Genomic DNA, 50,089 nt, shown 5'->3' on the forward strand with positions numbered 1-50,089 from the left:
ATGGAGGGCGTTCTGCTAATGTCAGCGTGGAAGTAGATTCAAGTAATAATTTAAGATTAAGATCACTAGCTGAGATACAAGCTGAGATAGACGAGCTAAATAGTGATTTGAATGAAAATAAGCAGTAAAATAAATCAAAATAAACCATAAATACATAGTATAATGTTGGGTCAAAAGTCAGTTATTCATTAGTTTTACAAGAAATATATGGCTATCAGTATTTATACAATTGGTTATGGAAATCGCCAGATTTCAAATTTTATCCAATTACTTCAGAAATTCGAAATTGAAATTTTAATTGATGTTCGAACAAATCCATTTTCTCGTTTCAATCCTGAGTTCAGAACAAAGAAATTGGAACTACATTTAATAAATCATGAAATCAAATATCTTTTTTTAGGAACTGAACTTGGAGGTAAACCCTCCGATTTGAGTTGTTATACAAATGGAGAAGTTGATTATTCAAAAATTCAATTCAAAGATTTCTTTATTGAAGGAATTGAACAAGTTGTCAATCTCAATCTTGATGGTCTTAAAATAGCTTTAATGTGTGCGGAGCAATCTCCTTTACAATGCCATCGAAAAGCTTTGATTGGTGATTATTTGAAAGATAAAGGTTTTGAAATCCTTCATATTGATAAGGACGGAAGCCTTTTGAATGAGCTTTTCTAAATAGTAACCTTTTCTAAACATCCCTTTAAAAAACTTTAGTAATGGAAAAATATATAGCATATTATAGGGTTAGCACCCAAAAACAAGGGAACTCAGGATTGGGTATTGAAGCCCAGAAATCGTCAGTTAGCAAATTTATAAATTATGGCAATGAATTGTTTGCCGAGTTTCAGGATATTGAAAGCGGAAAAAATAACAATAGACCAAACCTAATTAAAGCAATTGAAGAATGTAAAAAACAAGGAGCAACTTTACTTATTGCCAAACTTGATCGTTTAAGCCGTAACGCTTCATTTATTTTAACTTTGAGAGATAGTCAGGTAAAATTTAAGTGTTGTGATATGCCAGACGCCAATTCTGTTACGATCGGTATTATGGCAATTCTTGCACAGGATGAACGAGAACGAACAAGTCAACGAACTAAAGATGCATTAGCAGAATTGAAACGGAAAGGAGTAAAACTTGGCTCTCCTCAAAATTTGAACTTAGAAGCAAGACAAAAAGGGTTAGTAGCAAGAAAGCAGAATGCCATCGAAAACGAAAATAATCTAAAAGCTACTGCTTTGATTGATGGACTTCAAAAACAGGGGAAATCTTTTTATTTTATTACTAAAGAATTGAATAGATTAGGCTTCAACACACGGAGAGGAAAGGCATTTACTCAAGTTCAAACTAAAATATTATTTGAACGAACAAAAAATTAAATTTTAATGTTCCCAAATAATTCTGAAAGGGATATATTCAGTGCTTTAGCTAATATAGTTAATGTAGTAACATTTGGTGTTACCCTACCTTTCTCTATTTTATAAAGATATTGCCTATCCTTGCCAACCATTTCTGCTAATTCAGTTTGGGTTAAGTTTTTTAATTTTCTGAATATGACAATCTGCTCTCCCACTAGCTTTGGGATTTCATTCGACAATCGTGATATTTCAATTTCAGATAGGCTACGCATACATGCAAGTTGCATGTAAATACATTAAATTTTGTAACCTTAAAATACTACATTTTTATATATTTACATTCTAATTTTAAAATAAATAAATATGAAAATAATAAAATACTTATTTGCAATCTTGTTTGTCCTGAGTGGTTCAGGAGGTTTAATTAAAGGTTCAATAATTGCAGGTGCTCTTTTAATCATTTTAGGAATTCTAATATTACCTCCAATTTCTGTAGAGCTAAGTCAGAAAATAAAATTTTGGAATTATAGGGGTTTTAGATATGGAATGTACACCATTTTCTTTTTACTAATTGGGGCTACAATGAAAGAGCTTCCAAAAAGAAAAAAAGAGAACCCTACTGAAGTTTCTAAAATCAGTTTTAGTACAGCTCCAAAATCAGAAGTAAAATCAAAAGTAAAACTAGTTAACTTTCAAAAAGAAGAAATTCAAATTGACAATTCTGATTTTTGGAATAAGTTTGACCCAATAGTAAAAGAAAGAGTTTACAAAATGATAAAAGAAAAAGATTGTGCTGGTTTACAGGAAGAATTCAATGTAACTGCAGACAACTTGGATAGATTACAAGCTAGTGGAAGAAGCGGAGAGAGAAATTTAGATCTAATGAATTTCTTGGAGGAACAGATGAAGAATTTGGGATGCCACTAGAAATATTTTTTCGTCTCAAGCATTTGATGGGCTTTTAAGTGAGAATAAGTAACGAAATTAATAGTAGGAAAGAAAAGCAAGTGTTTTTAATTAATCAATTGTATAAAAAGTTAATTATATTTGATTAGTATGGAATGAATAGTAAGATATTGGAAAGAAAAAATGATTTGATTATTCAAAATCTTAAATTACTATACTTTTTTTATTATTTACATTTATATAATTTATTTTCGACTTGACTACATCTGAAAAATTAAAAAACATCACTGATAGGGCACTTTTTGAAAGGATTGCGGCATCAATATTACGAGTCAAATTTCCACAATTGGCAAATTTGATTGAGGCAGGTGTCAATGAAAAAGGAGAAACGATAAAGAGCCCTGTTGATGGATTCTCAAAATCTTCGAATGATGAATTTTGCTACATTGAATATACAACTGATGATTCTAACCTTAAAGAGAAGTGGCTACATGATCCCCAATTATATAAAGGAAAGAAAAAAAAGGATCCTAAACCTGAAGGTGATTTATTGAAAGCGATTACAGAAGCTAAAAAAACGAAAATACTTTTAACGGAATCAAAATTCACTATTTATCTTGTGACAAATCAAAAAGTTGATTCTGATTTATTTACACTAGCTAATAAAACTGCAGATAATGAAGATGTTAAATTAGAAATTATTGAATTATCAATTCTTAGTGACTTTTTAGATCATACTGCTTATGGTCATTGGATAAGAAAAACTCTTTTAGGTATTGAAGCTGAACTACTCTCAACACAGCTTTTTAAAGATATTTCATTAAAAAACAAAAAAAACTATGCTTCAGACTTTTCAATTAATCCTAAAATTTTACACACTCGAAATGAATTTGAAACAATATTAGATGAGTTAAACAGCTCTGATTCTTTAGTGCATTTTATTACAGGTGAATCAGGGATGGGAAAGAGTAGCTTAGCATACTGGTTGATGGATAATTATATCTCTTCTGAAAAAGTTTCATTAAAAATTAGTCCTGAAGTTGTATCAAATTCAATAAATTTAGAAACTGCTATTTTTGACCAATTGAAACTTCATCATAGGAATTTATTTTACGATGAAAACCAATTTCAATCTATAATTAAGGAAGTTTCGAGTATTTTAATAATAATCGACGATATTAACACAAGCTCAAACCCTCGTAAATTAATTGAGAAGATAATCTCTTGGAAAAGTAATAGCATTGACGGGAATTTGTTAAGAATAAAGATTGTTTGCCCAATATGGCCAATACACTTCAATTACTTTCAATCGGCTACTAATGAAAATCCATCGTTTACTTATAGCTCTCTGAAAGAATACAGAGATTTCGATAGTACACTACATATCAAAAATGTCTTAGTTCAAGCAAACATTCCTGCAAGTAAGTTTCAAATTAAAGAATTGTCAAGTAAGTTAGCACATGACCCTTTATTAATTGATTTATTTACCTCAGTAGTAAGTAAAATTGAGGATTTAAATAATATTTTTTTTCAAAGTATAATTGGTACTTATATTAAAAAAAACATTAATGAGATTGCTTATAATTTAAACGTATTAGAAATTAATTTAACAGAAAGTCTTTGTGAATTGGGTAATTTGATGCTATTTAATAAAAATTTTACTCCGTCATATGAAGAGCTAAAATCTTGGATAAATCCCGATACTCTAAAAAAATTAGATTCTCTCTTTGTTAACAGAAAGTTAGTGTCAATTAGTGGAGAAAATATGGTTCTCTTTAGGCACGATAGAGTACGTGATGTAATTTTAAGTAATTCGCTACAAAATATAATAAAGGATGATGTTTTAGCTATACACGCCTTTTTGATGTCTGATCCTTATTTATCAAATATTATATCTCTATCAATAAGTAAAAGAGAATTAAAAGAAAATGATATACAATATTTACTCTCAGTTAATCCTACAGTTGTTTTTTCACATTTATTGGACGCAAAAAAAGGGCATAATAATATTTATTATTCGTTTTTGTTGACAATGGTAAGGAAATGGAATTTAGAAAATATCAAAGAAAATAAAGTAAGTAGTTCTGTTATTCATCATATTTTATTGCAACTGTTTTATTCTGATGCAGAAGATATAATGTTAATTACTGAACATTTTCCGGAAGATAATCATTTTTTACATTTGACTCGTTTTAAAAACGGGAATACAATCTCGGGATTAAAGTATCTATCTGTTTTTGCGGATTTTGAGCCTACGTACGGCAACAAGCAAAGAGAAGAAACTATGGAACATGTAAGATCAAAATTTTATGCTGTAACAGAAAAAAACATTATTAAATATCTATTTGATTCACAATTTGAAAGTAGTAAATCTATAAGATTTTTATATCTATTGAGTGGTTATTGGAAATCTGAAAATTTAGCTGAATACATTTATAAATCATGGTTAAAAAATGAAAATCACAAAGAAAGTAATTTGCTGTATGCTTTATGGGCGATATTACAATGCTTTGGAGAAAAATCGTCAACATATGCAAAATATATCCTTCAAGAATGGGAAGCACTACAAGTTGAAGGTGAAGAAAGAAGTGGATTTCCTAAAGGAATTAAAAATAACATTACTTATTCCATTTCTAAATGTAAATGGGATATGCTTAATGATGATCAGATTAATTTGCTTGAAAAATTTAAAAAAAGAAAAATTGGCGAAGAAATTATTCATAATATTTTTTATAAGCAAGATTCCATTGTTGCTTTAAAATATACACTGCTTAGAAAAGCAGAAATTAAACGTGTTGCTCATCCACACAGTACAGCTTCACTTATGATTTCCCTAGACAAGACATGGAGTCCTAAAGATCATGGAAAACAATTATCATTAAATAGTCATGCCTTTTTAAAAACAATATGGTCAAATAGAAAAAAAGAAAAAAATTTGCGGAAATATTCATTTTATGATTGGTGTGATAGTGCTTCGCAAACTGAATTACTTTCAGGACTAAAAGAAGTACTGCCAGCTGATAAAACTCTTTTTGTTGAATCAATATACAAAAGAGCTCGCGTTGGAGATTATAGTGTTGAGGAGGTTGTTTTAAAATTATTGGTGAAATATCCTAGATTACTTTCTGTGTTACCTAATATTTGGTCAGATAAAATAAAATGTGAAGTTGAAATATTGTTATGCAATAATAAATTCTTTGATTTTGAAGATATAAAAGATCTAATGAATTTTATCCCTGAATCTGATGCGGAATATTATCTTTTAAAATATCAGAATATATTTGGGCATGATGATGTTCTTCTACAAATAGCATTATATGTAGCAACCGATGAAACGAGAAAGTTGGCTGCAGATATTTTTTTAAAATCTGATAAAAAAGATGAGTTATTTAGATTTACGCAATTTACATATGGATGTTATGAGCTTGGAAAAGAAGAAAAAATAACCATTCATAAATTAAATAGTTTAATTCCATATTTAGGATATTTCGACGAATCTAGCATAAACGTATTTGCTAGCCAATGCCAACGTTCAGGCTATATTGAATGGTCTAAAAATAATTTATACTCCTTCATGATTGAGGCTGATAAAAAAGATTTCTTCCCTACTGATGATGATGTAATTCTAGAATTAAAAGAGTTTAGTCTTTCAAGTAAAATACACTGGGTCGATGATTGGTGTAAAAGACTTGAGAAGAGAGGGGTTGATTATTTAAGATTTATTAGTATTCTTTCAAAATTTGCAAAGTATGAGAATTCTTTATTTGGTTTAATGGTTTTTGGTAGATGTCTAGAAATAATTGGAAAGAGAAAAGACATAGAACTTCTGGACAGTTATTGTTTGGAGACAGGTTATTTATTTGAGGCAGAAGAACTAATTAGAGATACAAAGTATACTATTATGAGGAACACATTGATTTAGACAAAAAGATTACTAAATCTCTTTATTCTGTTTATGCGATATTGTGTTTTAGTCTAAAAGTTTGCATAATTGAATGATTTAGTATTGTGTAAACTGAAATTTAATAATTGGTTGAAAACAAATATTATCCAGCCTATTTTCTATTTTTGTACCTTTAAACAAACTTACAAGCATTAACAATGAACCAGACGCTACTAACAAGATTATTTAAATCTATCGAAGGAAACAAAGAAGAACCTTTGGTAAGGATAGCTTATACCATTATTGATGATGAAAGAAAAAAAGGTCATACTAAATTAGCGGATAAACTAGATACAATCTTAGAAGGAAATTTAGTAAAATGGATAGAGCCTCAAAAGAATGAATCAAAACTAAAATTAACGAAGAATAGAGATGATGTTTTTAAGATTCCAGCAGATAGGAGATATAGATTGCCACTCGCAAGTCATGTTGATAGAGAATTTCTTAGACATCACATGGTATTGTCGGAAAATGTAGAATATAAGATTGAAAGGATTGAAAATGAATATGCAGCTAAAGAAAGACTAGCTAATCATGGTTTAAAACCTCGACAAAAAATTTTACTATATGGTTCGTCAGGTTGTGGAAAGAGTATGTCTGCAGAACGGATCGCTTGGAATTTAGGGCTTCCTTTTTATAAAGTTCGATTTGATGCGATTATGTCGTCATATTTGGGTGAATCATCTGCAAATCTAAAATCTCTTTTCGACTCATTAAAAGACTTTCCCTGTGTTTTATTGCTTGATGAATTTGACATTATAGCAAAGAAGAGAGAAGGTCAAAATAATGATGTAGGAGAAATTCATAGAATAGTGAACATTCTTTTAGGTTTACTTGAAGAATATGAGTCTCCAGGAATACTTATTGCTACAACCAATCTGGAAGAATCTATTGATACTGCATTGTTTAGAAGATTTGATGATATAATTCAAATTCCTAGACCTAATCAGGAAGAAATTTTAGGATTACTTCAAATGACTTTGTCATCACTGAAACTTGGAAAAGATATTAATTTGACAGATCTTTCAAATAAAATGTTAGGATTTTCCTCTGCTTTGGTTGTAAAAGTTGCAAACGATGCAGCAAAACTTTCAGTGATAAAAAATCAAAAAGAAATTTCATTATTAAACTTGGAAAAAGCATTAGTAGAAAACATAGCTTTTAACAAGTAAAATTATTATATGGAGAAATTTCCACACTTAAAACTTGCACAAAAAATTACTGGCTCACCCAGACTTTTTGGTGGTGGAGATAAAAGTCAACGTTCAAAAGAGAATATTGAGAATAGACGTTATCATGCAAATCACTTAAATCAACAAACTAATCAACTAAAGCAACTTTGGGATGAAAATATAGTTAAAAGACAAGAATTAGGGTTACCTGATTTAAATCCAAATATAGTTCCTGTGTTTTTAAAAGTTGATCCATCATCATTTGATGTCGAAGCTGCATTTGCTGGATTTAATATAAATGTTATATCTGAAAATGAAGATGGATATATAATTGGAGCTTCATTTGATGGTCTCCAAGGGTTGCGAGAGAAAATAAATAGGTTTTTAGAAGAAAAAGGTAGAGATAAAGATCAAGCATCTCAACTTTGGGAAATCCTATCAGAAAAAAAATGGCGTACAGAATATATCTTGTCTGAAGCTTTACTTCGAGAATGGGATACAATTATTGATGAAGAATTATATATTGTTGACGTAGCTATTGCATGTTATAAACAAATTATGCAAGAGCCAGATCCGAAAGTAAGGGGTTATGATAAAAAAATTCAAGAATATAGATCGCAATTAATAGCAAAAGATGAATTATTTGCTGAAAGACAAAGTGATTTTGAAAGATTTGTATTTGAGTATAGTGCTGAGTTTTTAAGCAGCTATTTAGAGTCTAATGATTCCTTTTCATGTAGAATTGAAATTGCAGGAAAAGGACTGAAAGATATTGTTATAAATTATCCTTTTATCTTCGAAGTGACAGAAGCATGTGAAGTTGGTCTAGGGGAAATTAATTCTGAATCAGAATTTAACGATTATGGTATTAATACTTTAGTTCCTACCCATGACTCACCAAGTATTGTTGTAATTGATAGCGGAATTCAAGAAGATCATAATTTATTAATAGGCGCAATTGACGTTGCTAGATCAAGATCTTATTTGAAGGATGTTCAAGTTGCAGATTTTGTAGCTGGGGGTGGCCATGGAACAAGGGTTGCAGGTGCAATTCTATATCCTAACGGAGTGACAGGAATTACTGAAGATTATCAATTGCCGTTCTTTATAAGAAATAGTCGCGTTTTGGATCACAATAGAAAGCTTCCGCTCTATATTTATCCACCTATTCTAATGACAACAATTGTTAATGATAATAGAGATTGTAAAATATTTAATTTATCAATTAGTACTAAGGTGCCTTGCAGGATCCGACATATGTCGGCGTGGGCATCTTCTATCGATACCTTAATTCACCGAGAAGATATATTATTTGTAATATCAGTAGGAAATATTACAGCACGGGATATAAGTCATTATTTTGCAAAAGGAGATAATTATCCGGATTATTTATTTAAACCCGAAAACAGAATCGCCAATCCAGCACAGAGTAGTTTTGCTTTAGTTGTTGGATCAATAAATCATTCTGATTTTAATGATGGTTTATGGGCATCAATAGGTAACGTTCATGAGGTTTCTCCATTTTCAAGAGTTGGAACCGGTATTTGGGGAATGATAAAGCCAGATGTGGTTGAGTTTGGTGGTGGTTTAGTAAAAATGATAACTGGAAATTTAGTCTCTACAAAAAGTCAGATTTCTCCTGAACTTATCAGGTCTACATTGCACGGTGGGGGACATTATGGAAATGATGATGTTGGTACTTCATATGCTACACCAAAAGTTGCTCATATTGTTGGGCAACTACTTAAATTATATCCAGATGAGGGTATGAATTTGATTAGAGCATTTGTTGTTCAAGGTGCAAGACTACCAAATATGCTATTTAATAATCCAACCTTTGAAGGGTTTAGGCAATTTGGTTATGGTGTTCCATCATTAGAAAGAGTTGTAAATAACACACCACACAGAGTAACATTTTATAATACGAATACTATTCAAGCGGAAGAGGGGCATATATTTTCTCTCAAAATTCCAGAGAGTTTACGATCACAAGGGGATGATTATAGTGTTCTTGTTGAAGTCACTTTATCATATACTGCCGAGACCAGAAGAACTCGACAAAAAACCAAATCTTATTTGGCTACTTGGTTAGATTGGAATTCATCGAAAAAAGGTGAAACTTATCGTGATTATGAGGATTTTGCGATGAAAGAAATTAAGGGAACTGTAAATCATTATGATAATGTTGCTAGGAATCTACTACCCTCGTGGGATTGGAAACTTGGGGAGAGAAATAATTGGGGACAAGTTAGAGGTGTAAGAAGAAATGATAGCACACTTCAAAAAGACTGGACAATAATAAGATCATTTGATTTAACCGAGGAAATATGTTTTTCAGTTCGCGGGCATAAAGGTTGGGATAAAAATAAAAAAGACATTCCCTATGCTTTTGTTGTTACTATAGAAATTTTAGATGCTAACGTTGAAATATATGAAGCTATTAGAATAGAAAATGAAGTTGAAATAGAAACGTAAATATTCTACAGCTACACGAATTTTACGTTTAATTCCGATTTATCTAGTAAAATGTTACGCTAATGTAATATTTTTATATCTTTGTAAAAATATTATATTATGAGCATGGATATAGAAAAACTAAAAAAATTACAAGATAAATTAAATCAGCAACACGTAAAAGAAACTTACGATGAACTTCCGGATGCATTTATACAATTTCTTAAGAGCGAAATTGTAAATTATCATTTACACAAAGTCAAAATAACTGCAAAAAGCAAACAATCTCCCAGAGTATTAAATAGCTGGATTAATAGTGATATTTTATTTGTTGAGGAGGGGGACAAAGGCAAAAATCGTAGATTTGATAAGCTTGAAAGTATTTGGTTAAATATTGTAATTGAGGCAAGAAAATTTGGAATACCATTAGATTCGCTAAAACAAACTAGAAGGGATTTAATGGTATCCCCAATTGAAGGTTTCTCACTTTTGAAATTCAGCGTTTTAGACGCAATATTGAGAAACCCCAAAATTTTAATGATTTATGAGGAAGGGCATACAAATATAATGTCCTTAGAAGCTTATTCAAAAATATTTACTACAGCAACTCTTCCTACTCATATAAACCTCAGGTTGCTTGATTTCATAGAGCCTGAATTTCCCAATAATGCTTTCCAAAGAGATTTTGCAATTGAAAACGTTTATGAAAGCGAGGAAAAGATGACGCTTTTGTATTTTCTCAAAACCGGTGATTTTAAATTCATAAAACTTTATATTGATGAAAAAGAGAGCGATGTAAGATTAATTGAAAATTCAAATTTAGTTTTTCAAAATAAAGACCTATTTACTGCAATATCATTATGGTCATTTAAAAAAGTTGAAATATATCTTGTTGATGATATTAAGTTAACTATAACAACTTAGGTTATGATTAGTATTGAAAAATGCAAAGAGATACTTAATAAGTCTGAACGTAAATTTACGGATGATGAAGTTAAGAAAATTAGGGATTACTTATATATAGCAGCAACAATAGAAAATGACAAATTCAAAACTGAAACGAAGAAAGACAGCAGTAATATACACTAGAGTATCGACTGATGAACAAAAAGAAAATGGTTTTAGTTTACAGGACCAATTTTCTAAGCTCCAAGCACATTGTGAGAAAAATAATTTTGAAGTTTTAAAGCATTATCAAGACGATCATTCGGCTAAAGATTTTAATCGTCCAGAATTTAAAATATTTTTAAAGGATCTTGAAACTCGAAAAATAAAACCAGATATGTTTATCTGTGTTAGACCAGATAGGTTTTCGAGAAATTTAGAAAATACTTTGCTTATGTTAGGTAAATTCAAATCTCTAGGAATTGAATTTATTACAGTAGAGAATCATACTGAATTAAATAGTCCAGAAAGTCTGTTGCCATTTCTTATTTACAATTTAATGCCTCAAATAGAAAATGAAAGGCGTGGTTTGAATACTAAACAAGGAATGCGACAAGCGCAACGAGAAGGAAGAACCATGGGGAGACCTCCGCTAGGATATTTAAATGAAAAAACAACTAAATCGATTGTGCTTGACCCAATCAACGCCCCGTTAATTAAAAAAGGTTTTGAGGAACTTTCTAAAGGTATTTATACAATTGAAGAAGTGAGGAAAAAATTAATTAATGAAGGATTAAAAGATTGCTGTAAACAAAGTTTTTTAAATCATGTTCGTAATCCATATTACTATGGGGTAATTATTTTGTCTAAATGGAAAGATGAGCCAGAAGAAGAATTTTTGGGACAACATGAGCCGTTAATATCAAAGCAAAAATTTGATGAAGTTCAAGATATAATTTCTGGAAGGAAAAAGAAAACGCCAGTTAAACTAACAAGGAAACAAGAATTACCATTAAGAGGGCATTTATTTTGTAATAGTTGTCAAGGTAAATTAACTGGTAGTAGGTCAACAAGTAGAAATGGCTCGAGGCATTTTTATTACCATTGTCAAAAGGGTTGTAAAGAACGATTTAGAGCAGATATAGCGAATAGTGTTTTTGAAGACTACTTGGACTCTTTTAGAATAGATAAAAACGTTCTGGAGCTTTATATGGCCATTCTTGAAGATGTATTTAATCAAGATGAACAAGAGAGGTATAAAGAAATCACAAAGCTTGAAGAAAAAATTAGGCAAACTAATTTAAAATTGACTTCTTTACAGGACAAATATTTGGCTGATTCATTTGGTTTGGAAGAATATAAATCGATTAAGTTTAGAATACAAGATGAACTAAAAAGGCTAGAGATTGAGAAGGAAGAGTTGAGAATAGACAAATCAGCCTTTAAGCAATATTTTGATTATGGATTTTTATTTTTATTTAATATGAAGAGATACTATCTAAGTGCAGATTTAGAAGTAAAACAAAAAATTATTGGTTCGATATTCCCAGAAAAAATTATATTTTTTGAAAATAGTTATCGAACCACTCAGGTGAATGAGTTACTTACCCTTTTGACCTTAAATATCAATGAGTTGGGACTTGTTAAAAAAGAAAAAGCCATTCCGAAGAATGGCTTGTCCACTTATGCTCCCCCTCTTGGGCTCGAACCAAGGACCCTCTGATTAACAGTCAGATGCTCTAACCAACTGAGCTAAGGAGGAATCACCTTAAAGGTATGTATGTTTGCTAAAAAAAGTTTGCTCCCCCTCTTGGGCTCGAACCAAGGACCCTCTGATTAACAGTCAGATGCTCTAACCAACTGAGCTAAGGAGGAAGTTGTTGCTCTTTTTAGCGAGTGCAAATATAGGATTAAATTTAAATGTAGCAAACAAAAAAAGCAAAAATAACAATCTTTTTTATTTGCCTACAATCGCTTTATAAATATCATTTCCATTAGCAAAAAGTAATAGGCTGATAAGCAATACAAAACCAACCATTTGTGCATTCTCTAAGAATTTGTCACTTGGTTTTTTACCGCTAACAATTTCAAACAATAAAAACATCACATGACCACCATCAAGTGCTGGAATAGGCAATAAGTTCATTACACCAAGCATAATTGATAAAATAGCTGTAATGCTCCAGAAAAGCTCCCAGCTCCAAGTGTCAGGAAAAATATTATAAATAGCATGAAATCCTCCAACTTGTTTGTAGGCTTTGGTTTCAGGGTTAAAAATCATTTTTAATTGTTTTCCATAACCAAATAACTTGTCTTTTCCTGTTTCAATGCCAACCGGAATAGATTCTAAAAATCCGTATTCTTTAGTGCTCACTTTATAGTAGCCAAGTTTCTCTAGTGAAGCCAAGCTAATTCCTCCAGCGTTCACTCCTAGTTTTCCGTCTTTAGATACAATTAGAGTTATTGGTGTTTCTTTTAGATCGCGCAAAACAATCGCAGGAATTGTTTTTCCTTTATTAGCGTCTAAAATAGGTTTAGCTTCATCAAAATATTTAATTTTTTGACCGTTAAGCGAAACAATTAAATCTTTGACTTTTAAATTTTGATTTGGATATTCATCAGAAATAGCGCCAATTGTATAAGGCATACGTATTTTAACTAATAATCCTTTTTCTTCTTTGGATAATTGATCAATAAAATCTTTAGGTATTGTAAGGGTTTGTTTTTGTCCGTTTCTTTCAATTAAAACGTTTTTTCCCATTACAATGTTCATGTTCAAATCGTTGTCAAAATTTTCTACTTTTGATCCATCAATTGCAATGATTTTATCCCCTGTTTTAAAACCAGCTTTAATCATCGCTGGATTTTCAAACCAATATCCATCTTTAATGTCAGAATTAGCAATAAACGTATCCCCATAAACAAAAGCCATACCTATATATATAATGAATGCAAGTATAAAATTTACCGTTACTCCGCCCAGCATAATGATCAAACGCTGCCAAGCCGGTTTAGAACGAAATTCCCAAGGCTGTGGAGGCAAGGCCATTTGTTCCTTGTCCATGCTCTCATCAATCATTCCGGATATTTTTACATAACCGCCAAGAGGCAGCCAGCCAATACCATATACAGTTTCACCAATTTGTTTTTTAAACAGTGAATACTTTACATCAAAAAACAAATAAAATTTCTCGACTCTGGTTTTAAATAATTTGGCAGGGATAAAATGTCCTAATTCGTGCAGTATAATAAGTAATGATAAGCTCAATAAAAATTGAGAAAGCTTGATAACTATTTCCATTTTTTAATTTTCGGTTCTTTAATGACGGACAAAAGTACTGTTTTCTATTTTATTTATTATGCAATATTTTTTGGTATCGCTTTAAAACTTTGTTAATTAATGTGTTTTTTATTTTAATTTGGCGGTCGTCTAATAACTTTGTTACAACTTGGATTCTATATTTTTTTTAGAATACTAGGATTTCGTACTTTTAGAAATGTCTTTTAAAATAAAATGCAAACGATTTTTTACTTCTATCGGACTGGCATTTTTAGGGCTTTATACAATTTGTTTGAAAAATATAATACTGTACTTACTATATGGAAAGACCATCTTTCGCCATTTATGATGCTTCGGCAGGTTCTGGAAAAACATATGCTCTTGTCAAAGAATACCTTAAAATTATTCTAACCGCGCATAAGAATGATGCTTACCGGAATATTCTGGCAATAACGTTTACCAATAAAGCGGTTCACGAAATGAAAAGCAGAATCGTTGGGAGTCTATCTGAATTTGCCAAAGAAGAACCTGCAAAAAAAGCTCAGGATTTAATGCAGAATTTGTCTCAGGAAACCCAGCTTTCTATTATCCAAATCAAAACAAAATCACAGCAGATCATTAAACATATAATTCATAATTATGCTGCTTTTGATATTTCTACTATTGATAAATTTACTCACAAGGTCATTCGTGCTTTTGCTCATGACTTAGGATTACCTATGACTTTTGAAGTGACTTTGGATACTGAAAATCTTCTGATTGAAGCTGTAGATGCAATTATTGCCAAAGCTGGTGATGATGATATCTTGACCAAACTGCTTGTAGATTTTACTATCGAAAAAACAGATGATGATAAATCCTGGGATATTTCGCGGGAAATTTTGGAAACTGGGAAATTAGTGCTTAATGAAAATAATCGAAATGAAATTGTTCATTTTCAAGATAAATCTATTAATGATTTCATTGTTGTAAAAGAAAAACTGATACAAATTTGTAAAGATTTAGAAGCCAAAAATGCTCTTCTTGCCAAATCACTTCTGCAATTAATTGATATAAATGCAATTGATGTTAAATCATTTTCCAGAGGCACTTTTCCAAATCATCTTCATAGTATTGCAGATGGGAGATTCAACCAAAAGAATAAAATGTTTCGTGAATTCGAAGATATTGCAATAAATAAAACAGCGAAGGACAAAGCATTAATAGAAAACATTATTCCTCAATTATTACAAGGTCTTTCGGAAATATATAAAAACTTCGAAAAGCGAAATTTTTACAAAGCATTCTTAAGAAACATTACTCCTTTGTCATTATTGAATACGGTAAGCAATGAATTAATGAAAATTCAAAACGAACAAAACATTCTTTCGATTACAGAGTTTAATGCAATTATTCATCGCGAAATCCAGAATCAGCCAGCTCCTTTTATATATGAGAGGTTAGGAGAACGTTACCGTCATTTTTTTATTGATGAGTTTCAGGATACTTCCCAAATGCAATGGCAAAATTTGATTCCGCTGATCGATAATGCTCTTTCAGGTCAAGATGATTCCGGACAAAAAGGAACTTTGATGATTGTAGGGGATCCCAAGCAATCTATTTACAGATGGCGCGGAGGAAAAGCTGAACAGTTTATTGAGCTGAGCAAAGATCAGAATCCTTTCAGTAATCCCGATAAAATACTGGAACATTTAGATAAAAATTATAGAAGTTATTCGCAGGTAATTGAATTCAATAATAACTTTTTTCACTTATTGTCCAATGAGTTTAGTAATGCAGATTATAAGGATTTATACGAGAATCATAGTCATCAGCAGAAAAATGATAAAATTGGCGGTTATGTAAATATTTCTTTTTTGCCAAAACTCGAAGTTCAAGAAGGAGAGGAAGAGGAAGTTCTTGATAAAACTGAACAATATGTTCTGGCGACTTTAAACACAATTCAAAAAGTTATAAAAGAAGGGTTTGAGTATAAGGATATTGTAATTCTCACCCGAAAAAGAAGTCAGGGAATTGCTGTTGCCAATTATTTAACGGAGCAGAGTATTCCGCTGTTGTCTTCTGAGACATTGATGATTCAAAATGCAACCGAAGTTCGGTTAATCATTCATATATTAAAGTATTTAAAAAACAGTTCAGATTTAGAATCAAAGGCCAATTTCTTGCAGTATTTGGCGCAAAACAAGCAAGATCAATTACCTGTTCACGATTTCATAGCCGAAGGAATGGATAAGAAGGAGGAATCAGCTTTTGAAAATTGGCTCGAGAATTGCAATATAGAACTCTCTTTTGAAAACATCAGAAAAAAATCATTGTACGAAGCTGTTGAGATTATCATTGCAAAATTTTTAAAAACCAATGCTAATCTGGGGACCATACCTTCGGGAACTGCGTATGTTCAATATTTTTTAGACCTTGTTCTAGAACGAGATGTTCGCAATCAGGCAGGGATTTCAGATTTCCTGTATTATTGGGATAAAAACTCTGAAAAATTCAGTATTCCTTCGCCAGAAGGGACTAATGCAGTTCGTGTAATGACAATCCATAAATCAAAAGGTTTGGAATTTCCGGTTGTGATTATGCCTTTTGCAGATGAAGATTATAATCGGAAACCTAAAGATAAATTATGGCTGGATTCGAATGAGCAAGATTTTAATATGCCGAAAGTGTTAGTTGACAATACTGTTGGTATTGAGGAATTTGGTGCTGAAGCTTCGGCTCTTTATAATCTAAAAAAACAAGAGGAGCTGCTGGATAATATTAATGTATTATATGTTTCTTTGACTAGAGCCGAAGAGCAATTGTATATTATTTCTCAAGATGTAAAACCAAAAAAAGATGGTGAGTATCCAAATAATATGGCTTCATTTTTTATAAAATATTTGATACAGCAAAAAGTTTATGATGAAAATCAAATCGAATATCAATTTGGTAATTCCAAGAAATTATCTGCGGATGAAAAGCACATTGATTCAACAAAAAACATTCCAGTTGTTTCGGAAGTAATGAATCCAAAAAACATAAAAATAGCGCAGAAAGAGGCTCTAATGTGGGGAACACATCAGCAGCAGGCTATTGAATTTGGTAATGTGATTCATGAAATTTTATCTTTTGTAGAGACAAAAAGTGATGTGGAATTAACAATTAATAAAGCTGTCGAAAACGGCTTAATCACAATTCTGCAGAAAGAACTTGTCACAAATGCTATTTTTAAAATAATGAATCATAAAGATTTGATAGATTATTTTGCAGAAGGGAATAAAGTTTTTAATGAACAAACAATCATACAGAAAGAGAAAGGAACAATTAAACCTGACCGATTGGTTATCAATAAAAACAGAGAAGCTTTGTTATTAGATTATAAAACTGGTGTTCATAATTCAAAATATAAATATCAATTAGAAAATTACCAAAGTGCTATAGAAAAAATGGGTTTCAAAGTGCTAAAAAAAGCATTAGTATATATAGGAGCTGAAATCGATGTAGTACATTTGTAACAAAAAAATAATTATTTGTTTGAAATAACAATGAATTGCACTTTTCAATTTAAAATTTAATAAAAATGTACGGTAAAATACAGCAACACTTACAATCCGAACTTCAAGCTATTGAAGAAAACGGAATTTTCAAAAAAGAAAGAATTATTACTTCTGCACAAGGAGCAGAAATTATTATTTCCACCGGTGAAACAGTCTTAAATTTTTGTGCAAATAATTATTTAGGGCTTTCTTCGCATCCCGAAGTTATTCAAGCCGCAAAAGATGCGATGGATACCCATGGCTTTGGAATGTCGTCAGTACGTTTTATTTGCGGAACACAGGATATTCATAAAACATTGGAAAAAAAGATAGCGGATTTCTATGGAACGGAAGATACCATATTATATGCGGCTGCTTTTGATGCTAATGGAGGTGTATTCGAACCTTTATTTGGAGAGAATGACGCAATTATATCGGACAGCCTAAATCATGCTTCTATTATCGATGGTGTTCGTTTATGTAAAGCTGCCCGCTATCGTTACGGAAATAGTAATATGACTGATTTGGAACAGCAATTAATTAAAGCAAATGAAACGGGAGCTCGATTTAAAATAATTGTCACGGATGGTGTGTTCTCCATGGACGGAGTTGTGGCACCTTTAGATAAGATTTGTGATTTAGCTGACAAATATGATGCGCTGGTTATGGTTGATGAATGTCATGCAGCTGGATTTATTGGAGCGACAGGTAAAGGAACGCTAGAGGCAAAAGGCGTTATGGGTCGTGTTGATATTATTACAGGTACATTAGGCAAGGCTTTGGGCGGTGCTATGGGTGGTTATACAACTGCAAAAAAAGAAATAATAGAATTATTAAGACAGCGTTCTAGGCCATACCTGTTTTCAAATTCATTGGCTCCGGCTATTGTTGGAGCGTCAATTAAAGTATTTGAGCTATTACAAAAGGACACTTTATTGAGAGATCAATTGGAATGGAATACTAATTATTTTAAAGCAGGAATGAAAAAGGCTGGATTTGATATAGTAGACGGGGATTCGGCTATAGTTCCAGTAATGCTGTATGATGCAAAATTAGCTCAAACTATGGCAAATGAGTTATTAAAGGAGGGGATTTATGTAATTGGATTCTTTTTTCCAGTAGTGCCTAAGGATAAAGCAAGGATAAGAGTGCAGTTATCCGCGGCACATACAAAAGAACATTTGGATAAAGCAATACACGGTTTTGTAGCTGTAGGTAAGAGACTTGCTGTAATATAATTGTTAAATTTTCTATTTGCGAAGTGTTTTATTTAACAATTTATTTTGATGTTACGGAAAATGGTGCTACTTTTGTTTCAAATTAACTAATTGTAATTAAAATAACAAAGTATGAAACATCTTAACAAACTTTTAGTTGCTGTAACAATGGTGATGGGATTGAACTCTCAGGCACAAGACAGTAACAATAAATGGGCAGTCGGTTTTGGAGTAAACGCGGTTGACTACAGATCTAGTGCAGGTGGTGACTTTATGAGTCATTTTGATCAGCCATTTATGGTAAGCGATAACTGGAATATTCTTCCTTCAGTTTCTTATATCAACGTTTCTAGGTACGTAGGTAGTGGTTTTATAGTTGGACTTACAGGTTCTATCAATCAAATTGATAAATTTGTTGTAAAAGTTCCAGGTAAAACTTGGAATGGACCTAATGATTTTGTTGCTGTAAATCCTGGAGATTTAATGTACTATGGTATTGATGCAACCGTAACTTATAGTTTTATGGAATTAATCAAATCTAAAGTTTTAGAGCCTACATTAAGTTTTGGTGGTGGTTATACTTTCTTAGGTGATGAAAGCTATGGTACTATTAATCCTGGTGTTGGACTGAATATTTGGTTTACAGAAAATGTAGGTCTTTCATTATTAGGAACGTATAAAAAATCATTTGGAGATAGAGTTTATGCTGGAACTCAAACGCCAGATGCTCCTTCTTATAGTCAATATTCTGCAGGTCTTACTTTCAAGTTTGGTGCTAAAGATACTGATGGAGACGGAATCTATGATAAAGATGATGCTTGTCCAGACGTTGCAGGTTTAAAGCAATTTAATGGTTGTCCTGATACAGATGCTGATGGTATCGAAGATTCTAAAGATAAATGTCCTACTGTTGCTGGTACTGCTGAATTCCAAGGTTGTGCTGATACAGACGGAGACGGTGTAGCTGATCCAGATGATGCTTGTCCTTCAGTTGCAGGTTTAAAACAATTCCAAGGTTGTCCTGATACAGATGGAGACGGAATAACTGATGCTTCAGATAAATGTCCTACTGTTGCTGGTCCTGCTTCAAACGGAGGATGTCCTGAATTGGATTCTGATAAAGATGGTGTAATTGACAAACAAGATGCTTGTCCTACTGTACCTGGTCCTGCAAGTAACAAAGGATGTCCAGAAGTAACTGAACAAGTATTACAAGATCTTAAAGTTCAAGCTAGAGCAGTTTACTTTGTAACTGGTAAAGCAGTATTAGCAACAGCTGATAAAGGAGCTACAGATGGTAGATTGGAAGCGATTAAAGAAATCCTTAAAAACTACCCTAATGCTAAATTCGCTATCGAAGGTCACACAGATAATACAGGTAGTGCAAAAGTAAATCAAAAACTTTCTGAAGATAGAGCAAAAGTTGTTATGGATAAGTTAATTGAAAAAGGAGTTAATCCTGCTAACTTAACTTCAGCTGGTTATGGTTCAACTAAACCAGTAGCTTCTAACAAAACTAAAGAAGGTAAAGCACTTAACAGAAGAACTGAAATTAGACACATTGGAACAGTATACGAAGGTAAATTGTAATCAAGTCTAAATAATTTTTAAAAGCCATTCTTAATTGAATGGCTTTTTTTATATTTATAAAATGACAAATATTTCCTTTTTAAATAAAATTGCCACTGTAATATTATCAGATTATAATAATGAGCTGACAGAAACGGTTATTGTTTTACCCAATAAACGAGCAAAAATATTTCTTATAGAGGCATTAAAAAACCAAACGGATGGTAATATATTTTCTCCGGAAATTATTAGCATCGAAGATTTTGTTCAGAACATTGCTCAAATAAGAACTATTGATCCAATTGAATTGCTTTTTGAGTTTTATGAAGTCTATTTGTTGATTACCGAAAAAAAGAATCAGCAGTCATTTGAGGTTTTTGCGAATTGGGCAAAAACACTGCTTCAGGATTTTAATGAAATTGACCGTTATTTACTAGATCCAGATCATGTATTGTCATATTTGAAAGATATTGAAGACATTAAGAAATGGGGAATTGAAGTCGAAAATAAAACGCAGTTACTTGAGAACTACATTGATTTTTGGAAATTATTACCTAAATACTATCAATCTTTGTATGATCACTTGCTAAAAAATAGAATTGGTTATCAAGGTTTGATTTATCGGGAAGCTGTAAAAAATATTGATTACTTTTCGAAGTCAATTTCTAATAAAAAATTTGTGTTTGCAGGGTTTAATGCCTTGAACGCTTCGGAAGAAAAAATTATCCAACATCTTATAAATTTAGATTTAGCTAAAATATATTGGGATGCTGATCAGACGTTTCTCAATGATCCTTACCATGATGCAGGTTTGTTTTTACGTCGTTTCAAAGAAAACTGGAAACACTATAAGTCCCATCCTTTTGAATGGATTGTGGATGAATTCTCTGCATCGAAAAATATTCAAGTTATTGGAACTCCAAAAACTATTGGTCAAGCTAAGATAGCTGGGAGTATAATTGAAAACATTGTAAATAATAATCGTTCTGCTGCACTGGATAAAGTAGCTGTTGTTCTGGGAGAAGAAAACTTGCTCATTCCATTGTTGTATTCTCTACCAAATACTGTCGGCGCTTTGAATATTACGATGGGATATTCGAGCAAAAATAATCCTGCGCAAATTTTGATAGCCAAATTGTTTAAAATGCATACGAACGCATTGTCCAGAAACAATAGCAGTTATGTTTTTTATTATAAAGATGTACTGGATATATTGACTCATCCGTTGATTGAGCCTTATGCAAATGCAAGTACTTTGGTTAATATCATTAATAAAAACAACTATACTTTTATTAGTCATCAAAAATTATTGGAATTAAATACTTCTGCTAATGATTTATTTTTGCTTGTATTTGAAAAATGGGAAAGCGGTTCTATTGCCGTTTTAGAAATAATTTCGAAATTATTACTGAAGGTTAAGAACAACTTAAACAATGAAAATGAGGAGGAAAAAATAACCAAAGCTTTTGTTTATGCTATTTTTAAAGTGATTAATAAACTGATTAATTACTATTCACAGCATAAAGAGATTGATACAATAGATACGCTTTATGCAATTTATAAACAAGTAATTGATTTAGCTGAAGTCTCATTTGAAGGAGAACCATTAAATGGATTACAGATTATGGGAGTGCTTGAAAGCAGGGTACTGGATTTTGAAACGGTCATTATTACTTCAATGAATGAAGGGAAATTTCCAGCGGGAAAATCTCAAAATTCATTCATTCCTTATGATGTGAAACGTGAATTGGGTTTGCCGACTTTTAAAGAAAAAGATGCCATTTATACCTATCACTTTTATCATTTATTGCAGCGAGCCAAAAGCATTTATCTGCTGTATAATACCGAAAGCGATGGTCTTGACGCAGGTGAAAAAAGCCGTTTTATCACCCAATTGGAAGTTGAGAAACAACCTAATCATACTTTAACGCACGAAATTTATAATGCCGTTTTGCCGGACACAGCTTATTCTCCAATGGTAATTCCAAAATCGGAAAAGGTAATGGATCGTTTGAAGGAAATTGCAGAAAAAGGATTTTCTCCTTCGGCATTGACGAGTTATATACGGAATCCGATTCAGTTTTATTTTCAAAAGATTTTGAGAATTAGCGAAGTGGAAGAGGTTGAAGAAAATATTGCTTTGAATACGTTGGGAACTATTATTCACGAGACTTTACGTGTTTTGTATGAGCCTTTTATTGGCAAATTTATTTCGGAAACTGATATTCAAAATTGCATTAAGCGAATTGACTCAGAAGTTTTGATTCAGTTTAAACTAGTTTACAAAGAAGGAGAAATAAAAAAGGGGAGAAATCTTTTGGCTTTTGAAGTTGCTAAACGAAATGTTTTAAATTTCTTAAAGGTAGAATTGGATAGTTTAGAGAATGGTGACGCCATAAAAATTTTGGAACTTGAAAAAACATTCGAAAGAATAGTCGAACATCCAAGTTTTCCTTTCCCAGTTTTGATTAAAGGAAATGTGGATAGGATTGAAGTACGTAATGGAAACATTCGAATCATCGATTATAAAACGGGTAAAGTCGAAAAGACGAATGTTACTCTTAAATCTTGGAAAGGATTGACAGACGATATCAAAAACGACAAAATTATCCAAGTTTTGGCTTATGCTTACATGTATGAAGCAAATGCTAACGGAAAACCTATTGAAGCTGGAATTATTTCTTTTAAAAACTTAAAATCGGGATTTCTGCCTTTTAATTTTAAAGAAGAAAAAGAAAGTACTGCTATTATCAGTAGTGAAATTCAATCGAATTATTTGGAGCAGATTGTTTTGTTGCTGAATGAAATATTGGATGTGAATATTCCTTTTGAAGAGAAAATTGTATAAGGTAATGAGTAAAAAGTGGCTTAACTTATTTGAATTTTTCAAAAGCACAATTGCTATTAATCTTTCGGCTAGTTTTTTTGTTTTTCTTTTTGGAGGGTTGATTGCTTTTAATTACTCAGTTCTTAGTTTTGGTTTTGGTTTAAGTCTGCTTTTTAAGGAAGTTAATTCCAAGAATGAATATGTGTTTTATTTCAACAATCAAATTTCCAGAATACAGCTTTGGATTTCTTCTTGGTGTTTTACGTTTGCTTTTTTAGTGATTTGTGTTTGTGTTTTTAATCTAATAAAGTTACTGTTTTGAAAAAACATTTATTAGAAATAGACAGCGTTCAGAAAACTTTTGACAATAAAAACATCTTGTCGGATGTTTATTTAAAATGCGAAACAAATGATATCATTGGGCTTTTGGGCAGAAATGGTTCAGGAAAGTCAACTTTATTAAAAATTATTTTCGGAATTGAATCTGCCGATTTCAAGTTTGTTAGAATTGATAGTGTTGTGAAATCTAAAACCAAAGATTTATTTGCTGAAATTAGTTACCTGCCTCAGGATAATTGTATTCCAAAAGTATTATCTATAAAAAAAGCGATTCAGCTCTCTGTTTCCAAAGAGAAGATTCAGGAGTTTTGTTCAGATGAAATAATTGTTGCAATGCTTGACAAGAAAATTTCTCATTTATCGGGAGGTGAATTACGTTACTTAGAAATTAAAATTATTCTTTATAATTCTTCAAAATTTGCTTTGCTGGACGAACCTTATAATGGTCTGTCTCCTTTGCTGGTGGAGAAAGTGAATGAATTAATAGCTGAAAATTCTAAAACTAAAGGGATAATCATTTCGGATCATAATTATGAAAATGTAATCAAAGTGTCGAACAAATTGATTTTGCTCAAAGAAGGCAAGGCGCATCATTTGCTTTGCAAAGAAGAATTGATCGAGAAAGGATATCTGAAAGAAGGAATGCTCTAAATCCTCTTTAAAAAATCAGTTAAAACGCTTAGTAATTCTTCTTGGTTTTCAATAGAACTCATGTGTCCGTCGGGAAAAGTTACCAATTCAACATTAGTGCTTTTTATTTGTTCCAAATTCTCTTCGTAATTGAGAACAGGGTCTTTTTTTCCTAAAATCAGTAATTTTGGAAAAGTGGTTGTATGCAAAAGAAATTCTCTATCTTTTCTAATTTTCATTCCTTCAAGGGAAGCCACAATTCCTTGTAGAGGTGTTTTTAAAGCCTGAATTTTTACCTGCTCGATTTCTTTAATGAGTTTTTCTCTGTTGTCTTCGCTGAACAAATTGGAAATAGACAATCGGATGAAAGTTTCATAATCTTTTTTGACTGCTTTGATGGCGCGGTCTCTGTTTTTCTTTCTTTCGGTGCTGTCTTCTTTGGAAGTGGAGTTGAGCAATACCAATCCTTTTATTTTATCTGGATACAATTCGGCGAAAGCCAAAGCAATATAACCGCCCATAGAATGTCCTACAAGAATAGCTTTTCGAATCTTTAATTTGGACAAAACCTCGTGAACTACATCGGCATTTTCTTCCATGGTTTGAATGTAGCCCAAACTTTCGGTTTCTCCGTGACCCAATAAATCAATGGTTATGATTCGGTTTTTTTTGCTTAATTCGGACACATAAAAATCCCACATCGTTTTGTTTTCCAAAAAACCATGCAACAAGACAACTGCAGTGCCTTTTCCGGTATCAGTATAGGATATTTGGGTGTTTTTGTAGAGAAGTGTTTCCAATGGGATGAGAATTATGTTGACAGTTTACAATTGCAAAATTAAATTTTTAAATTCCTAAATGCTATATTTGAGTAAAGCATTTTATAAAATATGAATAGACTTGTAATTATTGGAAACGGTTTTGATTTGGCTCATGGATTGCCAACTTCGTACAGAGATTTTATAGATGATTTTTGGAAAAATTTTAAAGATAAATGTAAAAGTGATGAATATCAAAATTTAATAAGTACTCATGATCATTATAACGGATATTACAATGGAGTAAATCAGATAGAAAATTTTAATGATTTGAAAGTTAATTTAGAAAATTATTCAAAAGAGAATGGACATTTTTATGACTCAAATGCTGTTGTTTGTAGAAACAGTCATAATACTATTTTTGCATTCAAAAGTGATTTTTTCAAATTGATTAATAAAAAAAATTCTGAAAATTGGGTAGATATTGAAAATCAATATTACAAACAATTAAAAATAATTGCAAAACATAGATCGCTTAGCGCAAATGAACAAAAGGAGCAGGTTGTTTTATTAAATAAAGAATTTGAACAAGTTAAAAGTCTTTTAAAAGCGTATTTAATAAAGACTATTAATAAAAAGTATAATTGGTTTGATTTAAAAAACAATGAAATTGAAGATCATTTGAAAGAAGAACCAAATATTTGGGAGTTTTTATTTGATAAGAAAAATAAAGAATATTATGAGAATGATGTTAATCTAAATTTGGAAGATACTTTATTTTTAAGTTTCAATTATACTAAAACAATAGAGAATTATAGTAGTTATATGGGCAATGGATTTTCTTGTAACTATATTCATGGAGAACTGAATAATGAGGAATTGCCAATAATATTTGGATTTGGAGATGAAATGGACGAACATTATGCAGATATTGAAAACCTTGATGATAATGAGTATCTTAAAAACTTTAAATCCATTCAATATTTAGAACACTCTAATTATAAAAATCTGTATAATTTTATAGAAGCAGAACCTTTTCAAGTTTTTATTATGGGGCATTCTTGTGGTTTATCAGACAGAACATTACTAAGTATGATTTTTGAAAATGAAAATTGTCTTTCTGTAAAAGTGTATTATTATCAAATGTCTAAATATTCAGATAATTATACTGAAATTATTCAAAATATTTCAAGACATTTTAAAGACAAAAAAATGCTCCGAAATAAAGTTGTTGAAAAGATGCATTCTAAGCCATTGGTTAAATTTATTGGATAAAATAAACAGCTCCCATTTCTGAAAACCGTTTTGATATTTATAAACCTAAACACGATTCTTAATTGTCTCTTTTTTTGAATCTTCTAAAAAAGCAGTATGTTGTCTTTTAGCCCCGATTGAAGTGAAAATCCTTGTGGGCTGGGGTTCAGCCCACAAGATTGGAGTGGAAAGCGGGAGGATACTTGTAAAAAATGCCTAATCTTCTGCTCCAAATATTAAAAACGATTATCGCCATCCAAAAGATTGCCTAATCCTCCGAGTAAACTTCCTTCGTCACGGCTGTTTCCGCCTGACCTTGGTGCCGATGCGATGATTCTGTCCGCCAGTCTAGAGAAAGGTAATGACTGAATATAAACCGTTCCGGGACCGCGAAGTGTGGCATAAAACAATCCTTCGCCACCAAAAATAGAGTTCTTGATGCCACCTATAAATTCGATATCATAATCGACATCTTTGGTAAAACCAATGATACAGCCGGTATCGACTTTTAGGACTTCGCCGTGTTTTAATTCCTTTTTTGCCATCGTGCCACCAGAATGAACGAAAGCCATCCCGTCTCCTTCTATTTTTTGCATGATGAAACCTTCACCGCCAAAAAGACCTCGGCCAAGTTTTTGGGAGAATTCAATTCCAACCGAAACGCCTTTGGCAGCGCACAGAAAAGAACTTTTTTGACAGATAAATTTCCCTTGAAACTGCGTTAAATCAATAGGGAGGATTTTGCCGGGATATGGCGAGGCAAACGAAACTTTGCTTTTGGTATTTCCTTGGTTCATAAAGGCTGTCATGAACAAGCTTTCGCCGGTAAGGACTCTTTTTCCGGCATTCAAAAGCTGGCCAAACAAACCTGAACTTGCCTGCTGTGCGGATCCGTCTCCAAAAATGGTTTCCATTTTGATATTGTTTTCCATCATCATGAAACTGCCTGCTTCGGCAACTACAATTTCCTGCGGATCCAATTCTATTTCCACATACTGCATTTCTTCTCCAAATATCTGATAATCTATTTCGTGTGCTCGCATGATTTTTTTTTTTTATTTTTCAGTATAAGTCGGATGGGAGTTTGGAATGTTACAAATGGGAATGTGAATTTTGTCGTAAAAAAAACGGCTCACATAATTGCGAGCCGTTTTATCTGTGTTCTTTTTTCTCTAAACTAAGAATTCATCAAACTCTCAATTTCGTCAACCTCAATCGGAATGTTTCTCATTAAGTTAAAAGGTTCTCCTTTTTCCTGAACAACAACATTATCTTCCAGTCGGATTCCGAAACCTTCTGCTGGAATATAAATTCCAGGTTCAACCGTGAAGACCATATTGGCTTTCATTGATTCGTGTAAAAGTCCATAATCATGCGTGTCCAAGCCCATGTGGTGCGATGTTCCGTGCATGAAATATTTTTTGTAAGCAGGCCATTCTGGGTTCTCATTCTGTACATCGGCTTTGTCAATCAATCCTAAACCAAGTAATTCTGAAGTCATGATTTTACCAACTTCTACATGGTATTGTTTCCACAACGTCCCCGGAGTCAGCATTTTTGTAGCTTCGTTTTTAACACGCAAAACAGCATTGTAAACTGCTTTTTGCCTGTCAGAATAACGCCCCGAAACTGGAATTGTTCTGGTTAAATCACTTGAATAATTGGCATATTCGGCTGCAACATCTAGTAAAATTAAATCACCCGCTTTGCATTGCTGGTTGTTTTCGATGTAATGCAAAACGTTGGCATTATTCCCAGAAGCAATAATCGGCGTGTAAGCAAAACCTTTAGATCGGTTGCGAATGAACTCGTGAATCAATTCGGCTTCGATTTCGTATTCGGTTACGTTTGGTTTTACAAAAGACAATAATCTTCTGAAACCTTTTTCGGTGATATTACAGGCATTTTGGATCAAATCCAATTCTTCCGATTCTTTTACAGAACGAATGCGCTGTAATATTGGGTTACTTTTCGCAACCTGATGCGCAGGATATCTGTCTTTCCACCATTTTACAAAACGAGCTTCACGGGTTTCAGTTTCTACAGAAGCGCGGTAATGTTCATTAGTATTAATGTACATCGTATCGGCATAAGTCATCATTTCGTTCAGGACTTTCTCGAAATCCTGTAACCAATAAACCGTTTTAATTCCCGAAACTTCAAAAGCACGCTCTTTGGTCAGTTTTTCGCCTTCCCAAATAGCAATATGTTCACTCGTTTCTTTTAGGAACAAAATTTCTCTTTGATTCTCATACGGAGCGTCTGGAAAAAGCAGTAAAATGCTCTCTTCCTGATCAACTCCTGATAAATAAAATATATCGCGGTGCTGTGCAAATGGTAATGTACTATCTGCAGAAACGGGATAAATATCGTTAGAATTAAAAACAGCCACACTATTAGGTTTCATGGCAGCCATGAATTTTGCTCTGTTTTTTACAAAAAGAGCGCGGTCAATTTGATGATATTTCATAAGAAAACGAATTTGGGTATTGAATTTTCAAAAATAGCAACTTTTGTAACGAAATTTGCTGTATTAGTGATTTTTTTAAGGTTTTTATAACGAGCTTGTAATAAAGACAGGAGTTTAACTGTTAATTTTTTGAAGCAGAAAGATTAGGTATTTTCGGGAGGAATTGGTCCCGCTTTACGCTGCAATCTTCCCGGCTGAACCCCAGCCAGGAAGGATTTCCACTTCAATCGGGGCTAAGGGAGAAATTTGGCTTTTTTGCTGTCATTAAAAAAAACGTTAATAAGACCTAACAGGTTTTTAAAACCTGTTAGGTTTAAAAAAATGCCACAAACGAATAATTCCATTGTGGCATTTTGCTGTATTTTAAAAGAAAAATTAATCAACCCATTTGTAATAACGGGCTCCGATTAAAGTAGGGATCTCTGTCTCTATTCTGTCAAGAATCCATTCGTTTTTAGGTTGCTGGATACTTTGTTTTTGTTCCTTTTTGTGCAGTTTTTCATAAGTTTCAAAATCAATTTCAAAACTTTTTTCCAGCGTTTCAAAAAGTAAAACACTGCTCACTGCCGATTTCCACTCTGGTTGAATCGTTCCTTCAAAAACTTTTGATTTTGAACCGCTTCCGTAAGCCAGAAAACCGAATTTTTCGTCTGCTATTTCTTTTTTGGAATCATAAAAATGAGCCAAAGTAGAAAGCAGTCCCATGAAAATAGAACCAGTATAAAGATTTCCAATTAATGAAGAAGCCAGTTCTGCCGGTTGTAATTTTTCAGAAACAAATGTTTTGTAATCATCCGATTTACTGATTTCTTTCAGTTTATTTTGGTACTCAGAGGCATTTTCTTCGCCTGTAATTACTGCCGTTGAAGCATCTAAAGCATGAATTTCCGAAAGCATTCTTCGTCCTTGAAAAGCATATGGCAGGTGCATCACGATACTTTTCCAGGAATCATAAACAGTACCTGAAGTATTTTTTAATTTTTTGAAAGAGAAATACGCTTCTCTAGTGCGGTCCATGTAGCATTGGTTCGAATACTGACCGTCAAAAACAGGCTGGTCTTTGTGTATTTCGATTTCGCTTTCCAGATTATCAAACCAAGAATCGTTGTCTGCATTTCCTGTAATTTCCTGTTTTGAAATGGTTCTGTACGGTTTAAAGAAATCAAAAACGCCTTTCGTGCTTACGCCCCAGTTATTTTCAAAAGTGATAATTCTCGGATTTGAAGAAATCAGCATGGCAACTGCACCAGCGCCCTGTGTGTATTCTCCCGTTGAATTTAGATCGTATTTTGCAAAATCGGAAGCTACAACAATTGCTTTTTTGGTTGGATTGAGCTGGACAAAATCAAGGCAGTTTTGCATGGCGTCAACACCGCCAATACAAGCAAAAGTAAAATCGACCACATCGCATTCAGACAAAGTATTTTCTCCAAACTTCTGTTCGATCAATGAAATTAAGTAGGATCCTATTGGTTTTGAACTGTCAATGCCGCTTTCGGTTCCAACATATATTCGGGCAATTTCGTCTAATTTGATATTGTTGTCCAGAATTAGTTTTGTCAAAGCATTGGCACCAAAAACCACAGTGTCCTGATGTGTATCGGGCAATGTCATCTTCAATAACCCCAAGCCTTTCTCGAGTTTCTCAGGTTCTATATTTCTAGCTGTGGCTAATGTTTTTATGGGTAAATGCAATTTGGCAACATCAAATGCAATAGCGTCAATTCCAGTTTTCATGTGTAAATTTTAAAAGCGGTAAAGTTAAAATTGCTTTAGGGGAATTGCAATATTTTTGGGCTATAAAATGGCAAATTATTAATTTTTAGTGAATAACCTGTAAAGTTCCTTTTGCATTATTGGATTATTATTTTTTTTGCAGTTTGATCATAAAATTTAATTGGGACTGTAATTTTAAGACACCTTTTTATCCTTTATCTTCTAAAATTATATAAATAACTGCATCTACTTATGTAATCGATTGCATTTTGTTATAAAAATACACAAAACTACGTATTTATGTAAGTATTCAATACGTATTTTTTACGTACTTTAAAATGATTATAAATTGCGAAGTAAAATTGCATATTTGGTTGTTATTCTTTCCTAATTACCCTAAATTTGTTCGACTTTTTAAAAAAATATAATATTTATAACATTATGGCAAAATCTGCAATATTGAAGTCGTCAATAGCTAAAAAAGTGGCTATGGCGCTTTCAGGACTTTTTTTGATTTCGTTTCTATCGCTTCACTTCTTTATTAATTTCGTATCCGTTTTTAGTGAGAGTTCTTTTAATGCGATGTCACATTTCATGGGTTACAACCCGTTAATTCAATTTGTTATGCAGCCTATTTTGGTTGCAGGTGTAGTTTTTCACTTCGTTATGGGATTCGTTCTGGAATTGAAAAACAGAAGTGCTAGACCAGTCGCTTACGTAAAGTATGACGGTGCAGCAAATGCTTCATGGGCTTCTAGAAATATGATTATTTCAGGTTTGGTTGTATTAGCATTCTTAGGATTACACATGTATGATTTCTGGTTTCATGAAATAGTTTATAAATATGTAGAAGGAAATGCTATTGAAGAAACAAGATATTACGGTGAATTAGTAACTAAATTTGAAAGTCCGGTTCGTACAGGATTGTATGTTGTTGCCTTTGTTTTATTGGCTTTGCACCTTTGGCATGGTTTCACTTCCTCACTGCAATCTGTAGGATTTGATAATAAAATTGGGAAGTCATTGCATAAAATCTGCTATGCATTTGCAATTATAGTTCCATTTGGATTTATTTTCATTGCATTATTTCATCATTTTTTTAATAATTAATATCAATCTATAATGAAATGAGCATTATTGTATTTTGTTCAATAAAACAAAATGTAATATGCGAATTACATATGACCGATAAAAAAAATACATATCAACATATGAAACTAGATTCTAAAATACCAGAAGGTCACATTTCACAAAAATGGACTGATTATAAAGACCACTTAAGGTTAGTTGCTCCAAATAACCGACCAAAAATAGATATTATCGTAGTAGGGACTGGATTAGCAGGAGCTTCGGCAGCTGCATCTTTTGCCGAAATGGGTTATAATGTAAAAGCATTTTGTTACCAGGATTCTCCACGTCGTGCGCACTCTATCGCAGCACAAGGAGGTATCAATGCTGCAAAAAATTACCAAAATGATGGTGATAGTACTTTCCGTTTGTTTTATGATACAATCAAAGGGGGAGATTACAGAGCACGTGAAGCAAACGTTCACCGTTTAGCTGAAGTTTCTGGAAATATCATCGACCAATGTGTGGCTCAGGGTGTTCCTTTCGCTCGTGACTATGGCGGGATGCTGGACAACCGTTCTTTTGGAGGTACACAAGTACAGCGTACTTTTTATGCCGCTGGACAAACAGGACAGCAATTATTATTAGGAGCTTATTCTTCTTTATCAAGACAAATCGGTTTAGGAAAAATCGATATGTACAACCGTCACGAAATGCTGGAATTGGTAAAAGTGAATGGAAAAGCTCGTGGAATCATTGCCCGTAACTTGATTACCGGTGAAATCGAAAGACATTCTGCTCACGCTGTAATTATTGCAACTGGAGGATACGGAAACGTTTATTTCTTGTCTACCAATGCAATGGGATCGAATGTAACTGCAGGCTGGAAAATCCACAAACAAGGAGCTTTGTTCGCAAATCCTTGTTACGTACAAATTCACCCAACTTGTATCCCAGTTCACGGAACGAATCAGTCTAAATTGACATTGATGTCTGAGTCGTTAAGAAACTCCGGACGTATTTGGGTTCCAAAGAAAAAAGAAGATGCTGAAGCGATTCGTGCAGGTAAATTGAAACCGACACAAATTGCTGAAGAAGATAGAGATTACTATTTAGAAAGAAAATATCCAGCATTTGGTAACTTAGTTCCTCGTGACGTTGCTTCAAGAGCAGGAAAAGAGGTTTGTGACGCAGGTCACGGAATTGAAGCTAACGATACTAACGAAGGTGTTTACTTGGATTTCGCTACAGAGGTTCAAAATAAAGGTAGGCAAACAGCTTACGCAAAAGGAAATCACAATCCTACTCAAGAAGAGATTCTTACTTTAGGAAAAAAATGGTTAGAGGAGAAATATGGTAACTTGTTTACTATGTACCAAAAAATCACTGATGAGAATCCTTATGAAACTCCAATGAAAATTTACCCTGCCGTTCACTATACAATGGGTGGTGTTTGGGTTGATTATAATTTACAGTCTACTATTCCAGGTTGTTTCGTTGCAGGAGAAGCTAACTTCTCTGACCACGGAGCGAACCGTTTGGGAGCTTCGGCTTTGATGCAGGGATTGGCTGATGGGTATTTCGTATTGCCTTACACTGTTTCTGATTATTTGGCTGATGATATCCGTACTGGAAAAATCTCTACAGATTTGCCAGAATTCGTTGAAGCTGAGAAAAATGTAAAAGATCAAATCAATAAATTCTTAGCTAATAATGGAACTAAATCAGTGGATCATTTCCACAAACGTTTAGGAAACATTATGTGGAATAAAGTTGGAATGGGTCGTAATGAAAAAGGTTTAACAGAAGCTATTGAAGAAATTGCAGCTTTGAAAGAAGAATTCTTCAAAGATGTTTATGTTCCAGGAAGTTCTGATGAGTTGAATCCTGAATTAGAAAAAGCGCTTCGTGTTGCCGATTTCATCGAATTAGGACAATTAATGGCTATGGATGCTTTACAGCGTAAAGAATCTTGCGGGGGTCACTTCCGTGAAGAATATCAGGATGCTGAAGGAGAAACACTTCGTGATGACGAAAACTTCAAATTTGTTGGAGCATGGGAATACAAAGGCTACAATATCAAAAATGAAGAGCTTCACAAAGAAGAATTGAAATACGAGTTTATTAAAATAGCCGCAAGAAACTACAAATAAAAAGATCATGAGCGCAGCAAAAAACATAAATATAACCCTTCAGATTTGGCGTCAGAAAAACTCCAAAGAGAAAGGAAAAATGGAATCATACAAATTAAATGATGTTTCTACGGCAAGTTCGTTTTTGGAAATGTTAGACCAATTAAATGAGCAGTTAGTAAACGAAAGAAAAGAACCAGTAGCATTTGACCACGACTGTCGTGAAGGAATCTGCGGTATGTGTTCTTTGTATATCAACGGACGTGCACACGGACCAGATACAGGAATTACTACTTGTCAGTTACACATGAGAATGTTCAATGACGGTGATACTATCGTTATCGAGCCATGGCGTTCGGCAGCTTTCCCAGTAATTAAGGATTTGATTGTTGATAGAACTTCTTTCGACAGAATCCAGCAAGCTGGAGGTTTCGTTTCTGTAAATACTTCTGGAAATACTATCGATGCAAATGCAACTCCAGTTCCTAAAGACGATGCTGATAAAGCTTTTGAAGCAGCAGCATGTATCGGTTGTGGTGCTTGTGTAGCTACTTGTAAAAATGGTTCAGCAATGTTGTTCGTTGGAGCAAAAGTTTCTCAATATGCTTTGTTACCACAAGGTAGAGTAGAGGCTACAGCGCGTGTATTAAACATGGTTCGTCAAATGGACGAAGAAGGTTTTGGTAACTGTACCAATACTGGAGCTTGTGAGGTAGAATGTCCTAAAGGAATTTCTTTGGAAAACATCGCCCGTATGAACAGAGAATATCTTTCAGCAAGTTTGAAATAATAGTTTTTTAGGCATTAGCCAAAATACAAAAGCAAAAAACGCATTCATTAATTGGATGCGTTTTTTTGTTTTAAATCATTCTCAATTGAGATTTAAAATTTTAGTAAATTTATCAAATGAAAATCGCACTTATCCAATCATCCTTATTCTGGGAAAATCCAGCCGCAAACCGAAATCATTTTGAAGAAAAAATCAGCTGTCTTGAGGAAGATGTCGATTTAATTGTGCTTCCAGAAATGTTTACGTCAGGATTTACAATGAAACCTAAACATATTGCCGAAACTATGCAGGGCGAAACGGTTTTGTGGTTACAGTCTTTGGCGAAAGCCAAAAAAAGTGCCATTACAGGAAGTTTAGTTATTAAAGAAAATGATAATTTCTACAACCGATTGGTTTTTGTTTTTCCTTCAGGTGAAATACAGTTTTATGACAAAAAACATTTGTTTACGCTGGCGGGAGAGGATGAAGTGTATACTGCAGGAAATATTAAATTGATTATAGAGTATAAAGGCTGGAAAATTTGTCCACTGATTTGTTATGATCTGCGTTTTCCAGTTTTTTCCCGAAATGTCGAAGAATATGATCTCCTGATTTATACTGCTAATTGGCCTAGAATAAGAATAAATGCTTGGGATACTTTACTAAAAGCACGTGCCATTGAAAACATGAGTTATACTATTGGAGTTAACAGAGTAGGCCAAGATGATAATAAATTGGAATATAATGGACATTCCCAAGTGATTAATTTCTTGGGAGATTACATTTTGGAACCCATTGAGACTAAAGGCACTTACATTGTTGAATTGAATAAAACAGAATTGCTTTTAGCCAGAAAAAAATTTAATTTTTTAAATGATCAAGATTCCTTTGTTTTAGAATGAGCTCTTTTTGGCTTTCTCTTTTTCTTTCGGTTTTTTCTTTTTAGGTTCGGGAGAGTAAGGAATGCTTAAGTCAAAGCTTTCGATATAATCAAAATTAGCATGGACATCTCTGTCTTCGGAACGATAAATAACTTCTTCAGCCTGTCTTTTTTCTAAATAATTTCCCGAATCCCACTCTTTGTTTTTATTATCATCATAAATGGCTCGAAAGCTGTATATGCCTGGTTCGAGCAAATTAAATTCGATCTCTGTTTTCGATTCAGTATATTCGTTTGCTTTAACAATATCTCCTTTTTCATTGGTCAATTCGATGATAACCGGAAAACGATTTACATTTTTTAGCGAGAGAATAATATTTCCATAATCGGTATAATTTCGGGTAGTAGTTTTAAATGATAAAGTGTCATTGGTCTTCTCTAAAAAATCAACAACCGAACCTGGCAGCATCTTGAAATTATATTTTTGAGCTTCATCGATTTTGAAATCAATATATAATTGCTGGGTAAACTCGTCATAAGCAGTGGTAAACGGCACAGCAACCGAATCTTTGTTGATAAGCGACATTTTTGTTTTGTCGAAACTCACTAATGGAACACTTGATTCTAATGTAAATCGATCCCTAAAATTTAATGATCCAGCTTGAATAGCTTTAATGCTCAAGGTATCATTTTTTTGTTTTTTAATTCTAAAAGTATAATCTTTTGCATATTTGTCTTTTTCGATATGCATCGAAAGCGAATCAGCTTTCAGGGGTTTATACCAAACCTGCAAAGAGTCTTTTTTGTCAACTCTAGTAATTATAGTGGGGATTATTTCATCATTGTTTTTCAAAGTAAGCTTTGGTAATTCGCCTTTGCTTCTAGGGTTTCCTTCATAACCAACAATTAACCTGTTTCCTGATGCTTGACTTGGTTTATTGGCTTTAAAAGGAAGCACTTCTTTAAATAATTCCAATTCAAAAACAGTATCATTAGGTATTGTTAAAACCTGTTTGTTAAAGCCTATAAGATCGGATTTTGGATTGTATTTATTGTTTTTGTTATTATCTTTCATAGCAACAAGATAATAGTTACCCGCTTTTAAATTCTCCAATCGAAACGTTTTCAAACTATCCAATGTGTTAGTAATGTATCGCGGATTTTCTTTGTAAATCGTGGAATCATTAAATTTTTCATTTGCTTCATAAAGCATAATCGAAACAAAGGAAGCTGCTTCTTTCTCATGAGCATCTTTTACTCTTCCGCCAAGCGCTAATGAATCAATATAATCTCCAGTCGAAAACACATATTTAAATTGATTGTACGGATTACCCTCATTGTTGTCGGCAATGCTTTGGCCAAAATTTAGACTATAGGTAGTATTGGGAGTTAAAGTATCGTTTATAGTAATCGTCAATATTTTCGTCGCTGTTGTCGGAAGAACCAGTAATTCATTCTTCATTGGAGGCGAAACGATCAATTGTTTATTTAAATCTTTGAGCTTAACATTTTCATCAAAAGTAAGCTTGATTTTTTTTCCAGTAAACTTAATAGAATAATTCTCGGGATAACTGGATTTTAAAGTTGGCGCAATAGAATCTTTCAAACCGCCGGTAATAGAGCCTCTTTTGGCACAGCTCATAAAAAAAATCAGAAGAAGAAAAGGAATATATTTAAAAAGTCTTTTGAACATAATCAGCTAAAATTTGATTCTACAAAATAACAATTATATTTACTGTAATCGAAATATTTTGCAAATTATTAGGAGCTGTTTCCTGCTGTCCGCTGTATCTTTTTATAAAGCAAAGAAAAATTGCTTTATAAAAAGGATGTCGCTTCCATCAGGGCTATGGACTTATAGTGACTGAAACCCGCTTTTTAATGACTGTTTCTCGTGTGAATTCATTAAATTTGCACCCAAAATAAATCTCCAATGAGCAATATCAGAATCACCAAACAGTTTAATTTTGAAACAGGCCACGCTTTATATGGTTATGACGGAAAGTGTAAAAATGTACATGGTCATAGTTATAAATTATCTGTTACAGTAATTGGAAAACCAATTACTGATCGCAATAACGTAAAGTTTGGTATGGTCATTGATTTTTCGGATTTAAAGAAAATTGTAAAAGAAGAGATAGTTGATCAATTCGATCATGCTACCGTTTTCAACGAAACTACTCCACATATTGAATTAGCAAAGGAGCTGAAATCTCGTGATCATCACGTAATTTTGGTAAATTACCAGCCAACAAGCGAAAATATGGTAGTCGATTTTTCTCAAAGAATCATCCGCAGATTACCTGAAAATATTAAACTCTTTTCTTTAAAATTACAAGAAACTGAATCTTCATTTGCCGAATGGTTTGCAAGTGATAATCAATAATCTATAACGATTCATGCAGTTATCAAATAATAAAAAAATCTATTTTGCTTCCGATCAGCATTTTGGTGCGCCAACTCCAGAGTTGAGTTTTCCAAGAGAACAAAAATTCGTTGCCTGGCTTGACGAAGTTAAAAAAGATGCGGAAGCTATTTTTTTACTTGGTGATTTATTTGATTTTTGGTTCGAATATAAAACCGTTGTTCCCAAAGGATTTGTCCGCATTTTAGGCAAACTGGCCGAAATCCGCGACAGCGGAATTCCAATTTATTTCTTTGTAGGAAACCATGATTTATGGATGGCTGATTATTTTGAAACTGAGCTGAATATTCCTGTTTACCACGACAATAAAGAATTTACTTTTAACAATAAAACCTTTTTGATTGGTCATGGCGACGGGAAAGGTCCTGGTGACAAAGGGTACAAACGAATGAAAAAGGTATTTACCAATCCATTTTCAAAATGGCTGTACCGCTGGCTACATCCAGATATTGGAGTAAAATTAGCACAGTATCTTTCGGTTAAAAATAAATTAATTTCAGGTTCCGAAGATGTGAAATTTCTAGGAGATGAAAATGAGTGGCTTATTCTTTATGCTAAAAGAAAGCTGGAGACGAAACACTATAGTTATTTTGTTTTCGGACATCGCCATTTACCAATGATAAAATCAGTAGGAGAAAATTCAGAATATGTCAATCTCGGCGATTGGATTAGTTATTTTACCTATGGCGTTTTTGACGGAGACACATTTGAGATCAAAAAGTTTGAAAAATAATTATTTTTTAACGGCAGTGTAAGTTCCAATTTTATGCGTCCGTAAAGAGTAGCTGATAATCTTTGAAGAGTTGGATTCTTGAAAACGTATTGCTCTCGAATCCTGTTTTGGCATATGGCATTCTACGCAATTATCTGCTGACAGCGTGGTTGAAATTGTTTTTTGAGTTGTCGGGCTATGTTTGGCATCTAGATGGCAGCTCATACAAATTTTAGAATATGTAATATGATTTTGCGGTTTATCCTGATGAGGATTATGGCAGGTCATACAGTCCATAGTCACGCTTTTTTGAAAACATTTACTTTGAGAAAGCAAGCCCAATTGATTGCCGTGAACATCCATGTTTAATGTGTCTCTTGATCTTGGATTTTCCGTAAAATAATCCATAAGACTTTCTCCTGGTTTATATTGATATCGGGATTTTAATCTGCTTTTATTATTTCCAGAATGGCATAATGCGCAGGCATCTATTCTTTGTTGTCTATTTAAGTGGCTAAAAGCAACTATATATTGTGCTTTCTTTATATCAGGAAATTTTAAATGCGCTTGAACATGTTTTTTTGCAGGACCATGGCATCGTTCACAATCTATTCCATACAGTAAGGTGCTTTTGCTCAAAAAATCTTCCACTTCCATACCCATAAAAGTATAATTCTCGGTACTCTTTGTTGTAATAAATCTGCTTGAAATATTAGAGCTGTGGCACGCAAAACATTCTTTGTTTATCTTTCGTGTAAAATCCGCTGTCGTAGCAGAATAAGTTGGACTTGTTGCCCAATTGTCAATTGATTTATAATAAGAAATAGGCAGCTCATAAACATAGTGATTTTTCCAATATCCACTGGTTTGGGCGTGTTTAATCCCGAAAATGACGTCAAATGCGTAAGCTTCAACTTCTTTTCCATTTTTATATATTACTTGATAAAGAGAATCATTACGCTCTTCGATGACTAATTTGGTATTTTTGTCATAGACGAAAGTATTATGGCCATTTGTAAAATGGCCTAAAATATTTTCTTTATTAGCAGGTGACGTAGCTTTAAAATGAGCGCTGTGAGTGGCAGATTCATATTGTACTTGATGGCATTGAATACAGCTTTCGGGACCTGCATAATCGGTTCCGCGTGGATCAATATATTCATCTGATTTATTAGTACAGTTAACCAAAAAAACAGCTAAAACAATAATGGCAAAAAGAATTTTTATTTTTTTCATTAAGACAAATATACATTTTTTGATGTAAATCTAAAATGTATTTTGAAAGTTTAAAATAACTGTTAAATAATTTATAATATTAGCATATTTGGTTTATTCTTCTTCTAATACAGTAATTTTTTATCTAATAAGGTTATCTAAAAAATCGATTATTTATGATTTTCGTGTTCTTCCAAATCTTTTTGTAAGTCCAGTGTTCTAAATCCAGGCAGTTTAAGACCTGTGAAAATTACCACCAACAAGGTCATGCTTCCGCCAAAAACAACTGCCGAAACAGCTCCCATCAGTTTTGCTGTCAATCCGCTTTCGAAAGCCCCTAATTCATTGGAAGAGCCTACAAATATTGAATTCACCGCAGATACACGCCCTCGCATATGATCTGGCGTTTTTAGCTGTAAAATCGTCTGGCGGATTACTACTGAAAAACCATCGGTAACACCACTCATAAACAAAGCAAAAACCGATAACCAAAACCAAGTTGAAAGTCCAAAAACAATGATACATACACCAAAACCAAAAATAGCTGCCAAAAGTTTTATTCCTGCGTTTTTGTAAAAAGGCAGATGCGTAGAAACGAACATCGTCAGTAATGCACCTACCGCCGGAGCAGCTCTTAAAATACCAAAACCTTCAGGTCCTACTTTTAAAATATCCTGAGCAAAAATAGGAAGCAGCGCTACTGCACCTCCAAAAAGAACCGCCACCATATCGAGTGTTAAAGCTCCCAAAATAGATTTATTGGTAAAAACAAATTTTACTCCCTCCTTTAAGCTTTCCATTACAGGCTCACCAATTTTTGTATTTAAAATAGGCTTCTCCGAAATTTGTGTTAGTATCAATAAAGCAAAAACGGAACAGGCAAAAATAGAACACATAGACCAATGAACACCAATCCAAGTAATCGAAAATCCTGCCACAGCAGGTCCCGCCACTGAACCAATCTGCCAAACTGAACTGCTCCAGGTAGCAGCATTTGGATAGGCTTTTTTAGGAACAATCAATGCTAAAAGAGAAAAGATTGTTGGTCCAAGAAAAGACCGGACCAATCCGCCTAGAAAGACTAAAAAATAAATCGAATACAAAATTGTATTGGTTGACCATCCGCCCACAACTTTTGGCCAAGTCAGCAAAAACAATCCGAAACTTATTATTGAAAATCCTAAAATACATTTAAGAAGCATTCCTTTTTTCTCTTTTTGATCTACAATATGACCGGCAAATAATGCCATTCCAATTGCTGGAATCACTTCCATTAATCCGATCATTCCTAGCGAAAGTGCACTTTTGGTTAAACTATATACTTCCCATTCTATGATGATAAACTGCATTGACCAGGCAAAAACCATAGCAAAACGCAATAATAAAAACACGTTAAACTCTCTATAGCGCAGGGCTGCATAAGGATCATTTTTCTTCTTACTCATAATCTTTTCTATTTAATGTCTTTCAATCGCAATTGAATGCTCACTTTGTCATTCCACTCATTTTCATCGATGCAGTATACGGCATCAAACTCCTGTTGATTGCTTGTTAAATCTTTTTTATTTCCTAGTCCAAAGCCAATTGCGGCAAAACCTTCGGAGTTGTTTTGCTTTACAAACAATTTTAAATGTTCATCTTCCGAGCCTAGTGTTTTGGCATAACCTGTATCCTTTATTTTTTTTGTCAAAAAAACAGGTGTCATATTTTGAGGACCAAATGGCTCAAATTGTTTTAAAATCCGAATTAATTTTGGTGAAATGTCTGCAAAATTAATTTCGGCGTCAATGGTTATTTCTGGAGTTAAATGATCGGGATGAATCGTTTCTTCAACTATTTTTTCAAAAGCATTTTTAAAACTTTGATAATTTTCTTCCTTTAAAGTCATTCCGGCTGCATACATATGTCCTCCAAATTGTTCCAAATGTTCCGAGCAGGCTTCGAGTGCGTTATAAACATCAAATCCTTTTACGGATCGTGCCGAAGCGGCATATTTATCACCGCTTTTTGTAAAAACCAATGTGGGGCGGTAATAAGTTTCAATTAATCGGGAAGCTACAATTCCAATCACGCCTTTGTGCCAATCTTCTTGAAAAACTACCGAAGTAAAGTTTTTTTCTTCTTGATTTTGGGTAATCTGCTGAAGTGCTTCTTTAGTGATTTGTTTGTCTAAATCCTTTCGATCCGAATTGTATTGTTCAATTTCGGAAGCGAACTGCTGTGCCTGCTCAAAGTCAAATTCAGTTAATAATTCAACCGCATGATTGCCGTGCTTGATGCGTCCGGCTGCATTTATTCTAGGAGCAATTATAAAAACAACATCAGTGATGTTGAGCGTTTTCTTTTTTATCTGATGTATTAATGCTTTGATTCCTGGTCTTGGTTGTGCATTGATTACCTGTAGTCCGAAATAGGCCAACACACGATTTTCGCCAGTCATGGGAACAATGTCAGCAGCAATGGCAGTTGCTACCAAATCAAGATACAAAACCAAATCCTCAATCGTTTGGTTTCTGTTTGCTCCCAAAGCCTGAATAAGTTTGAATCCTACGCCACAACCGCACAATTCATCGTAAGGATAATTACAGTCTTCGCGTTTTGGATCAAGAACCGCTACAGCTTCGGGTAAAAATGCTCCGGGTCTGTGGTGATCGCAAATGATGAAATCAATGTTTCGCTCTTTTGCGTAAGCGACATGATCAATGGATTTTATGCCGCAATCCAAAGCAATAATCAATGAAAATCCGTTATCGTCGGCAAAATCAATTCCTTTAAAAGAGATTCCGTAACCCTCATCGTAACGATCGGGGATATAAGTGGCAATATTGGGATAATAACTTTTTAAATAAGATGAGACTAGTGAAACTGCAGTTGTTCCATCAACATCATAATCACCAAATACAAGTATGTTTTCCTGACTTGCAATGGCTTTTTCGATGCGTTCGACAGCTTTGTCCATATCCTTCATCAAGTAAGGATCGTGCAGATTGTCTAACGTTGGACGAAAAAATTGTTTGGCCTGTTCGTATGTTTCAATTCCTCTTTGAATAAGTAAAGAAGCAACAAATTCTTCTACATTCAAGGCTTGGGAAAGGTGCTTTATTTTTTCTTCTGAAGGTTTTGGCTTTAAAGTCCAACGCATTTTTATGGAGGTTTGTTCGATTTGATAAAATAAGGTATTCCAGAAATTAGGAATCTTTGAGATACGAATTTAATTTTTTTAAATCAAAACAGATAACAATTGTTTCCTAAATTATTGGAGTAAAAATAAAATATCCAATAAAAAATTGTAATTTTGAAACAAATAAGCTTCGTTATAATCAAAAATAATTGATAATGGAACAAAAAAGCTACTACAAAAACTGGTACGTATTAACCGATAATGCTATTGTGGAGACACTTTGCAAAAGCATCAAACAAATGCGTTTGAATAGAAATATTTCGCAAGAAGAACTTTCTGAAAAATCAGGAGTCAACAGGATTACAATCAGCAGAATGGAAACCGGAAAAGCAATCAATTTGATGACATTGATACAGTTGCTTCGGGCTTTGGAGAAATTAGAATTATTGAATTACCTGAATGAAGAACCTGAAATCAGTCCGATGATGGTTATGGAAGCCCAAAAAAAACTTCGAAAGAAAGCTTCGCCAACATCACGAAATTCTAATCCTAACGACTACGGATTATGATTGCAATTGCCGATGTGAAAATTTGGAACCATAAAGTTGGAGTTGTTCTTTGGGATCAGCAAAGAAATTATGGTGTTTTTGAATACGATAAGCATTTTTTTAAAACAGGTCTGGATCTTTCTCCGATAATGATGCCTGTTGCTGATGCCCAAAGAGGGAGGAAAGTCTTTTCTTTCCCTCAATTAAATCCAGACACTTTTAAAGGTTTGCCTGGTTTGCTGTCAGACAGTTTGCCGGATAAATTTGGAAATCAAATGATAGATGCTTGGTTGGCACAACAAGGTAAAAGCGGTAGTGATTTTAATCCTGTGGATCGTCTTTGTTACATTGGCAAACGAGGAATGGGTGCTTTGGAATTTGAACCTGCCAGCAACAGTGTTGTTGAAAAATCGAACCCCATCGAAATTCAAGAATTGGTAAAATTTGCCAAAGAAGTTCTAGATACCCGAAGTGGTTTTCATTCTGATTTGAATTCCGAAAAAGGATTTTCAGACATACTCCAAGTGGGGAGTTCAGCGGGCGGTGCAAGAGCCAAGGCTATTATTGCTTATAATGAAACCACTGGCGATGTGCGTTCGGGACAAGTGGATGGATTGGAAGGTTTTGATTATTGGCTGATTAAATTTGATGGAGTTACGAATCATCAGCTGGGAGACCCAAAAGGTTATGGGAATATTGAGTATGCATATTATTTAATGGCCATCGATGCTGGGATCACAATGTCTGAAAGTAAATTGATGACTGAGAATAATCGTTCGCATTTTATGACAAAACGTTTTGACAGACAGAACAATCAAAAAATACATATGCAGACTTTATGCGGGATGGCTCATTTTGATTACAATCAGCCGAGGGCTTATTCTTATGAACAGGCATTTCAGGTGATGCGCCAAATGAGATTGCCTTATTCGGATATGGAGGAATTGTACAGGCGAATGGTTTTTAACGTAATGTCGAGAAATCAGGATGATCACACCAAAAATATTTCGTTTTTAATGTTCCCGAATGGTGAATGGCAACTCTCTCCGGCTTATGACGTGACGTATGCTTACAATCCGGATAATTTTTGGCTGAAAGCACATCAAATGAGCGTTAACGGAAAAAGAGAAAATATTCTACTGGAGGATCTTTTGGCTGTAGCCAAAAATATAAACCTCAAAAAACCGAAACTAATTATCGAGCAGTGTAACGATGTGATTTCAAATTGGAAACATTATGCTGTTAAAGCAAATATTGAAAATGAGCAAACAGAACAAATTGACAAACAAATTATTTTATATAAATTGTAGCTTTTATGATTCAATATGTATTTAAAATACTAATAACGAATCAAAAAAGCTACAATTGTAAAAATTATTTAAGCTCTAACGCTTCGCCTTTAAATTGTATTCCGTCCCAGCCGGTTTTCATAAAGTTGCGGATATTTTGGTGATTAGTTCCATTTGGATCCCCTAAAGTTTCTTCAAAATAATACGCTCCAAAACAAGCCAATGTTTCCTCAACGGATAATTTTTGCAACATTGCAAAAGAAAATAATTTACAAGAACCTGAATTAGTTCCTGCTTCATTACGCGTGTCTCCGTTTTGAAAAGCGGTAGGCGTAAAATTGTAATTTTCTTCAATCACAGCAATAGTTTCCGGAAATGTAATCGCGTTTGGTGTTTGTTTTAATTTTTCTAAAAAAGATGTAATGTTCATTATGTATTTATTTAATTTTCGGTTATAGTTTTAAAATGGAATAAAATTATTCAACTGTGTAAATGTAAAATGAACCGTTCTTATCAAAAATATCTTGAATATTTTCTCCTTTTATTGTAGTTTGTTTTTTATTCGAACGGATAACGATTTCTTCAATTTCATCAAAATCATTTGACTGACGAATTCCTCCCCAAATTTGCAATGTGTCTTTTTTATTCAACTCAATAGTTGCAATATATTTAGACAAATCCATTTTAATTAAATTTCCGTTTGAGCTATTATAATCTTGAATAAACTTTACAAATTCTTCAAACCCATTATAACTTTTGATATATTTTTGAATCATTTCGTCATTTTGATTGTACTTAATATCTACTCTAATTTTATCACTACTACTATTAGCAACAAATGAACCTGTATATGGATCGCACGAAACTAATGGAATCCAAAGAAAAAAACATATGATTTTTAATGTTTTCATATTATTCTTCTTTTTGAAATTTATTTTTCTTGGTTTCTTTTACAATTGGTTTTCCGGCAACCACTACGACAATTTCACCTCGTGGAGCTGTTTTTTCAAAGTGTGTGAGAACTTCGCGAGCTGTTCCGCGACGATTTTCTTCGTGCAATTTGGATAATTCTCTGCAAACACAAATAATTCGGTCTTCGCCAAAATAAGTAATGAATTCGGCCAATGTCTTCACTAATTTATGTGGCGAAACATACAGAATCATTGTTCGGGTCTCTTCGGCAAGTTCCAGATATCGGGTCTGTCTTCCTTTTTTCTCTGGAAGAAAACCTTCGAAAACAAACTTATCATTTGGCAAACCGCTGTTGACTAATGCTGGAACAAAAGCTGTTGCGCCAGGCAGGCATTCCACTGCAATTCCGTTTTCGATGCATGCACGTGTCAGTAAAAAACCTGGATCCGAAATTGCTGGAGTTCCCGCATCCGAAATTAAGGCCACGGTTTCTCCTGCTTTCAATCTGGAAATTACATTCTCAGTTGTCTTGTGTTCATTATGCATGTGATGGCTGTGCATGTGCGTGCCAATCTCAAAATGCTTGAGCAGTTTACCGCTTGTTCGAGTGTCTTCGGCTAGAATTAAATCTGCTTCTTTAAGAATCCTAATAGCTCGAAAAGTCATGTCTTCAAGGTTGCCGATAGGTGTTGGGACGATATATAGTTTTGACATTTTTCTTGTTTAAAGAAGGATTTAATAAAATATTTGGAACCAAATGCCTTTAAAACGACAAGAATTTTTTCTCTATGATTTCCATAAAACGGTGCTCATAATCTTCTTTTCCTTCCCAATTATTATAATCTGGTTTTACCATTTCGTCGATAAAACTTTTAGTTTCCAAATAAGTGTCAAATGTTATCAGCTGGTTAAGAACACGGTTGTAATCTTCATTGCTTCCGCCAAATAAATGTTTTACAAATGCAATTCGGTCGTTCAGTCCAACAGTGATTTCCTTGACTAATTTGTCATTCAAAGTAATCGATTTTGACTCTTCTTTTTCGAAACTGGTTTGCGGAGCAGATAAAATTGGTTCTTTTTCAAGCTGAAAAGAAGGCGCAGTTTTGATAGCTTCCGGCTCTTGTTTTTTATCTGAAGGAGAAACTTTCACAAAATCAGGATCGGTATAGTGACCGCCAAGAAGATCATCAAACGAAATTTGAACCGCTTCTTTTTTCTTTGGAGTTTCGGGTATTATGGTTTCAATGGCATCAACAATTGGTTCAAATGCCATTTTTTCTGAAACGGCTGGTTCTTCAATTGGTGCTGGGTTTTCGATGATTTCAGCTACTATAATTTCCGGTTCTTCGGCAGCTACAATTGGTTCAGTAGTTATTTCAGGAGATAGAATTTCTTCTGCTTCAATATCAATAATTTCTTCTTTTGCAGGTTCAATTTCGACAGAATCGACAGTTTCGTCTTTAATGATTTCTTCAGTTACAGGCGTTTCTTCTATAATTAGTTCGCTGACTGCAGTTGGTTTTTGAAACTCTGGTATAGCCATGTTTTCAAAAAATTCTTTCATTTTCTCTACAACTTCCGCTTGACCAATAGTTGGTTTCGGCTCTCCAAAATGCTCTTCAACAAATCGTAAAACAGCTAATTTTTCATATAATTTTTGTGTTTCCAAATAAAGCTGATTTATGTCAGATTTATTTTTAAGTTGTAAAATTCTATGAGCAATGCTGATTAAATCGGCTTCTAGTTTTTTTTGCATAACTTTTGAAATTATATGAATATGTGGCTTTATATAAATTGTTCTTTGCTGGTAATTGATGAAGCGGATTAAATTTCATTTTCAATTTTATTACCGAAATAAGACCTCTCAGATTTTTGAATTGATAAAAATTATCTACTTTTGAAACGAGGTAAGATAGAAGTTTACCCTATTGATTTATTACCGATACAAAGTAATAAAAACTATTCATTTTTTAAGGCAGAAAAATACAAAATGTTTCTCGAAAACACAGTAAATCATAAAGAGCAGTTTGGATGGATTGAAGTCATTTGTGGCTCAATGTTTTCGGGAAAGACCGAAGAACTTATCCGTAGATTAAAACGGGCCCAGTTTGCCAAACAAAGAGTTGAGATTTTCAAACCCGCCATCGATACCCGTTATCATGAGGAAATGGTGGTGTCTCATGACAGCAACGAAATTCGCTCTACGCCGGTTCCAGCAGCTGCAAATATTGCACTTTTGGCGCAAGGATGCGATGTGGTTGGGATTGATGAAGCACAGTTTTTTGATGACGAAATTGTTACGGTTTGTAACGATCTTGCCAATCAGGGGATTCGTGTGATTGTTGCCGGTCTAGATATGGATTTTAAAGGAAATCCTTTCGGTCCTATGCCAGCGCTTATGGCTACTGCGGAGTATGTTACCAAAGTACATGCCGTTTGTACCCGAACAGGAAATCTAGCACATTACAGTTTTCGAAAAACTGATAATGATAAACTTGTAATGCTTGGTGAAACCGAGGAATACGAGCCATTAAGCCGTGCAGCTTATTATCATGCCATGCGGAAAGATGAGGAAAATAAATAAAATGAAAAACCCTTTCAATGTTTGAATTTGAAAGGGTTTTATTTTTAAACACGAATTTTATCTAATTTGAAATAAATTCGTTGCTATTTATTGTTTTTTCATCCTTTGAAAATCTTCGATATATAAACCTTTGGCTGTATTTGTAGGATTTAATGCAGTAAGGCTGCTAACTTTTGAAGACCAAGAGAGGTCGGCGGTTTTTGTTTTAGTCCGCATAGTTTGACCCGTAATTAATTCTAAGGCTTTCTTTAAGCAAGGATCTTTTACGTTTCCAAATTCAACCAAATCTAAGAAAATGCTATAAGGATCAATTTCGTGATCAGGTGTAATTTTCGCTGGATTTACATCTTTATCTTTGTTATAATATGAAAAGGTAATTGGCTGTAATTGCCATTTGTGCTTGGTGCTTCGATTTTCATAGGACATATAACCATTAGCAGGAGAATCGTATAAAGTGTTAGAGCCTACAAATTTACCAACTGTTTCTTCGCCTATTGTTACTACACTAACGTATTTTTTAAGGCATTGTATGGTAAGTTCACTCGCAGAAGCGGTTTGAAAACCTACCAGAACATATATTTTTGTCAATGCGAGGCTGTTTACACTTTCTTCTCTCTGAAAAGTAGGTTCATTATCAACTAAGTTAAAAATTTTTACTTTATCTGAAAGATTTTCAAAGCCATCTTCATTATTGTGTTTATTATTGAAGTCAAAATAAATATAAGGTTTATTGGTAAAACTGCCGTTAATCATTTGCGCCAGAGCAAGTGCGGTTTCTACTGAGCCGCCTCCATTGTATCTTAAATCTAAAACCAATTCGTTAATTCCATCGGTTTTCATTGTAGCGAAAGCCGAATTGAGTTCATCATTATAATCTGATTTGAAACCATTATAAACCAGATAACCAATGTTCTTGTCTCCATATACTTTCTTTTCGTAATAAGCAACTGGGTTTTCGTCAATTTCGGTTTTTGTTATAGTCAAAGTTCCTGTTTTGTCTGTAGTCACTAAACCACTGGTTGTAAATTCCACACTCGCTGCCAAAGTAATTGTGATTTGTGTGTTTTGTAGTTGGTCATAATTACTTGCAGTAAGCTGGCTTCCATTTATTTTTGTAATAACGTCGCCTCTTTTCAATCCTGCCAAAGCTGATGATGAACCAGGTACAACGTAGTTAATTAAGGCTACCATATTTATATTGGATGCATCTTTAGGATAAATTCCATAGCTGAAACCACCTTTTTTTTCGATTTCTGCGATTTTTGAAACATGTACTATTTCATTACTATTTTCAATCCAGGAAAATCTATCAATAGTCCCTCTTTGATATAAAAGTGAATAAAAAAGCGCATCGGGAGTTTTTCCATTAATAAAATTATTATATGCTTCAGTAGAAGTGATTTTGCTGTCGGACAAATTGGGAACGTTGGGCTGCCAGTAGTACCAAGAATTCATGGCTTTCCAAATAAAGTTGTTAATCTCGTCTGGCTTGGTAACTGCTGCGGTTTCATTAGAGTCAGAATCAGAATCCTTGCTGCAAGCTGCAAAGACAAGCATTAGAAGCAATGTTTTAACAATATATTTTAATCTCATTGTTTTTTCAATAGTTTAATTAAATTTGTAGGTATAAAATTTCAAATGTATGAAAAATAGTATTCTAAAAGCCTTATTTTTATTGTTTTCTTTCGGAGTTTTTTTTCTTTTTTCCTGTTCCAGCCAACTTTTAGATATTAATAACCAAACGTATAAGAGTTATAACAGGAATAGTGAGAAAGGATATGTAGTTAGTTTTAAATTAAATGATACCGCTGTTATTCCTAAATCGGTTGTGATTAATGGTATTGTTAAGGATATATTCGAAGCAGACAAAAATGGAGATACGTATACAGTAAATGTAATTGCACAAACTACTCTAATTCATAATTATAAAGTAAAATTAGATAACAAAGAAAATGGAATTTACTTTGAGAAAAATTCCACTATATTTTTTCAACCTGTAAAATTTAAATTAATCACCGATTAATTCTCTTTATTGGTCTCAGATTCGGGTTTAAAACCCTGCAATTTATTGCAGTACTTTAGTAATGCGAAAAAATCTTTACCTTTAGATTATGAGCACAGATTTAAGAAAAGGTTCGCAT

40 protein-coding genes and 2 tRNA genes (1 of these 42 only partly in view) are annotated in these 50,089 nt (G+C 33.3%); 25 read left to right on the forward strand and 17 right to left on the reverse strand.

Going from position 1 to position 50,089, the window contains the following annotated elements; all coding sequences use genetic code 11:
- From C8P67_RS11175 to C8P67_RS11185, 3 genes are all read left to right on the forward strand, one after another.
- Positions 1-128, forward strand: the 3' end of a protein-coding gene (locus C8P67_RS11175) for a hypothetical protein (RefSeq protein WP_115813254.1). 478 nt of this gene lie to the left of the window's left edge; only the last 128 of its 606 coding nucleotides appear in the window; its start codon lies off the left edge, out of view; the stop codon is at positions 126-128.
- A gap of 79 nt (positions 129-207) precedes the next feature.
- Entirely contained in the window at positions 208-672 is a 465-nt protein-coding gene (locus tag C8P67_RS11180; RefSeq protein ID WP_115813255.1) for a DUF488 domain-containing protein, read from the forward strand.
- A 41-nt stretch (positions 673-713) separates the two neighbouring features.
- Positions 714-1,376 carry a recombinase family protein gene (locus tag C8P67_RS11185; RefSeq protein ID WP_115813256.1) on the forward strand — a complete coding sequence of 221 codons (663 nt, stop codon included), beginning with the start codon at positions 714-716 and terminating at the stop codon, positions 1,374-1,376.
- Here C8P67_RS11185 and C8P67_RS11190 read toward each other — a convergent pair.
- A complete protein-coding gene (locus C8P67_RS11190) occupies positions 1,373-1,627 on the reverse strand; it encodes a helix-turn-helix domain-containing protein (protein ID WP_170141453.1) in 255 nt (84 codons plus the stop codon). The two genes, C8P67_RS11185 and C8P67_RS11190, sit on opposite strands and share 4 nt — an antisense overlap.
- Positions 1,628-1,718: 91 nt before the next feature.
- Here C8P67_RS11190 and C8P67_RS11195 point away from each other — a divergent pair, with 91 nt between their 5' ends.
- The 6 genes from C8P67_RS11195 (at position 1,719) to C8P67_RS11220 (ending at position 12,438) form a co-directional block, all read left to right on the forward strand.
- Entirely contained in the window at positions 1,719-2,282 is a 564-nt protein-coding gene (locus tag C8P67_RS11195; RefSeq protein ID WP_115813258.1) for a hypothetical protein, read from the forward strand.
- A gap of 235 nt (positions 2,283-2,517) precedes the next feature.
- On the forward strand, positions 2,518-6,183 hold the full coding sequence (locus tag C8P67_RS11200; RefSeq protein WP_115813259.1) for a hypothetical protein: 3,666 nt from the start codon (positions 2,518-2,520) through the stop codon (positions 6,181-6,183).
- 179 nt (positions 6,184-6,362) lie between these two features.
- The gene (locus C8P67_RS11205) at positions 6,363-7,376 is read left to right on the forward strand and encodes an AAA family ATPase (RefSeq protein ID WP_115813260.1); all 1,014 of its coding nucleotides are present in this window, start codon (positions 6,363-6,365) and stop codon (positions 7,374-7,376) included.
- Positions 7,377-7,385: 9 nt separating this feature from the next.
- Positions 7,386-9,851 carry a S8 family peptidase gene (locus tag C8P67_RS11210; protein ID WP_115813261.1) on the forward strand — a complete coding sequence of 822 codons (2,466 nt, stop codon included), beginning with the start codon at positions 7,386-7,388 and terminating at the stop codon, positions 9,849-9,851.
- A gap of 99 nt (positions 9,852-9,950) precedes the next feature.
- Entirely contained in the window at positions 9,951-10,754 is an 804-nt protein-coding gene (locus tag C8P67_RS11215; protein ID WP_147298222.1) for a hypothetical protein, read from the forward strand.
- A 115-nt stretch (positions 10,755-10,869) separates the two neighbouring features.
- A complete protein-coding gene (locus tag C8P67_RS11220; protein WP_115813263.1) occupies positions 10,870-12,438 on the forward strand; it encodes a recombinase family protein in 1,569 nt (522 codons plus the stop codon).
- Here the strand turns inward: C8P67_RS11220 and C8P67_RS11225 are convergent.
- The 3 genes from C8P67_RS11225 to rseP all read right to left on the reverse strand — a co-directional run bounded on the left by C8P67_RS11225 (position 12,404) and on the right by rseP (position 14,016).
- Positions 12,404-12,477 (reverse strand) — tRNA-Asn (locus tag C8P67_RS11225). The genes C8P67_RS11220 and C8P67_RS11225 overlap by 35 nt on opposite strands.
- A 39-nt stretch (positions 12,478-12,516) precedes the next feature.
- Positions 12,517-12,590: transfer RNA gene (locus C8P67_RS11230), tRNA-Asn, on the reverse strand.
- A gap of 82 nt (positions 12,591-12,672) precedes the next feature.
- The gene (gene rseP / locus C8P67_RS11235; protein ID WP_115813264.1) at positions 12,673-14,016 is read right to left on the reverse strand and encodes an RIP metalloprotease RseP; all 1,344 of its coding nucleotides are present in this window, start codon (positions 14,014-14,016) and stop codon (positions 12,673-12,675) included.
- Positions 14,017-14,315: 299 nt separating this feature from the next.
- Between rseP and C8P67_RS11240 the strand changes: the two genes are divergently transcribed.
- The 5 genes from C8P67_RS11240 (at position 14,316) to C8P67_RS11265 (ending at position 24,116) form a co-directional block, all read left to right on the forward strand.
- Positions 14,316-17,492, forward strand: coding sequence for a UvrD-helicase domain-containing protein (locus C8P67_RS11240; protein WP_115813265.1), 3,177 nt, complete (start codon positions 14,316-14,318; stop codon positions 17,490-17,492).
- A gap of 65 nt (positions 17,493-17,557) precedes the next feature.
- Positions 17,558-18,751: a glycine C-acetyltransferase gene (gene kbl / locus C8P67_RS11245; RefSeq protein WP_115813266.1), complete on the forward strand. Its 1,194-nt coding sequence runs from the start codon at positions 17,558-17,560 to the stop codon at positions 18,749-18,751.
- 111 nt (positions 18,752-18,862) lie between these two features.
- Positions 18,863-20,320 (forward strand): OmpA family protein, encoded by a 1,458-nt coding sequence (locus C8P67_RS11250; RefSeq protein WP_115813267.1) that lies wholly within the window; start codon positions 18,863-18,865, stop codon positions 20,318-20,320.
- Positions 20,321-20,381: 61 nt separating this feature from the next.
- On the forward strand, positions 20,382-23,147 hold the full coding sequence (locus C8P67_RS11255; protein WP_115813268.1) for a PD-(D/E)XK nuclease family protein: 2,766 nt from the start codon (positions 20,382-20,384) through the stop codon (positions 23,145-23,147).
- 297 nt (positions 23,148-23,444) lie between these two features.
- Complete coding sequence (locus tag C8P67_RS11265; RefSeq protein ID WP_115813270.1) at positions 23,445-24,116, forward strand: ATP-binding cassette domain-containing protein; 672 nt, start codon at positions 23,445-23,447, stop codon at positions 24,114-24,116.
- On the opposite strand, the gene C8P67_RS11270 is transcribed toward C8P67_RS11265, so the two are convergent.
- Positions 24,113-24,895, reverse strand: a complete 783-nt coding sequence (locus tag C8P67_RS11270) for an alpha/beta fold hydrolase (protein ID WP_115813271.1) — start codon at positions 24,893-24,895, stop codon at positions 24,113-24,115. The genes C8P67_RS11265 and C8P67_RS11270 overlap by 4 nt on opposite strands.
- A 90-nt stretch (positions 24,896-24,985) precedes the next feature.
- Here C8P67_RS11270 and C8P67_RS11275 point away from each other — a divergent pair, with 90 nt between their 5' ends.
- Entirely contained in the window at positions 24,986-26,128 is a 1,143-nt protein-coding gene (locus C8P67_RS11275; RefSeq protein WP_115813272.1) for an AbiH family protein, read from the forward strand.
- A gap of 215 nt (positions 26,129-26,343) precedes the next feature.
- Here the strand turns inward: C8P67_RS11275 and C8P67_RS11280 are convergent, their stop codons facing one another.
- From C8P67_RS11280 to C8P67_RS11290, 3 genes are all read right to left on the reverse strand, one after another.
- Entirely contained in the window at positions 26,344-27,150 is an 807-nt protein-coding gene (locus tag C8P67_RS11280; RefSeq protein ID WP_115813273.1) for a TIGR00266 family protein, read from the reverse strand.
- 134 nt (positions 27,151-27,284) lie between these two features.
- The gene (locus C8P67_RS11285; RefSeq protein ID WP_115813274.1) at positions 27,285-28,577 is read right to left on the reverse strand and encodes an aminopeptidase P family protein; all 1,293 of its coding nucleotides are present in this window, start codon (positions 28,575-28,577) and stop codon (positions 27,285-27,287) included.
- Between the two features lie 375 nt (positions 28,578-28,952).
- Complete coding sequence (locus C8P67_RS11290; RefSeq protein WP_115813275.1) at positions 28,953-30,314, reverse strand: hydroxymethylglutaryl-CoA synthase family protein; 1,362 nt, start codon at positions 30,312-30,314, stop codon at positions 28,953-28,955.
- Between the two features lie 420 nt (positions 30,315-30,734).
- On the opposite strand from C8P67_RS11290, the gene C8P67_RS11295 reads away from it, so the two are divergent.
- The 4 genes from C8P67_RS11295 (at position 30,735) to C8P67_RS11310 (ending at position 35,164) form a co-directional block, all read left to right on the forward strand.
- A complete protein-coding gene (locus tag C8P67_RS11295) occupies positions 30,735-31,403 on the forward strand; it encodes a succinate dehydrogenase cytochrome b subunit (RefSeq protein ID WP_115813276.1) in 669 nt (222 codons plus the stop codon).
- 101 nt (positions 31,404-31,504) lie between these two features.
- A complete protein-coding gene (locus C8P67_RS11300) occupies positions 31,505-33,514 on the forward strand; it encodes a fumarate reductase/succinate dehydrogenase flavoprotein subunit (RefSeq protein WP_115813305.1) in 2,010 nt (669 codons plus the stop codon).
- A 7-nt stretch (positions 33,515-33,521) separates the two neighbouring features.
- Positions 33,522-34,283: a succinate dehydrogenase/fumarate reductase iron-sulfur subunit gene (locus tag C8P67_RS11305; RefSeq protein ID WP_115813277.1), complete on the forward strand. Its 762-nt coding sequence runs from the start codon at positions 33,522-33,524 to the stop codon at positions 34,281-34,283.
- A gap of 116 nt (positions 34,284-34,399) precedes the next feature.
- Positions 34,400-35,164 (forward strand): amidohydrolase, encoded by a 765-nt coding sequence (locus C8P67_RS11310; RefSeq protein ID WP_115813278.1) that lies wholly within the window; start codon positions 34,400-34,402, stop codon positions 35,162-35,164.
- On the opposite strand, the gene C8P67_RS11315 is transcribed toward C8P67_RS11310, so the two are convergent.
- On the reverse strand, positions 35,156-36,835 hold the full coding sequence (locus C8P67_RS11315) for an Ig-like domain-containing protein (protein WP_115813279.1): 1,680 nt from the start codon (positions 36,833-36,835) through the stop codon (positions 35,156-35,158). The two genes, C8P67_RS11310 and C8P67_RS11315, sit on opposite strands and share 9 nt — an antisense overlap.
- A gap of 240 nt (positions 36,836-37,075) precedes the next feature.
- Between C8P67_RS11315 and C8P67_RS11320 the strand changes: the two genes are divergently transcribed.
- The gene (locus C8P67_RS11320) at positions 37,076-37,528 is read left to right on the forward strand and encodes a 6-pyruvoyl trahydropterin synthase family protein (RefSeq protein WP_115813280.1); all 453 of its coding nucleotides are present in this window, start codon (positions 37,076-37,078) and stop codon (positions 37,526-37,528) included.
- Between the two features lie 13 nt (positions 37,529-37,541).
- Complete coding sequence (locus tag C8P67_RS11325; RefSeq protein WP_115813281.1) at positions 37,542-38,300, forward strand: UDP-2,3-diacylglucosamine diphosphatase; 759 nt, start codon at positions 37,542-37,544, stop codon at positions 38,298-38,300.
- Here C8P67_RS11325 and C8P67_RS11330 read toward each other — a convergent pair whose 3' ends face one another.
- From C8P67_RS11330 to recJ, 3 genes are all read right to left on the reverse strand, one after another.
- Entirely contained in the window at positions 38,301-39,515 is a 1,215-nt protein-coding gene (locus C8P67_RS11330) for a multiheme c-type cytochrome (RefSeq protein ID WP_115813282.1), read from the reverse strand.
- Between the two features lie 149 nt (positions 39,516-39,664).
- Positions 39,665-40,939, reverse strand: coding sequence for an MFS transporter (locus tag C8P67_RS11335; protein WP_115813283.1), 1,275 nt, complete (start codon positions 40,937-40,939; stop codon positions 39,665-39,667).
- Between the two features lie 8 nt (positions 40,940-40,947).
- Positions 40,948-42,636, reverse strand: coding sequence for a single-stranded-DNA-specific exonuclease RecJ (gene recJ, locus C8P67_RS11340; RefSeq protein ID WP_115813284.1), 1,689 nt, complete (start codon positions 42,634-42,636; stop codon positions 40,948-40,950).
- 194 nt (positions 42,637-42,830) lie between these two features.
- Between recJ and C8P67_RS11345 the strand changes: the two genes are divergently transcribed.
- Positions 42,831-43,184 carry a helix-turn-helix domain-containing protein gene (locus C8P67_RS11345; protein WP_115813285.1) on the forward strand — a complete coding sequence of 118 codons (354 nt, stop codon included), beginning with the start codon at positions 42,831-42,833 and terminating at the stop codon, positions 43,182-43,184.
- Positions 43,181-44,473 (forward strand): type II toxin-antitoxin system HipA family toxin, encoded by a 1,293-nt coding sequence (locus C8P67_RS11350; RefSeq protein WP_115813286.1) that lies wholly within the window; start codon positions 43,181-43,183, stop codon positions 44,471-44,473. Before C8P67_RS11345 ends, C8P67_RS11350 begins: the two co-directional genes overlap by 4 nt.
- 64 nt (positions 44,474-44,537) lie before the next feature.
- Here C8P67_RS11350 and C8P67_RS11355 read toward each other — a convergent pair whose 3' ends face one another.
- From C8P67_RS11355 to C8P67_RS11370, 4 genes are read right to left on the reverse strand one after another with little or no spacing between them, the layout of a single operon-like run.
- Positions 44,538-44,882: a HopJ type III effector protein gene (locus C8P67_RS11355; RefSeq protein ID WP_115813287.1), complete on the reverse strand. Its 345-nt coding sequence runs from the start codon at positions 44,880-44,882 to the stop codon at positions 44,538-44,540.
- 46 nt (positions 44,883-44,928) lie between these two features.
- Positions 44,929-45,363 (reverse strand): hypothetical protein, encoded by a 435-nt coding sequence (locus tag C8P67_RS11360; RefSeq protein ID WP_115813288.1) that lies wholly within the window; start codon positions 45,361-45,363, stop codon positions 44,929-44,931.
- Between the two features lies 1 nt (position 45,364).
- Positions 45,365-46,078 carry a 16S rRNA (cytidine(1402)-2'-O)-methyltransferase gene (gene rsmI / locus C8P67_RS11365; protein ID WP_115813289.1) on the reverse strand — a complete coding sequence of 238 codons (714 nt, stop codon included), beginning with the start codon at positions 46,076-46,078 and terminating at the stop codon, positions 45,365-45,367.
- A gap of 49 nt (positions 46,079-46,127) precedes the next feature.
- Entirely contained in the window at positions 46,128-47,120 is a 993-nt protein-coding gene (locus tag C8P67_RS11370) for a hypothetical protein (RefSeq protein WP_115813290.1), read from the reverse strand.
- A gap of 234 nt (positions 47,121-47,354) precedes the next feature.
- Between C8P67_RS11370 and C8P67_RS11375 the strand changes: the two genes are divergently transcribed.
- On the forward strand, positions 47,355-47,948 hold the full coding sequence (locus C8P67_RS11375; protein WP_115813306.1) for a thymidine kinase: 594 nt from the start codon (positions 47,355-47,357) through the stop codon (positions 47,946-47,948).
- A gap of 87 nt (positions 47,949-48,035) precedes the next feature.
- On the opposite strand, the gene C8P67_RS11380 is transcribed toward C8P67_RS11375, so the two are convergent.
- Positions 48,036-49,541: a S41 family peptidase gene (locus C8P67_RS11380; protein WP_115813291.1), complete on the reverse strand. Its 1,506-nt coding sequence runs from the start codon at positions 49,539-49,541 to the stop codon at positions 48,036-48,038.
- Between the two features lie 49 nt (positions 49,542-49,590).
- Between C8P67_RS11380 and C8P67_RS11385 the strand changes: the two genes are divergently transcribed.
- Positions 49,591-49,971: a hypothetical protein gene (locus tag C8P67_RS11385; protein ID WP_115813292.1), complete on the forward strand. Its 381-nt coding sequence runs from the start codon at positions 49,591-49,593 to the stop codon at positions 49,969-49,971.
- Positions 49,972-50,089: the final 118 nt, after the last annotated feature.

Origin of the sequence: Flavobacterium aquicola (assembly GCF_003385115.1) — a bacterium.
GTDB lineage: Bacteria > Bacteroidota > Bacteroidia > Flavobacteriales > Flavobacteriaceae > Flavobacterium > Flavobacterium aquicola.

Bases quoted from the DNA above. Each gene is read 5' to 3' on its own strand.
- C8P67_RS11180 (WP_115813255.1), top strand. From the start codon at position 208: ATGGCTATCAGTATTTATACAATTGGTTATGGAAATCGCCAGATTTCA.
- C8P67_RS11185 (WP_115813256.1), top strand. From the start codon at position 714: ATGGAAAAATATATAGCATATTATAGGGTTAGCACCCAAAAACAAGGG.
- C8P67_RS11190 (WP_170141453.1), bottom strand. From the start codon at position 1,627: ATGCGTAGCCTATCTGAAATTGAAATATCACGATTGTCGAATGAAATC.
- C8P67_RS11195 (WP_115813258.1), top strand. From the start codon at position 1,719: ATGAAAATAATAAAATACTTATTTGCAATCTTGTTTGTCCTGAGTGGT.
- C8P67_RS11205 (WP_115813260.1), top strand. From the start codon at position 6,363: ATGAACCAGACGCTACTAACAAGATTATTTAAATCTATCGAAGGAAAC.
- C8P67_RS11210 (WP_115813261.1), top strand. From the start codon at position 7,386: ATGGAGAAATTTCCACACTTAAAACTTGCACAAAAAATTACTGGCTCA.
- C8P67_RS11215 (WP_147298222.1), top strand. From the start codon at position 9,951: ATGAGCATGGATATAGAAAAACTAAAAAAATTACAAGATAAATTAAAT.
- C8P67_RS11220 (WP_115813263.1), top strand. From the start codon at position 10,870: ATGACAAATTCAAAACTGAAACGAAGAAAGACAGCAGTAATATACACT.
- rseP (WP_115813264.1), bottom strand. From the start codon at position 14,016: ATGGAAATAGTTATCAAGCTTTCTCAATTTTTATTGAGCTTATCATTA.
- C8P67_RS11240 (WP_115813265.1), top strand. From the start codon at position 14,316: ATGGAAAGACCATCTTTCGCCATTTATGATGCTTCGGCAGGTTCTGGA.
- kbl (WP_115813266.1), top strand. From the start codon at position 17,558: ATGTACGGTAAAATACAGCAACACTTACAATCCGAACTTCAAGCTATT.
- C8P67_RS11250 (WP_115813267.1), top strand. From the start codon at position 18,863: ATGAAACATCTTAACAAACTTTTAGTTGCTGTAACAATGGTGATGGGA.
- C8P67_RS11255 (WP_115813268.1), top strand. From the start codon at position 20,382: ATGACAAATATTTCCTTTTTAAATAAAATTGCCACTGTAATATTATCA.
- C8P67_RS11275 (WP_115813272.1), top strand. From the start codon at position 24,986: ATGAATAGACTTGTAATTATTGGAAACGGTTTTGATTTGGCTCATGGA.
- C8P67_RS11280 (WP_115813273.1), bottom strand. From the start codon at position 27,150: ATGCGAGCACACGAAATAGATTATCAGATATTTGGAGAAGAAATGCAG.
- C8P67_RS11285 (WP_115813274.1), bottom strand. From the start codon at position 28,577: ATGAAATATCATCAAATTGACCGCGCTCTTTTTGTAAAAAACAGAGCA.
- C8P67_RS11290 (WP_115813275.1), bottom strand. From the start codon at position 30,314: ATGAAAACTGGAATTGACGCTATTGCATTTGATGTTGCCAAATTGCAT.
- C8P67_RS11295 (WP_115813276.1), top strand. From the start codon at position 30,735: ATGGCAAAATCTGCAATATTGAAGTCGTCAATAGCTAAAAAAGTGGCT.
- C8P67_RS11300 (WP_115813305.1), top strand. From the start codon at position 31,505: ATGAAACTAGATTCTAAAATACCAGAAGGTCACATTTCACAAAAATGG.
- C8P67_RS11305 (WP_115813277.1), top strand. From the start codon at position 33,522: ATGAGCGCAGCAAAAAACATAAATATAACCCTTCAGATTTGGCGTCAG.
- C8P67_RS11310 (WP_115813278.1), top strand. From the start codon at position 34,400: ATGAAAATCGCACTTATCCAATCATCCTTATTCTGGGAAAATCCAGCC.
- C8P67_RS11315 (WP_115813279.1), bottom strand. From the start codon at position 36,835: ATGTTCAAAAGACTTTTTAAATATATTCCTTTTCTTCTTCTGATTTTT.
- C8P67_RS11320 (WP_115813280.1), top strand. From the start codon at position 37,076: ATGAGCAATATCAGAATCACCAAACAGTTTAATTTTGAAACAGGCCAC.
- C8P67_RS11325 (WP_115813281.1), top strand. From the start codon at position 37,542: ATGCAGTTATCAAATAATAAAAAAATCTATTTTGCTTCCGATCAGCAT.
- C8P67_RS11330 (WP_115813282.1), bottom strand. From the start codon at position 39,515: ATGAAAAAAATAAAAATTCTTTTTGCCATTATTGTTTTAGCTGTTTTT.
- C8P67_RS11335 (WP_115813283.1), bottom strand. From the start codon at position 40,939: ATGAGTAAGAAGAAAAATGATCCTTATGCAGCCCTGCGCTATAGAGAG.
- recJ (WP_115813284.1), bottom strand. From the start codon at position 42,636: ATGCGTTGGACTTTAAAGCCAAAACCTTCAGAAGAAAAAATAAAGCAC.
- C8P67_RS11345 (WP_115813285.1), top strand. From the start codon at position 42,831: ATGGAACAAAAAAGCTACTACAAAAACTGGTACGTATTAACCGATAAT.
- C8P67_RS11350 (WP_115813286.1), top strand. From the start codon at position 43,181: ATGATTGCAATTGCCGATGTGAAAATTTGGAACCATAAAGTTGGAGTT.
- C8P67_RS11355 (WP_115813287.1), bottom strand. From the start codon at position 44,882: ATGAACATTACATCTTTTTTAGAAAAATTAAAACAAACACCAAACGCG.
- C8P67_RS11360 (WP_115813288.1), bottom strand. From the start codon at position 45,363: ATGAAAACATTAAAAATCATATGTTTTTTTCTTTGGATTCCATTAGTT.
- rsmI (WP_115813289.1), bottom strand. From the start codon at position 46,078: ATGTCAAAACTATATATCGTCCCAACACCTATCGGCAACCTTGAAGAC.
- C8P67_RS11370 (WP_115813290.1), bottom strand. From the start codon at position 47,120: ATGCAAAAAAAACTAGAAGCCGATTTAATCAGCATTGCTCATAGAATT.
- C8P67_RS11375 (WP_115813306.1), top strand. From the start codon at position 47,355: ATGTTTCTCGAAAACACAGTAAATCATAAAGAGCAGTTTGGATGGATT.
- C8P67_RS11380 (WP_115813291.1), bottom strand. From the start codon at position 49,541: ATGAGATTAAAATATATTGTTAAAACATTGCTTCTAATGCTTGTCTTT.
- C8P67_RS11385 (WP_115813292.1), top strand. From the start codon at position 49,591: ATGAAAAATAGTATTCTAAAAGCCTTATTTTTATTGTTTTCTTTCGGA.